Origin of the sequence: Stenotrophomonas sp. CASM110 (assembly GCF_049384345.1) — a bacterium.
GTDB classification, from domain to species: Bacteria; Pseudomonadota; Gammaproteobacteria; order Xanthomonadales; family Xanthomonadaceae; genus Stenotrophomonas; species Stenotrophomonas muris.
Genome location: NZ_JBMRGI010000006.1, coordinates 167,351 through 223,962, shown reverse-complemented (window position 1 = coordinate 223,962; position 56,612 = coordinate 167,351). Strand labels below are relative to the sequence as shown.

Annotated in this window: 54 protein-coding genes and 2 tRNA genes (2 of these 56 running past the window's edge); 26 read left to right on the top strand and 30 right to left on the bottom strand. The window is 67.2% G+C overall.

Annotation, left to right across the window (positions count from 1 at the left end):
• From VG561_RS07275 to VG561_RS07255, 5 genes are all read right to left on the bottom strand, one after another.
• A protein-coding gene (locus tag VG561_RS07275; protein WP_046432822.1) for an NADP-dependent isocitrate dehydrogenase crosses the window boundary here: on the bottom strand, positions 1-2,058 show its 5' portion. 165 nt of this gene lie to the left of the window's left edge; only the first 2,058 of its 2,223 coding nucleotides appear in the window; the start codon lies at positions 2,056-2,058; its stop codon lies off the left edge, out of view.
• 357 nt (positions 2,059-2,415) lie between these two features.
• The gene (locus VG561_RS07270; RefSeq protein ID WP_014648644.1) at positions 2,416-2,928 is read right to left on the bottom strand and encodes a hypothetical protein; all 513 of its coding nucleotides are present in this window, start codon (positions 2,926-2,928) and stop codon (positions 2,416-2,418) included.
• A 45-nt stretch (positions 2,929-2,973) separates the two neighbouring features.
• Complete coding sequence (locus VG561_RS07265) at positions 2,974-3,267, bottom strand: LysM peptidoglycan-binding domain-containing protein (RefSeq protein ID WP_005419771.1); 294 nt, start codon at positions 3,265-3,267, stop codon at positions 2,974-2,976.
• Between the two features lie 285 nt (positions 3,268-3,552).
• A complete protein-coding gene (gene queF, locus VG561_RS07260) occupies positions 3,553-4,371 on the bottom strand; it encodes an NADPH-dependent 7-cyano-7-deazaguanine reductase QueF (protein ID WP_049439336.1) in 819 nt (272 codons plus the stop codon).
• A 529-nt stretch (positions 4,372-4,900) separates the two neighbouring features.
• Entirely contained in the window at positions 4,901-6,220 is a 1,320-nt protein-coding gene (locus tag VG561_RS07255) for a M20 family metallopeptidase (RefSeq protein WP_046432850.1), read from the bottom strand.
• A 186-nt stretch (positions 6,221-6,406) separates the two neighbouring features.
• On the opposite strand from VG561_RS07255, the gene VG561_RS07250 reads away from it, so the two are divergent.
• From VG561_RS07250 to VG561_RS07210, 9 genes are all read left to right on the top strand, one after another.
• Complete coding sequence (locus tag VG561_RS07250) at positions 6,407-7,651, top strand: efflux RND transporter periplasmic adaptor subunit (protein WP_014648647.1); 1,245 nt, start codon at positions 6,407-6,409, stop codon at positions 7,649-7,651.
• A gap of 74 nt (positions 7,652-7,725) precedes the next feature.
• Complete coding sequence (locus VG561_RS07245) at positions 7,726-10,959, top strand: efflux RND transporter permease subunit (RefSeq protein WP_423179498.1); 3,234 nt, start codon at positions 7,726-7,728, stop codon at positions 10,957-10,959.
• 31 nt (positions 10,960-10,990) lie between these two features.
• Positions 10,991-14,113, top strand: a complete 3,123-nt coding sequence (locus tag VG561_RS07240) for an efflux RND transporter permease subunit (protein ID WP_423179497.1) — start codon at positions 10,991-10,993, stop codon at positions 14,111-14,113.
• Between the two features lie 185 nt (positions 14,114-14,298).
• Complete coding sequence (gene yccS, locus VG561_RS07235) at positions 14,299-16,476, top strand: YccS family putative transporter (RefSeq protein WP_014648650.1); 2,178 nt, start codon at positions 14,299-14,301, stop codon at positions 16,474-16,476.
• 143 nt (positions 16,477-16,619) lie between these two features.
• Entirely contained in the window at positions 16,620-17,414 is a 795-nt protein-coding gene (locus VG561_RS07230; RefSeq protein ID WP_423179496.1) for an SDR family NAD(P)-dependent oxidoreductase, read from the top strand.
• Positions 17,415-17,512: 98 nt separating this feature from the next.
• Positions 17,513-19,402, top strand: a complete 1,890-nt coding sequence (locus VG561_RS07225; RefSeq protein ID WP_014648652.1) for an MFS transporter — start codon at positions 17,513-17,515, stop codon at positions 19,400-19,402.
• A gap of 222 nt (positions 19,403-19,624) precedes the next feature.
• Entirely contained in the window at positions 19,625-19,912 is a 288-nt protein-coding gene (locus VG561_RS07220; RefSeq protein ID WP_005419784.1) for a CD225/dispanin family protein, read from the top strand.
• Positions 19,913-19,946: 34 nt separating this feature from the next.
• Complete coding sequence (locus VG561_RS07215; protein ID WP_014648653.1) at positions 19,947-20,225, top strand: CD225/dispanin family protein; 279 nt, start codon at positions 19,947-19,949, stop codon at positions 20,223-20,225.
• A 44-nt stretch (positions 20,226-20,269) separates the two neighbouring features.
• The gene (locus VG561_RS07210; RefSeq protein ID WP_014038725.1) at positions 20,270-20,695 is read left to right on the top strand and encodes a DUF2752 domain-containing protein; all 426 of its coding nucleotides are present in this window, start codon (positions 20,270-20,272) and stop codon (positions 20,693-20,695) included.
• Between the two features lie 546 nt (positions 20,696-21,241).
• Here VG561_RS07210 and ampE read toward each other — a convergent pair.
• From ampE to VG561_RS07185, 5 genes are all read right to left on the bottom strand, one after another.
• Complete coding sequence (ampE, locus tag VG561_RS07205; protein ID WP_014648654.1) at positions 21,242-22,129, bottom strand: regulatory signaling modulator protein AmpE; 888 nt, start codon at positions 22,127-22,129, stop codon at positions 21,242-21,244.
• Positions 22,130-22,263: 134 nt separating this feature from the next.
• Positions 22,264-23,169 carry an NAD(+) diphosphatase gene (gene nudC / locus VG561_RS07200; protein WP_014648655.1) on the bottom strand — a complete coding sequence of 302 codons (906 nt, stop codon included), beginning with the start codon at positions 23,167-23,169 and terminating at the stop codon, positions 22,264-22,266.
• Between the two features lie 153 nt (positions 23,170-23,322).
• Entirely contained in the window at positions 23,323-23,715 is a 393-nt protein-coding gene (erpA, locus tag VG561_RS07195) for an iron-sulfur cluster insertion protein ErpA (protein WP_005419789.1), read from the bottom strand.
• 31 nt (positions 23,716-23,746) lie between these two features.
• A complete protein-coding gene (locus VG561_RS07190) occupies positions 23,747-24,211 on the bottom strand; it encodes a bactofilin family protein (protein WP_049440055.1) in 465 nt (154 codons plus the stop codon).
• Between the two features lie 4 nt (positions 24,212-24,215).
• Positions 24,216-24,959 (bottom strand): DUF6776 family protein, encoded by a 744-nt coding sequence (locus VG561_RS07185; RefSeq protein ID WP_005411304.1) that lies wholly within the window; start codon positions 24,957-24,959, stop codon positions 24,216-24,218.
• A gap of 179 nt (positions 24,960-25,138) precedes the next feature.
• On the opposite strand from VG561_RS07185, the gene VG561_RS07180 reads away from it, so the two are divergent.
• The 3 genes from VG561_RS07180 to VG561_RS07170 are packed head-to-tail and all read left to right on the top strand — an operon-like array spanning position 25,139 to position 29,932.
• Positions 25,139-25,756 (top strand): DUF4126 domain-containing protein, encoded by a 618-nt coding sequence (locus VG561_RS07180; protein ID WP_014648657.1) that lies wholly within the window; start codon positions 25,139-25,141, stop codon positions 25,754-25,756.
• A 44-nt stretch (positions 25,757-25,800) separates the two neighbouring features.
• A complete protein-coding gene (locus VG561_RS07175) occupies positions 25,801-27,690 on the top strand; it encodes an EAL domain-containing protein (protein WP_423179495.1) in 1,890 nt (629 codons plus the stop codon).
• 1 nt (position 27,691) lies between these two features.
• Entirely contained in the window at positions 27,692-29,932 is a 2,241-nt protein-coding gene (locus VG561_RS07170) for an ATP-binding protein (RefSeq protein WP_142235101.1), read from the top strand.
• A 1-nt stretch (position 29,933) separates the two neighbouring features.
• Here VG561_RS07170 and bfr read toward each other — a convergent pair whose 3' ends face one another.
• The 3 genes from bfr to VG561_RS07155 form a co-directional block, all read right to left on the bottom strand.
• On the bottom strand, positions 29,934-30,404 hold the full coding sequence (gene bfr / locus VG561_RS07165) for a bacterioferritin (protein ID WP_005419804.1): 471 nt from the start codon (positions 30,402-30,404) through the stop codon (positions 29,934-29,936).
• A gap of 142 nt (positions 30,405-30,546) precedes the next feature.
• Positions 30,547-30,756 carry a (2Fe-2S)-binding protein gene (locus VG561_RS07160; protein WP_005411309.1) on the bottom strand — a complete coding sequence of 70 codons (210 nt, stop codon included), beginning with the start codon at positions 30,754-30,756 and terminating at the stop codon, positions 30,547-30,549.
• A 108-nt stretch (positions 30,757-30,864) separates the two neighbouring features.
• Complete coding sequence (locus VG561_RS07155) at positions 30,865-31,485, bottom strand: RNA pyrophosphohydrolase (protein ID WP_014648660.1); 621 nt, start codon at positions 31,483-31,485, stop codon at positions 30,865-30,867.
• Positions 31,486-31,606: 121 nt separating this feature from the next.
• Here VG561_RS07155 and VG561_RS07150 point away from each other — a divergent pair.
• Both VG561_RS07150 and VG561_RS07145 read left to right on the top strand, forming a co-directional pair.
• Positions 31,607-31,683: transfer RNA gene (locus VG561_RS07150), tRNA-Met, on the top strand.
• Between the two features lie 55 nt (positions 31,684-31,738).
• Positions 31,739-31,813: transfer RNA gene (locus tag VG561_RS07145), tRNA-Gln, on the top strand.
• A 323-nt stretch (positions 31,814-32,136) separates the two neighbouring features.
• Here the strand turns inward: VG561_RS07145 and rpsI are convergent.
• Entirely contained in the window at positions 32,137-32,529 is a 393-nt protein-coding gene (gene rpsI, locus VG561_RS07140) for a 30S ribosomal protein S9 (RefSeq protein WP_005411311.1), read from the bottom strand.
• A gap of 2 nt (positions 32,530-32,531) precedes the next feature.
• Complete coding sequence (rplM, locus tag VG561_RS07135; RefSeq protein WP_005414692.1) at positions 32,532-32,960, bottom strand: 50S ribosomal protein L13; 429 nt, start codon at positions 32,958-32,960, stop codon at positions 32,532-32,534.
• A 196-nt stretch (positions 32,961-33,156) separates the two neighbouring features.
• On the opposite strand from rplM, the gene coq7 reads away from it, so the two are divergent.
• Positions 33,157-33,801: a 2-polyprenyl-3-methyl-6-methoxy-1,4-benzoquinone monooxygenase gene (gene coq7 / locus VG561_RS07130; protein WP_049440046.1), complete on the top strand. Its 645-nt coding sequence runs from the start codon at positions 33,157-33,159 to the stop codon at positions 33,799-33,801.
• A gap of 81 nt (positions 33,802-33,882) precedes the next feature.
• Here the strand turns inward: coq7 and VG561_RS07125 are convergent, their stop codons facing one another.
• Both VG561_RS07125 and speD read right to left on the bottom strand, forming a co-directional pair.
• Entirely contained in the window at positions 33,883-34,203 is a 321-nt protein-coding gene (locus tag VG561_RS07125; RefSeq protein WP_005419816.1) for a DMT family transporter, read from the bottom strand.
• 167 nt (positions 34,204-34,370) lie between these two features.
• The gene (gene speD, locus VG561_RS07120; protein WP_014648662.1) at positions 34,371-35,165 is read right to left on the bottom strand and encodes an adenosylmethionine decarboxylase; all 795 of its coding nucleotides are present in this window, start codon (positions 35,163-35,165) and stop codon (positions 34,371-34,373) included.
• 149 nt (positions 35,166-35,314) lie between these two features.
• Between speD and crp the strand changes: the two genes are divergently transcribed.
• Positions 35,315-36,004, top strand: a complete 690-nt coding sequence (crp, locus tag VG561_RS07115; RefSeq protein ID WP_010482649.1) for a cAMP-activated global transcriptional regulator CRP — start codon at positions 35,315-35,317, stop codon at positions 36,002-36,004.
• A gap of 62 nt (positions 36,005-36,066) precedes the next feature.
• Positions 36,067-36,828, top strand: coding sequence for a sulfite exporter TauE/SafE family protein (locus tag VG561_RS07110; RefSeq protein ID WP_010482650.1), 762 nt, complete (start codon positions 36,067-36,069; stop codon positions 36,826-36,828).
• Between the two features lie 112 nt (positions 36,829-36,940).
• Here VG561_RS07110 and VG561_RS07105 read toward each other — a convergent pair whose 3' ends face one another.
• From VG561_RS07105 to VG561_RS07060, 10 genes are all read right to left on the bottom strand, one after another.
• The gene (locus VG561_RS07105; protein WP_005419826.1) at positions 36,941-37,657 is read right to left on the bottom strand and encodes a haloacid dehalogenase-like hydrolase; all 717 of its coding nucleotides are present in this window, start codon (positions 37,655-37,657) and stop codon (positions 36,941-36,943) included.
• Complete coding sequence (gene trpC, locus VG561_RS07100; RefSeq protein ID WP_032960709.1) at positions 37,654-38,448, bottom strand: indole-3-glycerol phosphate synthase TrpC; 795 nt, start codon at positions 38,446-38,448, stop codon at positions 37,654-37,656. The genes VG561_RS07105 and trpC overlap by 4 nt, the downstream gene beginning before the upstream one ends.
• Before the next feature lie 74 nt (positions 38,449-38,522).
• Positions 38,523-39,554, bottom strand: coding sequence for an anthranilate phosphoribosyltransferase (trpD, locus tag VG561_RS07095; protein ID WP_049440043.1), 1,032 nt, complete (start codon positions 39,552-39,554; stop codon positions 38,523-38,525).
• Between the two features lie 16 nt (positions 39,555-39,570).
• Positions 39,571-40,158 carry an anthranilate synthase component II gene (locus tag VG561_RS07090; protein WP_014038739.1) on the bottom strand — a complete coding sequence of 196 codons (588 nt, stop codon included), beginning with the start codon at positions 40,156-40,158 and terminating at the stop codon, positions 39,571-39,573.
• A gap of 2 nt (positions 40,159-40,160) precedes the next feature.
• Positions 40,161-40,940, bottom strand: a complete 780-nt coding sequence (locus tag VG561_RS07085) for an SIMPL domain-containing protein (RefSeq protein WP_111205884.1) — start codon at positions 40,938-40,940, stop codon at positions 40,161-40,163.
• A 67-nt stretch (positions 40,941-41,007) separates the two neighbouring features.
• Entirely contained in the window at positions 41,008-42,483 is a 1,476-nt protein-coding gene (trpE, locus tag VG561_RS07080) for an anthranilate synthase component I (protein WP_423179494.1), read from the bottom strand.
• Between the two features lie 299 nt (positions 42,484-42,782).
• A complete protein-coding gene (yegS, locus tag VG561_RS07075) occupies positions 42,783-43,712 on the bottom strand; it encodes a lipid kinase YegS (RefSeq protein ID WP_423179493.1) in 930 nt (309 codons plus the stop codon).
• 224 nt (positions 43,713-43,936) lie between these two features.
• The gene (locus tag VG561_RS07070) at positions 43,937-44,419 is read right to left on the bottom strand and encodes a GNAT family N-acetyltransferase (protein ID WP_014648672.1); all 483 of its coding nucleotides are present in this window, start codon (positions 44,417-44,419) and stop codon (positions 43,937-43,939) included.
• 12 nt (positions 44,420-44,431) lie between these two features.
• A complete protein-coding gene (gene rpe / locus VG561_RS07065; protein WP_006474082.1) occupies positions 44,432-45,109 on the bottom strand; it encodes a ribulose-phosphate 3-epimerase in 678 nt (225 codons plus the stop codon).
• 57 nt (positions 45,110-45,166) lie between these two features.
• A complete protein-coding gene (locus VG561_RS07060) occupies positions 45,167-45,496 on the bottom strand; it encodes a J domain-containing protein (RefSeq protein ID WP_005411327.1) in 330 nt (109 codons plus the stop codon).
• Positions 45,497-45,640: 144 nt separating this feature from the next.
• On the opposite strand from VG561_RS07060, the gene VG561_RS07055 reads away from it, so the two are divergent.
• From VG561_RS07055 to VG561_RS07020, 8 genes are all read left to right on the top strand, one after another.
• Positions 45,641-46,567 (top strand): phosphoribosylaminoimidazolesuccinocarboxamide synthase, encoded by a 927-nt coding sequence (locus tag VG561_RS07055; RefSeq protein WP_423179492.1) that lies wholly within the window; start codon positions 45,641-45,643, stop codon positions 46,565-46,567.
• 99 nt (positions 46,568-46,666) lie between these two features.
• A complete protein-coding gene (locus VG561_RS07050; RefSeq protein ID WP_423179491.1) occupies positions 46,667-47,152 on the top strand; it encodes a DUF962 domain-containing protein in 486 nt (161 codons plus the stop codon).
• Positions 47,153-47,485: 333 nt separating this feature from the next.
• On the top strand, positions 47,486-50,314 hold the full coding sequence (locus tag VG561_RS07045; RefSeq protein ID WP_049440037.1) for a monovalent cation/H+ antiporter subunit A: 2,829 nt from the start codon (positions 47,486-47,488) through the stop codon (positions 50,312-50,314).
• Positions 50,314-50,706 (top strand): Na+/H+ antiporter subunit C, encoded by a 393-nt coding sequence (locus tag VG561_RS07040; RefSeq protein WP_005419863.1) that lies wholly within the window; start codon positions 50,314-50,316, stop codon positions 50,704-50,706. Before VG561_RS07045 ends, VG561_RS07040 begins: the two co-directional genes overlap by 1 nt.
• A complete protein-coding gene (locus VG561_RS07035) occupies positions 50,703-52,238 on the top strand; it encodes a monovalent cation/H+ antiporter subunit D (protein ID WP_049404530.1) in 1,536 nt (511 codons plus the stop codon). The genes VG561_RS07040 and VG561_RS07035 overlap by 4 nt, the downstream gene beginning before the upstream one ends.
• Positions 52,235-52,741 (top strand): Na+/H+ antiporter subunit E, encoded by a 507-nt coding sequence (locus VG561_RS07030; RefSeq protein ID WP_423179490.1) that lies wholly within the window; start codon positions 52,235-52,237, stop codon positions 52,739-52,741. The genes VG561_RS07035 and VG561_RS07030 overlap by 4 nt, the downstream gene beginning before the upstream one ends.
• A complete protein-coding gene (locus VG561_RS07025) occupies positions 52,738-53,022 on the top strand; it encodes a K+/H+ antiporter subunit F (protein ID WP_006399171.1) in 285 nt (94 codons plus the stop codon). Before VG561_RS07030 ends, VG561_RS07025 begins: the two co-directional genes overlap by 4 nt.
• On the top strand, positions 53,019-53,408 hold the full coding sequence (locus VG561_RS07020) for a Na+/H+ antiporter subunit G (RefSeq protein WP_014648679.1): 390 nt from the start codon (positions 53,019-53,021) through the stop codon (positions 53,406-53,408). Before VG561_RS07025 ends, VG561_RS07020 begins: the two co-directional genes overlap by 4 nt.
• Positions 53,409-53,482: 74 nt before the next feature.
• On the opposite strand, the gene VG561_RS07015 is transcribed toward VG561_RS07020, so the two are convergent.
• Complete coding sequence (locus VG561_RS07015; protein WP_014648680.1) at positions 53,483-54,442, bottom strand: sodium:calcium antiporter; 960 nt, start codon at positions 54,440-54,442, stop codon at positions 53,483-53,485.
• Between the two features lie 72 nt (positions 54,443-54,514).
• Complete coding sequence (locus VG561_RS07010) at positions 54,515-55,171, bottom strand: hypothetical protein (protein ID WP_032957138.1); 657 nt, start codon at positions 55,169-55,171, stop codon at positions 54,515-54,517.
• Positions 55,172-55,296: 125 nt separating this feature from the next.
• On the opposite strand from VG561_RS07010, the gene VG561_RS07005 reads away from it, so the two are divergent.
• Positions 55,297-55,839: a hypothetical protein gene (locus tag VG561_RS07005; protein WP_423179489.1), complete on the top strand. Its 543-nt coding sequence runs from the start codon at positions 55,297-55,299 to the stop codon at positions 55,837-55,839.
• Between the two features lie 84 nt (positions 55,840-55,923).
• Here VG561_RS07005 and hmgA read toward each other — a convergent pair whose 3' ends face one another.
• Positions 55,924-56,612: the 3' portion of a homogentisate 1,2-dioxygenase gene (hmgA, locus tag VG561_RS07000; RefSeq protein WP_032957134.1), read on the bottom strand. The gene runs 610 nt beyond the window's last position; 689 of the gene's 1,299 nt are visible here — the last part of the coding sequence; the start codon falls outside the window, past its right edge; it ends in the stop codon at positions 55,924-55,926.

The following is a 56,612-nucleotide window of genomic DNA, read 5'->3' as shown; positions in this document are numbered from 1 at the left end:
GGCCAGCGGGGCGAAGCGCGCCTTCAGGGCGGCGTCCTCGTCCTGCGCGGCCAGGGCCTGGGCCCAGTACAGCGCGATGTAGAAGTGGCTGCCACGGTTGTCGATGCCACCCAGCTTGCGCGATGGCGACTTGTCGTTGTCCAGGAACTGGCCGTTGGCTTCGTCCAGCGCCTTGGCCAGCACGCGGGCAGCGGCGTTGTCGTAGCGGTTGCCCAGGTGTTCCAGCGACGCGGCCAGGGCCAGGAACTCACCCAGCGAATCCCAACGCAGGTAGTCCTCTTCAACGAACTGCTGCACGTGCTTCGGGGCCGATCCACCGGCACCGGTCTCGAACAGGCCGCCACCGGCCATCAGCGGCACGATCGACAGCATCTTGGCGCTGGTGCCCAGTTCCATGATCGGGAACAGGTCGGTCAGGTAGTCACGCAGCACGTTGCCGGTCACCGAGATGGTGTCCTCGCCCTTGCGGATGCGGTCCAGCGAGAACGCGGTGGCTTCCACCGGCGGCAGGATGCGGATATCCAGGCCGGTGGTGTCGTGGTCCTTCAGGTACTGCTCGACCTTGGCGATGACCTGCGCGTCGTGGGCGCGGGCGGCGTCCAGCCAGAACACGGCCGGGGTGCTGCTCAGGCGGGCGCGCTCGACGGCCAGCTTGACCCAGTCCTGGATCGGCGCGTCCTTGGTCTGGCACATGCGCCAGATGTCACCAGCTTCCACGGCGTGCTCGAACACCACGGCGCCGGCATCATCGGTGACCTTGACCACGCCATCGGCGGCGATCTGGAAGGTCTTGTCGTGCGAGCCGTACTCCTCGGCCTTCTGCGCCATCAGGCCGACGTTCGGCACCGAGCCCATGGTGGCCGGGTCGAAGGCACCGTGCGCCTTGCAGTCGTCGATGACGGCCTGGTACACGCCGGCGTAGCAGCGGTCCGGAATGACCGCCTTGGTGTCCTGTAACTTGCCTTCGGCATTCCACATCTTGCCCGAGTCGCGGATCATCGCCGGCATCGAGGCGTCGACGATCACGTCGCTCGGCACGTGCAGGTTGGTGATGCCCTTGTCCGAATTGACCATGGCCACGCCCGGGCGCTGCGCGTACTCGGCGGCCAGGTCGGCCTCGATCGCGGCGCGGGTGGCTTCAGGCAGCGACGGCAGGCGCGCAGCCAGGTCACCAATGCCGTTGTTGGCATCGAAACCGGCCTGCTTCAGCACGTCGGCGTGCTTGGTCAGTACGTCCTTGTAGAACTCGTTCACCGCCACGCCGAACATGATCGGGTCGGAGACCTTCATCATGGTCGCCTTCAGGTGCAGCGAGAACAGCACGCCCTGGGCCTTGGCATCGGCAATCTGCTCGCCGATGAACGCGGCCAGTGCCTTGCGGCTCATGACGGCGGCATCGACGATCTCGCCCGCCTTCACTGCGGTCTTTTCCTTCAGCACCACGGCGCTGCCGTCCTTGCCGTGGAAGGTGATCTTCAGCGAACCGGCGTTGGCCAGGGTGGCCGACTTCTCGCTGCCGTAGAAGTCACCGGCGGCCATGTGCGCGACGTGCGACTTCGAATCCGACGCCCAGGCGCCCATGCGGTGCGGATGCTTGCGCGCGTAGTTCTTCACCGACAGCGGTGCACGGCGGTCGGAGTTGCCTTCGCGCAGCACCGGGTTCACCGCACTGCCCTTGACCTTGTCGTAGCGCGCTTTGTAGTCGCGCTGCTGGTCGTCGGCCGGGGTTTCCGGGTAATCCGGCAGCGGATAGCCCTGGTCCTGCAGTTCCTTGATGGCCGCCTTCAGCTGCGGCACCGAGGCGGAGATGTTCGGCAGCTTGATGATGTTGGCGTCCGGGGTGGTCGCCAGCTGGCCCAGCTCGGCCAGGTCGTCGCTGACCTTCTGCGCGTCGCTGAGCAGTTCCGGGAACAGCGACAGGATGCGGCCGGACAGCGAGATGTCACGGGTTTCCACCACGATGCCTGCGGTGGCGGTGTAGGCGCCGACGATCGGCAGCAGCGACTGGGTGGCCAGGAACGGTGCTTCGTCGGTCAGCGTGTAGAGGATCTTGGACATGGGGGACTTGGACTCTGTAGCAGTGCTCAGGGGAAGGCCGGCGCCAGCGCCGGGCCACGTGCAACCGTGTCGCGCGCGGGGCCGGGCCCCACGCTTTCCCCCGTCGCCGTCAGGGTGGGCGCGCGGCGGGGAAACCCCTGCATTGTCGCGTTTTCAGCCGCGCGGGGCAAAGCTGTGCCATACGCGGCGGTACTGCACGGCGGCAACGCTGTGATCCATCCGCGCCAGGATGAAGCCCCCCACAGCATCAGCAGATCCACGCCATGCGTGGATGAAGCCAGCCATCGCCCAACAAAAAAGGACGCAGCCTCGCGGCTGCGTCCATCGTGAGCCCTGCCGGGAGAGAGTCGGCAGGACTTACTTGACCTCGAACTCCTGCGGCGTTCCGGCCGCCTTGCCATCGACGGTGACCTCGGCGCGGTACTTGCCGGCCGGCCAGCCCTTTGCATTCTTGAACGTGACGTTGGTGGTTTCCGCACCACTGGTGTTCAGGGTGGCGTTCTGTTCGCCGGCTACCTGGCCGTCCTGATAGGTCAGCTTGGCGCCAACGGTGACGTTGTTGGCAGCGCCGTCGGTCTTGACCGAGACGATGATGTCATCCTTCGGTGCGAACAAAGCCGTCGTCGCAACCGACTTGTCGGCGGCTGCGGTCTTGCCGACGGTGACCGACGAGACGTTGACCGCAGCGGCTTCGGCCATCGGCGGCGGTGCGCCGGTCATCGGCGCGGGAGCTGCGGGTTCGGCCGGGGCGGTCGCCGCCGGAGCGGCGTTGCTGTCGGTCGACTCTTCCTTCTTCTTGCAACCGACCAGGGCAACGCTGCCCAGCAGGGCGGCGATCAGGGCGGTCTGTAGCGGGGTGGTCTTGATCATTCGGGGTTCCTCCCAGGGATTGTCGGACGGCGTTCGATGGCCGGCTTACTTCGGCGGCAGTTTCAGGGTCTGGCCCGGGAAGATCTTGTCCGGGTCATCAAGCACATCGCGGTTGGCTTCGAAGATCTTTTTCCAGGCATTGGCGTCGCCCAGATGCTGCTTGGCGATCTTCGACAGCGAGTCACCCTTCTGCACGGTATAGGTGCCGCCGCTGACAACGTCTGCGGTGCTGTCCACCGAAGCGCTGACGCCGGAGAAGTCCGCCTTCGGCACCTGCTCGGCGGTACTGTCGACACTGCCACTGACGCCGGAGAAATCGGCTTTCTTCTCGGTACTCATCCACAACTCCCGTCTGCATGACTACGTGATTCGCACGGTGCCATGGAGGTTGTTAAATGGGGATGGTGCAGATGTGAAGCCGCCCCCCGGGGCGGCTGAACAATCGGGGGAATGGACGCCCGGTAGTGCCGGCCGCTGGCCGGCTGTGCCAGGGGGATCCGGCCTTGGCCGATTGCCGGCCAGCGGCCGGCTCTACCCGTAACCACCTGCGAATCATGGTAGTGCCGGCCGATGGCCGGTGCTCGCCGGGCATGGCCCGGCGCAACGGGCAACCGCCTGTGGCGGTTACTGCCGCAGTTCGCGGTAGGTCGCGGCCGGGGCGGCGATGCCCGGGCTGGCACGCCAGGGGTTGATGTCCAGGCCGCCACGACGGGTGTAGCGGGCCTCCACTTCCAGCCACTGCGGCTGGCAGCGCGCAGACACCTCGCTGAAGATCCGTTCAACACACTGCTCGTGGAACTCGGCGTGCTCGCGGTAGCTGACCAGGTAACGCAGCAGGCCGGCGCGGTCGATCTTCGGCCCGCGGTAGCGCAGGCTGACCGTGGCCCAGTCCGGCTGGCCGGTAACCGGGCAGTTGGACTTCAGCAGCGCCGAGACCAGGGTTTCCTCCACCACCTCGCCGGCATCAGCGGCGAGGAAGTCTGCCTGCGGCGGGCCGTAGCAGTCGATCTCCAGGTCGAGCCCATCGATGGATTCGCCGAGCGGCGTCTCACGCAGGCCCGGCAGGCCGAATTCGACCTCCACCGGCGCACCGGCGCAGGCCGACAGATCCGCCACGATGCGCGCGCGCAGTGCCTCGGCGCTGTCGATACGGGTGCTGTTGAGGGAGTTCAGGTACAGCTTGAACGACTTCGATTCGATCAACCGCGGCGAGGTGCACGGCACCTGCACGGTGGCGACGGCGACCTGCGGCTTGCCACGCGCGTCGAGCCAGCTCAGCTCGAAGGCATGCCAGCGGTCGTGGCCAACGAACGGCAGCGCGGCGTCATCGAGGCCGATCTCGGCGCGGGCGCCGCTGCGGGGGATGGGAAACAGCAGGCCGGGATCGTACTGCGACGGGTAACTGACCTCGCGACCGAGGCTGGAATCCTGTGGGGTGTTCATGGGCGCCATTGTATCGCGCGGACGGCGGGCCTTCGGCCGGGCTGGCCAACGGCGGAGCCCCTCCGTGGTGGTTGTGTTGCCGGATACAGGAGCTGGCCGGGAGGGTGGGTTGGCCGGGGGACGCCGTGAATCCATCCATGGAGGCTCGGTCGCCGCATCCATGCGGCTCACGCCCCCAGCCAACCCACCCTCCCGGCCACGGACAATTTCCCGCGCCACCACGGGAAAGATCAGGAAAATCAAAATCAGAATCCGATCCTTCAGACGTTCATGACGTCCGCCGTGCCGACCAACGGTCGGCACCCACCAACAGCAGCGGGCACCAACAGCCGCGGGAAACTGTCGAAGGCGGGGTGGGTCCGGTTGAGGGGGTGTCCGCGGCATGGATGCCGCGGCCAAGCCCCCAGGGACGGGTTTACGGCGTCCCCCTCAACCGGACCCACCCCGCCATCCCACGGAATGCCCGCTGTTGACGTTGACGTTGCCGTTGATCCAAGCGGGTGCAGGGCTGCAAGCCCTGCGGAAACCCTCACTCCGCCGGGGTGCCGGCACCGTGCAGGTAATCCAGGCTCACCTGCAGCAGCGCGCGGAACCCGACATCCAGCGCCTTCTCATCCAGCAGGAACTTCGGCGAATGGTTGGCCGGCGCCGTTGCCGGGTCGATGCCCGCGCTGGTGGAGCCGACGAAGAAGAACATGCCCGGCACTTCCTTCGCGTACAGCGAGAAATCTTCCGCACCCATCTGCAGCGGTGGCTCGTATACGTTGTCCTTGCCCACCACCGCCTGCAGGCTCGGCAGCATCTTCGCGGTCAGTGCCGGGTTGTTCACCGTGGCCGGGTTGCCATCGGCTTCGTAGATCTCGGTCACCGCCTTGGCACCATGCGCGGCGGCGGTGTGCTCGGCCACGTTGCGCAGGTCGGCGAAGATCTGCTGGCGCATGCCTTCGTCGAAGGTGCGGATGGTGCCGACCATCTCCACTTCATCGGGAATGATGTTGTAGCGGATGCCGCCGTTGATCGCGCCGAAGGTCAGCACTGCCGGCTGCTTGGACAGGTTGGCGCGGCGGCTGACGATGGTCTGCGCGGTGCCCACCAGGTCGGCGGTGGCGACGATCGGATCAACCCCGTTCCACGGCGCCGAACCATGCGTCTGGCGGCCGATCACCTTGATCCCGAACCGGTCCGAGGCCGCCATCAACGGGCCACCGCGCACCGCGATCTGACCCACCTGCACGCTGGAGAACACATGCAGGCCGAACACCGCTTCCGGCTTGAAATCGGCGAACAGGCCTTCCTTCAGCATGAGTGCCGCACCACCCTCTTCCGGCGGCGGTGCGCCCTCCTCGGCCGGCTGGAAGATCAGCATCACCTGGCCCGGCAGGTCCTTCTTCATCGACACCAGTGCTTCGGCCACGCCGAGCAGGGTCGCGGTGTGCGCGTCATGGCCACAGGCATGCATCACGCCCACGGTCTGCCCGCGGTACTGGTCAGTGGCCTTGGAGGCGAACGGCAGGCCGGTCTGCTCGGTCACCGGCAGCGCGTCCATGTCGGCGCGCAGGGCGATCTTCGGCCCCGGCTTGCCGCCCTCGATGATCGCAACCACGCCGTGGTGGGCGATGCCGGTCTTCGGCTTCAGGCCCATCGCACGCAGGCGCTTGGCGACCTCGGCCGAGGTGCGCGCCTCGCGGTTGGACAACTCCGGATGCTGGTGGAAATCGCGGCGCCATTCGACCACCTTGGCCTGCAGCCGCTGCGCGGCGGCGGTCACTTCCGGGCGCTGCCCGTCCTGGGCGTGGGCAAGGGCCGGCAGGGCCAGCAGCAGGGCGGACAGCAGCAGCGAACGGCGCATCGCAATCTCCACAGCAGAAGGGTTCCAGCTGAATGTAGGGCAACACCGCCGCCACGGGAACCTCCGGCGCTCGATCCGGTCTTAGCGCCCGTCCCATCCGTCATGCAGGAAACGTGATGTGGCACAGGTATGCTTTGCGCATTGCCCCGGCGTCCCGCCTGGTCCAGCCCTCTCGGAGTCCTCGTAATGTCACGTGTTTGGAAGATCGTGCTGCTGGTCGTGGCAGTGCTGGTGCTGGCCGTGGTCGGCCTGCGCGTCATGGGCGGGGGCAAGGACAAGGCCGGTGGTGCAGCTGCGGGGGCGCGCCAGGGCGGCGAGGATCCGAATGCCGGTCCAGTACCGGTGACCGTGGTGGAGGCCACGCGCCAGGACGTGCCGGTGTATGCCAGCGCGCTGGGCACGGTGACTGCGATGAACACCGTTACCGTCAGCCCGCAGGTCGGCGGCCAGCTGATGAGCCTGAATTTCCGCGAAGGCCAGGAAGTGAAGCAGGGTGACGTGCTGGCGGTGATCGATCCGCGCACGGCCCAGGCCAGCTATGACCAGGCCGCCGCAGCCAAGCGCCAGAACGAAGCCCTGTTGGCCACTGCGCGCTCCAACTTCCAGCGCTCGAACGCGCCTGAGTATCGCCAGTACGTCGCCAAGACCGATCTGGATACACAGCGTAACCAAGTGGCACAGTACGAAAGCGCCGTGGCCGCCAACGAGGCCAGCATGCGTTCGGCGCAGGTGCAGCTGCAGTACACCAAGGTCACCGCACCGATCTCCGGCATCGCCGGCATCCGCGCGGTCGACGCGGGCAACGTGGTCAACGCCGGCACCGCGCTGGTCACGCTGACCCAGATCCATCCGATCCACGTGCTGTTCAACCTGCCCGAGCGCCAGCTCGGCGACGTGCGCCAGGCGCAGGCCGCCGGCACGGTGCCGGTGGCCGCGCTGGACCGTGCCGATTCGCATGTGTTGTCCGGCGACGGCAAGCTCGACGTGGTCGACAACCTGATCAGTGCCGACAGCGGCACGTTCAAGGCGCGTGCGATTTTCGACAACACCGACAACGGCCTGTGGCCGGGCCAGTTCGTCAACGTGCGCATGCAGCTGCGCACGATCGCCGGTGGTGTGGTCATCCCCACCCAGGCGGTGCTGCGTGGCCCGGATGGCGAGTACGTCTACATCGTGCAGGGCGACAACACGGTAAAGATGCAGACGGTGCGCAGCGGCGTGGAAGTGGGCGACAGCCAGGTGCAGATCGCCGAAGGCCTGAAGGGCGGCGAGCGGGTGGTCAGTGAAGGCCAGTTCCGCCTGAAGCCGGGCAGCAAGGTCACCGCGCTGAAGCCGGGCGAGACCCCGGCCGCACCGACCGAGGCCGAACTGAAGGCGGCCGAGCAGAAGAACGCAGGCGGCGGTGGCCGTCGCGGTGGTGGCCCGCGCTGAGCGCAGGCCACTGATCTCCCTCGCGCCGGCATACCCGCCGGCGCCGACATTGAAGTGCCAGCAAGGATCAGTCCGTGGGCTTTTCGACGATCTTCATCCGCCGCCCGATCGCCACCTCGCTGTTGATGGCGGGCCTGTTGCTGCTGGGCATCCTCGGTTACCGCAAGCTGCCGGTGTCGGCGCTGCCGGAAATCGATGCGCCCAGCCTGGTGGTCACCACCCAGTACCCCGGTGCCAACGCCACCACCATGGCTTCGCTGGTCACTACCCCGCTGGAGCGCCAGTTCGGGCAGATTTCCGGGTTGGAGCTGATGACCTCCGACTCGTCGGCCGGGTTGTCGACGATCATCCTGCAGTTCTCGATGGACCGCGACATCGACATCGCCGCGCAGGACGTGCAGGCGGCGATCCGCCAGGCCACCCTGCCCTCGTCGCTTCCCTACCAGCCGGTCTACAACCGGGTGAATCCGGCCGACGCGGCCATCGTCACCCTGAAGCTGACCTCCGACACGCGCCCGCTGCGCGACGTCAACAATTACGCCGACTCGATCCTGGCCCAGCGCCTGTCGCAGGTGCAGGGCGTGGGACTGGTGTCGATCGCCGGCAACGTGCGCCCTGCCGTGCGCATCCAGGTCAATCCGGCGCAGTTGTCGAACATGGGCCTGACCCTGGAGCAGCTGCGCAGCGCACTGACCCAGGCCAACGTCAATGCGCCCAAGGGCTCGTTGAACGGCAAGACGCAGTCCTACAGCATCGGCACCAACGACCAGCTGGCCAGCGCCGCCGAGTACCGCGACACCATCATCAGCTACAAGAACGGCCGCCCGGTGCGGCTGTCGGACGTGGCCGAGGTGATCGATGGCGTGGAGAACGACCAGCTGGCCGCCTGGGCCGATGGAAAGCCGGCGGTGCTGCTGGAAGTCCGGCGCCAGCCTGGTGCCAACATCGTGCAGACCGTCGAGCGCATCCGCGCGATCCTGCCGCAGCTGCAGGGCGTGCTGCCGGCCGACGTGCACCTGGAGATCTTCAACGACCGTACCGAGACCATCCGCGCCTCGGTGCATGAAGTGCAGTTCACCCTGATCCTCACCATCGGCCTGGTGGTGGCGGTGATCTTCGTGTTCCTGCGCCGGTTGTGGGCCACGATCATCCCGTCGGTGGCAGTGCCGTTGTCGCTGGCCGGCACCTTCGCGGTGATGGCGTTCGCCGGCATGTCGCTGGACAACCTCTCGCTGATGGCGCTGGTGGTGGCCACCGGCTTCGTGGTCGACGATGCGATCGTGATGATCGAGAACATCGTGCGCTACATCGAGCAGGGCAAGAGTGGCAAGGAAGCGGCCGAGATCGGCGCGCGCCAGATCGGCTTCACCGTGCTGTCGCTGACCGTCTCGCTGGTGGCGGTGTTCCTGCCGCTGCTGCTGATGCCCGGCGTCACCGGACGCCTGTTCCACGAGTTCGCGTGGGTGCTGAGCATCGCGGTGGTGCTGTCGATGCTGATCTCGCTGACGCTCACCCCGATGATGTGTGCCTACCTGCTCAAGCCCGACGCCCTGCCCGAGGGCGAGGACGCGCATGAGCGCGCGGCAGCGGCCGGCAAGCAGAACCTGTGGACGCGCACCGTCGGCCTGTACGAGCACAGCCTGGACTGGGTGCTGGGCCACCAGCGCCTGACCCTGGCCGTGGCCGGTGGTGCACTGGTGCTGACCGTGCTGCTGTATGTGCTGATTCCCAAGGGCCTGCTGCCCGAACAGGACACCGGCCTGATCACCGGCGTGGTGCAGGCCGACCAGAACATCGCCTTCCCGCAGATGGAACAGCGCACCAAGCAGGTCGCCGAAGCACTGCGCCACGACCCGGATGTGACCGGCGTGTCGGCGTTCATCGGTGCCGGCAGCATGAACCCCACGCTCAACCAGGGCCAGCTGTCGATCGTGCTGAAGGAGCGCAGCCAGCGCGATGGCCTGGAGCAGATCCTGCCGCGCCTGCAGAAGGCGGTGGCCGGAATCCCGGGCGTGGCGCTGTACCTGAAGCCGGTGCAGGACGTGACCCTGGATACCCGCGTGGCCGCTACCGAGTACCAGTACTCGCTGTCGGACGTCGATTCGGCAACGGTGGCGACCCAGGCCACGCGCCTGACCGAAGCGCTGCGCAAGCGCCCGGAACTGGCTGACGTCGACAACAACCTGTCCAACCAGGGCCGCGCCCTGGAGCTGAACATCGACCGCGACAAGGCCAGCGTGCTGGGCGTGCCGATGCAGACCATCGACGACACGCTCTACGATGCGTTCGGCCAGCGCCAGATCTCCACCATCTTCACCGAGCTCAACCAGTATCGCGTGGTGCTGGAAGTGGCGCCGGAGTTCCGCACCAGCACCGCGTTGATGGAGCAGCTGGCGGTGGCCTCCAATGGCGCCGGCGCGCTGACCGGCACCAACGCCACCAGCTTCGGCCAGGTCACCTCGTCCAACTCGTCGACCGCCACCGGCATCGGCGCGCAGAACACCGGCATCACCGTCGGCGCCGGCAACATCATCCCGCTGTCGGCGCTGGCCGAAGGCAAGGTGAGCAGCGCGCCACTGGTGGTCAGCCACCAGCAGCAGCTGCCGGCGGTGACGGTCTCGTTCAACGTGGCGCCGGGCTATTCGCTGTCCGAAGCGGTGCGTGCAATCCAGGAGACCAAGGACAGCCTGGACATGCCCACCCACCTGCATGCCGAGTTCATCGGCAAGGCCGCCGAGTTCACTGGCAGCCAGACGGACGTGGTGTGGCTGCTGCTGGCCTCGCTGGTGGTGATCTACATCGTGCTGGGCGTGCTGTACGAGAGCTACATCCACCCGATCACGATCATCTCCACGCTGCCGCCGGCCGGTGTCGGCGCGCTGCTGGCGCTGATGCTGTGCGGCCTGAGCCTGTCGGTGGATGGCATCGTCGGCATCGTGCTGCTGATCGGCATCGTCAAGAAGAACGGCATCATGATGGTGGACTTCGCGATCGAGGCCCGCCGCGCCGGTGCCAACGCGCACGAAGCAATCCGCCGTGCCTGCCTGCTGCGCTTCCGCCCGATCATGATGACCACCGCCGCGGCCATGCTGGGCGCGCTGCCGCTGGCCCTGGGCACCGGGATCGGCTCGGAGCTGCGCCGCCCGCTGGGCATCGCCATCGTCGGCGGCCTGCTGCTGTCGCAGCTGGTCACGCTGTACACCACGCCGGTGATCTACCTGTACATGGAGCGCTCCTCCGAGTGGCTTGCCCGCCGCCGCGAGCAGCGTGCGTTGCGCGACGGTTCGCTGCAGGAGCCGCAGGCATGATCCACGCCCCGCTGCTGCAAGGGGCCGCACGATGAACCTGTCCGGCCCCTTCATCCGCCGCCCGATCGGCACCGCGCTGCTGGCCATCGGCCTGTTCATGGTCGGCCTGATCTGCTACCTGCGCCTGGGCGTATCGGCACTGCCGAACATCGAGATCCCGGTGATCTTCGTGCATGCCAGCCAGTCCGGCGCCGATGCGGCGACCATGGCCTCCACGGTTACCGCGCCGCTGGAACGCCATCTCGGCCAGCTGCCGGGCATCGACCGCATGCGCTCGTCGAGCTCGGAAGGCAGCTCGCTGGTGTTCATGATCTTCCAGAGCGGCCACAACATCGATTCGGCCGCGCTGGACGTACAGACCGCGATCAACTCGGCGCAGGCCGACCTGCCCTCGGGCATGGGCTCGCCGATGTACCAGAAGGCGAACCCGAACGACGACCCGGTCATCGCCATCGCGTTGACCTCGCAGACGCAGTCGGCCGATGAGCTGTACAACGTCGCCGATTCGCTGCTGGCGCAGCGCATCCGCCAGATCAGTGGCGTCGCCTCGGTCGACATCGCCGGCGCGTCGACGCCAGCGGTGCGCGTGGACGTCAACCTGCGCCTGATGAACGCGCTGGGCCTGACCGCCGATGACCTGCGCAATGCGGTGCGCGCGGCCAACGTGACCTCGCCCACCGGCTTCCTCAGCGACGGCAACGCCACCACCGCGATCATCGCCAACGATTCGGTGGCGCGTGCGGCCGACTTCGCCGATCTGGTGGTCAAGACGCAGGGCGATGGCCGGGTGATCCGCCTGAAGGACATCGCCAACGTCTACGACGGCCAGCAGGATGCCTACCAGGCCGCGTGGTTCGACCACAAACCGGCGGTGGTGATGTACGTGTTCACCCGTGCCGGCGCCAACATCGTGGAGACCGTGGACCGGGTCAAGGCGCAGATCCCGACCCTGCGCGACTACCTGCAGCCAGGCACCACGATGACGCCGTACTTCGACCGTACGCCGACCATCCGCTCGTCGCTGCATGAAGTGCAGATCACGTTGCTGATCAGCCTGGCGATGGTGGTGCTGACCATGGCGCTGTTCCTGCGCCGGCTGGCACCGACGCTGATCGCCGCAGTGACCGTACCGCTGTCGCTGGCCGGTGCCGCGTTGGTGATGTACGTGATGGGCTTCACCCTGAACAACCTGAGCCTGCTGGCGCTGGTGATCGCGATCGGCTTCGTCGTGGACGATGCGATCGTGGTGATCGAGAACATCATGCGCCACCTCGATGAGGGCATGCCGCGCATGCAGGCGGCGCTGACCGGTGCGCGCGAGATCGGCTTCACCATTGTCTCGATCACCGCCTCGCTGGTCGCGGTGTTCATCCCGCTGCTGTTCGCCAGCGACATGATGGGCGCGTTCTTCCGCGAGTTCACCGTCACCCTGGTGGCGGCCATCGTGGTCTCGATGATCGTTTCGCTGACGTTGACCCCGGCGCTGTGCAGCCGCTTCCTCAGCGCCCATGACCACAGCGCGCCGCCGTCGCGCTTCGGACGCTGGCTGGATGCCGGCCACGAGCGCATGCTGCGCATCTACACCGTGTTCCTGGACTTCTCGCTGCGCCACGCGCTGCTGCTGTCGCTGACGCCGCTGATCCTGATCGGCGTCACCATCTTCCTGTTCGGGGCGGTGAAGAAGGGCGCGTTCCCGCCGCAGGACACCGGCCTGATCTGGGGCCGCGCCAATTCCAGCGCCACCGTCTCCTTCGAGGACATGGTCGCCCGCCAGCGTCGCATCACCGACATGCTGATGGCCGACCCGGCAGTGAAAACCGTGGGTGTGCGCCTCGGCAGCGGCCGTCAGGGCTCCAGTGCACAGTTCAACATCGAGCTGAAGTCACGCAGCGACGGTCGCCGCGAAACCACCGCACATGCGTTGGCGCGACTCAGTGCCAAGGCCGATCGCTACCCCGACCTGCAGTTGCGCCTGCGCGCGATCCAGGACCTGCCCAGCAACGATGGCGGCGGTTCCAGCCAGGGCGCGCAGTACCGCATTTCCCTGCAGGGCAACGACCTGGCTGCTTTGCAGGAATGGCTGCCCAAGCTGCAGGCGGAACTGAAGAAGAACCCGAAGCTGCGTGACGTCGGCACCGACGTGGACAATGCCGGACTGCGCCAGAACATCCAGATCGACCGCGCCAAGGCCGCGCGCCTGGGCATCACTGTCGGCGCCATCGACGGCGCGCTGTACGGTGCGTTCGGCCAGCGCCAGATCTCCACCATCTATTCGGACATCAACCAGTACAGCGTGGTGGTCAACGCCCTGCCCTCGCAGACCGCCACCCCGGCGGCGCTGGATGAGGTGTACGTGCGTGCGCGCAACGGCGACATGGTGCCGATCACCGCGGTGGCCACGCAGATGCCCGGCCTGGCCCCCTCGCAGATCACCCACGAGAACCAGTACACGACGATGGACCTCAGCTACAACCTGGCTCCGAACGTGAGCATGGGTGAGGCCAAGGCGATCATCGATGCCACCGTCGCCGGCATGCGCATGCCTGGCGACATCCGCCTGGCCGACGATGCGGGCTTCGGCTTCAATTCAGATCCCAGCGACATGCTGATCCTGGTGTTTGCCGCGATCCTGACCGTCTACCTGGTGCTGGGCATGCTCTACGAGAGCCTGATCCACCCGGTCACCATCCTGTCCACGCTGCCGGCGGCGGGCGTCGGTGCGCTGCTGGCGTTGTTCGGCACCAACACCGAACTGTCGGTGATCTCGATGATCGCGCTGGTTCTGCTGATCGGCATCGTCAAGAAGAACGCGATCATGATGATCGACTTCGCCCTGGTGGCGCAGCGCGAGCATGGGCTGGCGCCGCGCGATGCCGCACGCGAGGCCAGCATCGTGCGCTTCCGCCCGATCATGATGACCACGATGGTCGCGATCCTGGCCGCCGTGCCGCTGGCGATCGGCCTGGGTGAAGGGTCCGAGCTGCGCCGCCCGCTGGGCATCGCGATGATCGGCGGCCTGCTGTTCTCGCAGAGCCTGACCCTTCTCAGCACGCCGGCGCTGTACGTGATCTTCTCGTGCCTGGCCGAGCGTTGGCGCGCACGCCGCGCACGCAGGCGCGAAGCCAAGCTGCTCAAGCGCGCGCAGCGGGCCTAGAAGGGCCCATCCACGCGCGGCGTGGATCTATGGGTAGAGCCGGCCGCTGGCCGGCTTTCTCCGTACCGCAAATCTGCCGGCCAGCGGCCGGCACTACCACTACCGTGGGTGCGGACCGTTGGTCCGCACTCCATATTTCACCCCACACCCGCAATAATGGTCGGAGACCCTTCCACCGAGCCTGCATGTCCGCCCGACAATCCCGCCTCAGCCGCCTGTGGGCCCACGAGAAGGCCAGTTACGGCCTGCGGGTGTTCATCGCCCTGACCGCGGCGCTGGCGGTGTGCTGGCAGCTGGATGCACTGACCGCCCTGCCCGGCGTGTTCCTCGGCATCATCGCCAGTGCCATCGCCGAAACCGATGACAACTGGTGGGGCCGGACCAAGGCGGTGGCGCTGTCGCTGCTGTGCTTCTGCATTGCCGCAGCATCGGTGATCTGGCTGTTCCCGTGGCCGTGGATCTTCATCGGCGCGCTGGCGCTGTCCACCTTCGGCCTGACCCTGCTCGGCGCGCTCGGCGAGCGCTATGCGTCCATTGCCCAGGCCACGGTGACGCTGGCGATCTACACCATGATCGGCCTGGAACAGCACGGTGCCAGCGACCTGCACAGTGCGCTGGAAGCGGTCAGCCACCTGCTGGCCGGTGCGGTCTGGTACGGCCTGCTGTCGATCCTGTGGACCGCGCTGTTCGCCAACCGGCCGGTCCGCGAGCGGGTGGCGCGACTGTACGTTGAGCTGGGCCGCTACCTGCAGCTGAAGGCCGCGCTGTTCGAGCCGGTGCGCGAAGCCGACCTGCAACGTCGCCAGCTCGACCTGGCCGAACAGAACCGCCGCGTGGTCGGCGCGCTGAACGAGGCCAAGACCGCGATCCTGGCCCGCTTCGGCCGCTCCGGCCGACCCGGCGTGAACTCCGGCCTTTACCTGCGCCTGTACTACATGGCGCAGGATTTCCACGAGCGCGCCAGTTCCTCGCATTACCCGTACGGCGCGCTGGTGGACGCGTTCTTCCACAGCGACGTGCTGTACCGCTGCCAGCGCCTGCTTGACCTGCAGGGACAGGCCTGTGCCCGCCTGGGCGAGGCAATCCGGCTGCGCCGTCCGTTCGTGTACGGCGAAGGCAACCAGCAGGCCGGGCGCGACCTGGCCGATGCGCTGGCCTACCTGCGCGACCAGCAGCGGCCGCAATGGCAGCGCCTGCTGGGCTCGCTGGACCTGCTGGTGCACAACCTGCGCAGCATCGAACGGCGCCTGCTGGATGCCGAGCGCTCCGAAGCCAGCCTGGACAACGTCGATACCCGCCTGCGCGACAGCAACCCACACACCCTGCGCGAGATGGGCGTGCGCATCCGCCAGCAGCTTACGCCCGGCTCGGTGCTGTTCCGGCATGGGCTGCGCATGGCGCTGGCGCTGATTGCCGGCTTTGCAGCGATCCGCCTGTTCAATGCGCAGAACGGTTCGTGGGTACTGCTGACCATCGTGTTCGTGTGCCGGCCCAACTTCGGCGCCACCCGCCAACGCCTGGCCCAGCGCATCGTCGGCACCCTGGCCGGACTGGTGCTGACCTGGGCGCTGCTGCAGCTGTTCCCGCAGCTGCACGTGCAGCTGCTGATCGCCTTGCTCTCTGCACTTCTGTTCTTCTTCACCCGCACCGACCGCTACCTGGTGGCGTCGGCGGCGATCACGGTGATGGCACTGACCTGCTTCAACCTGATCGGCGACGGCTTCGTGCTGATCGTGCCGCGCATGGTCGATACGGTGCTGGGTTGCGCGATCGCAGCGGCGGCCGCGTTCCTGGTCCTGCCCGACTGGCAGGGCCGGCAGCTGCATCTCGTCCTGGCACGCGTGCTGGACACTGCGGCTCGCTACCTGGATTCGGTGCTGGGCCAGTACCGCAGCGGCATGCGCGACGACCTGGCCTACCGCATCGCGCGGCGCGACATGCACAATGCCGATGCCGCGCTGTCCACCGCACTGTCGAACATGCTGCGTGAGCCCGGCCATGTGCGCCGCAATCTGGATGCCGGCTTCCGCTTCCTGGCGCTGTCCAACACGCTGCTGGGACACCTGTCGGCGCTGGGCGCGCATCGCGACCAGGTGGACAGCTATGCGGGCGACCCGCTGGCATTGGCGGCCGGCGAGCGCGTGCGCAAGGCACTGCAGCAACTGGCCTCGGCGCTGACCGCACGGCAACCGGTCGCCGACGATGACAACGACGCCGACCGCGCGGTGGCCGCCGAGCTGGAGCAGATCGACGAGGCGATGCCGCCGAAACTGCAGCTGATCCGCACGCAGATGGCGCTGGTACTGCGAATGCTGCCGAAGGTGCGGGCAGCGGCCAATGAAGCGGTGACCAGCCTGACCTGACTCCTCATCGCTGATCGGAGATCCCACCCACGCGTGGCATGGGTCAATTGCGCCGTGTGCAACGGCGCGTTGCGCGTGGCGCTGCGGTTCGATCACGCGGCCGCGCGGATACTGGGCAATTCCCCCCGCTCCGGACTATCGCCATGAAAATCGAGCTCAGTGGCCGCACCGCGCTGGTCACCGCCTCCACCGCCGGCATCGGCCGGGCCATCGCCCAAGGACTGGCCAGCGCTGGTGCGCGTGTCATTCTCAATGGCCGCAGCACCGACAGCGTCGAGCGCGCCCGCCGGCACCTGCTCGCCACCGTGCCGGGAGCCGACGTGCTCGGCCTCGCCGCCGATCTCTCTGATGCAGCCGGTATCGAAACACTGTTGGCCGGCCTGCCCAAGGTCGACATCCTGGTCAACAACGCCGGCATCTTCGGCCCACAGGACTTCTTCGAGACCGATGACGCGACCTGGGAGCGCTACTGGCAGACCAACGTGATGTCCGGCGTGCGCCTGTCGCGTGCGCTGCTACCGGCAATGGTCGATGCCGGCTGGGGCCGCGTGCTGTTCATTTCCTCCGAATCAGCGCGCAACATTCCCGCCGACATGATCCATTACGGGGTCAGCAAGACCGCGCAGCTGTCGTTGTCGCGCGGCTTGGCCAAGCGCGTGGCCGGCAGTGGCGTCACCGTCAACGCGGTGCTGCCCGGCCCGACCCTCTCCGATGGTTTTGCGGCGATGTTCGAGGATGAACGCCAGCGCAGCGGCAAGCCGCTGGAGCAGATCGGCCGTGAGTTCGTGATGGCGCACCGGCCGTCCTCGGTGATCCAGCGCACCGCCACGGTCGAGGAAGTGGCCAACATGGTGGTGTACCTGGCCTCGCCGCAGGCATCGGCAACCTCGGGTGCGGCGCTGCGCGTGGATGGCGGCGTGGTCGACGATATCGTCTGAGAGTGCTGGCAGGTGTGCGGACCAACGGTCCGCACCCACAGGTCCGCACCCACAGCAGAGGGGAAGGAATGCTAGGCTGCGCCGGTCAAGGAGGTTCCATGTCCGGTCACAACCAGTTCGCCCTGCTGCGCCAGCGCCGTTTCCTGCCGTTCTTCGTGGTCCAGGCGCTCGGTGCGTTCAACGACAACGTGTACCGGCAGGCGATCATCAGCATGTTGCTGTTCATGGCTGTGCCGGAGGAAGAACTGGGGTTGTACGCCACCCTGGCACCGGCCATCTTCATCCTGCCATATTTCCTGTTCTCGGCGCTGGCCGGGCAGATCGCCGACAAACTGGAAAAATCGCGACTGATCGTGATCACCACCACCATGGAGATCGTGATCATGTCGCTGGCGGCCACCGGCTTCCTCACCCAGAGCCTGCCGGTGCTGCTGGTCGCGCTGTTCTGCACCGGCATGCAGTCCACCCTGTTCGGCCCGGTGAAGTACTCAGTGCTGCCGTCGGTGCTCAGGCCAGAAGAGCTGACCGGCGGCAACGGCCTGGTCGAGATGGGCACCTCGATGTCGATCCTCTCCGGCATGATCGTCGGCGGCCTGGTGTTCACCGTGGCTGGCAGTCACGGCACGGTGGTGGCCGCGTGCGCGATCATCGCCCTGGCGATCTGCGGCAACATCGCCGCCCGCCTGATTCCCAAGGTCGATGCCGGCGACCCGAATCTGAAGATCAACTGGAACCCGTTGCCGGAATCGCTGGCGGTGCTGCGCATGGCGCGCCAGCAGAAAGCCGTACGCAACTCGATCCTGGGCGTGTCCTGGTTCTGGTTCGTCGGCACCGTGCTGACCTCGCAGTTGCCGGCCTATGCGGTGACCAACCTGGGCGGCCAGCCGACCCTGTACATCTTCGCGCTGGCCCTGTTCTCGGTGGGCACCGGCGTCGGCTCGCTGCTGTGCGAGAAGCTGTCAGCACGTACGGTGGAAATCGGCCTGGTACCGCTGGGCGCGTTCGGCATGACCGCGTTCCTGCTCGACCTGTACTTCGCCCGCAGCGGCGAAGCGACAGTGCACGGGCTGACCATCGGGCCGTTCCTGCAGCAGCCCGGCAGCATCCGCATCGTCATCGACCTGATCGGCATCGGCCTGTTCACCGGCATCTTCGTGGTGCCGCTGTTCGCACTGATCCAGAGCCGCACGCCGAAGGCGCAGATGTCGCGCGTGTTCGCCGCACTGAACATCCAGAACTCGGGCTTCATCGTCGCTGCGGCGCTGCTGTCGCTGGCCGCCCACAAGCTGCTGCACTGGACCATTCCGCAGCAGTTCCTGGCGCTGGCCATCGCCAACGCGCTGGTGGCGATCTACATCTTCACCATCGTCCCCGAATTCCTGATGCGCTTCCTCAGCTGGCTGATGGTGCGCACCCTGTACCGGCTGCGCCCGCACGGCATCGAGGCCAACGTGCCGGACGAAGGCGCCGCACTGCTGGTCTGCAACCACGTCAGCTACATGGACGCGCTGATCCTGTCGGCGACCATCCCGCGCCCGGTGCGCTTCGTCATGTACTACAGGATCTTCAACATCCCGGTGATGCGCTGGATCTTCCGGACCGCCAAGGCGATCCCGATTGCCGGGGCGCGCGAAGACCCGGCGCTGATGCAGCGTGCGTTCGATGAGATCGACGCGGCGCTGGCCGAAGGCGAACTGGTCTGCATCTTCCCCGAGGGCGCGCTGACCCGCGACGGGCAGATGGCGCCGTTCAAGTCCGGCGTCGAGAAGATCCTCGAGCGGCGGCCGGTGCCGGTGGTGCCGATGGCGCTGCGCGGCATGTGGTCGAGCATGTGGAGCCGCCGCGACAGCCGCCTTGGCCGCATGCGGGTGCCGCGTCGTTTCCGCGCCACGGTCGAGGTGGTGGCGGCACCGGCCGTGGATGGCCGCACCACCAGCGCCCCGGTGCTGGAGGCCCAGGTGCGGGCCCTGCGTGGTGATCACGCCTGATCGACCGCACGGACACGGGTAGACCGTCCCAGCGACAAGCCCCCCATCCTCGCCCTCCGATGCATCGCAGAGGTCCGTCAGATGCGTCAGATCAAGGGCCATACCGGCCAGTATCTGACTGTAACCGCATACATGCAGCGCGGGTTGAGGTAGATTACGCACCCACAGGGGGGAGGTTCGGCCGTTTCATCATGGCCGGCCACCAAGGAATGGAGTCTTGCTTTGAATCAACCGCCACCGCTCAGCCGTCCGGTCTACATCCCCAACCATCTGGTCTGGGCGATCCTGACGACGCTGTTCTGCTGCCTGCCGTTGGGCGTGGTGTCGATCGTCTATGCCTCCCAGGTCGATGGCCGCCGCGCCGCCGGCGACCTGCCGGGGGCCTACAGTGCGTCGCGCAAGGCGGGCTGGTGGGCGGTGGCTTCGGCCGTGGCCCTGCCGGTCCTGTTGCTGTTGTGGTTCGGGCTGTTCGGCGGCTTGGCCGTACTGGGCGCTCTTTCCGACCAATGATTCACCACCACCACCCATCAAGGAGCTTGAACCCATGAACACCGCCACTCCGCAGGTCCCGAACAATCTGGTCTGGGCCATCCTGAGCACCCTGTTCTGCTGCCTGCCGGCCGGCATCGTGTCGATCGTCTACGCCGCGCAGGTCAACGGCAAGCTGGCCGCTGGCGACATCGCCGGTGCCCAGGACTCCGCCGCCAAGGCCAAGAAGTGGGCGATCTGGTCGGCCATCGCCGCCGTCGTGGTCGGCGTGCTGTACGGCATCCTGATCGTCGCTGTCGGCGGCATGGGTGCAATGAACAACAGCGGCTACTGATCCGCGTGGACGGATCCGGCGCCTGCGCCGGATCCGTTGCTGCAATGTCCGCACTTCCCGCCCGCTCCCGATTCGCCCGCTGGGCACCGCTGCTGGCCGCCACCGGCCTGGCCGCCGGTGCCGCGGTGGTGCTGCGCAACGTCAATCCGTATGTCGCCGGCAATCCTTTGCCGAGCTGCCCGCTGTACGCGCTGACCGGCCTGTACTGCCCGGGCTGTGGCAGCACCCGCTGCCTGTATTCACTGGTCCATTTCGACCTGCCCGGCGCGATGGCGATGAACCCGCTGCTGGTCATCAGCCTGCCGTTCCTGCTGCTGATGCTGCTGAACGTCGCCGGCATCCGTCCGCGCGTGCTCGACCCGCTGATGCGGGTACTGGCCAATCCCACGTTCTGGCTCTGGGTGCTGCCCGGGTATGCGCTGCTGCGCAACCTGCCGTGGGCACCGTTCACCGCACTGGCACCGATCTAGGTTTTCCAGCCAACGGCGCAGCCCCTCGCGGTGGGCGACGTTTGAAGGCAGAAGCCCTGGGGTTGGCCGGACGGGATGGGTTTGCGGGGGACGCCGTGAATCCGTCCATGGAGTCTTGGCCGCGGCATCCATGCCGCGGACACCCCCGCAAACCCATCCCGCCCGGCCACGGACAGTTTCCGTGTGCGTCCACCACGGAAAAGAAAGAGAAGATCAAAAGCAGAAGCGGATCGCTTCGCTCTGTATCCACGCATGGCGTGGATCGACCGTGTCGACCAAGGTGGACACCCACCGGCAGTCGCGGTTGACCCACCGTCACCGGGAAACTGTCGGGGGTGGGGCGGTGTGGGCTTGCAGGAGCGTTGGCGCCATGGATGGCGCCATCGAGCCCCCAAGGACGGGTTTACGGCGTGTCCTGCAGCCCCACACCGCCCCGCCCAACCCTCAGCAATCCAGAGCCGCTTTGGCTTTGGCTCTGGCTTTGGCTTTGGCTCTGGCTTTGGCTTTGGCCTCTGCAGGTGCAGGGCTGCAAGCCCTGCAAAGCAACTACGTCACCCAGCCTGCAATCACCAGCAGGGCGAGGACCGCCAGCCACAGCAGCAGCATCCGCCACACCAGGCTCATCGCATCACGCAGGTCCGGCAACCGCTGCCACACCGGCAGCAACCCTGCCTCGGTGTAATCGTGCGCATCCTCACGCAGCTCGGCGTTGACGCTGGCCCGCGCCACCGCGCCAAGGAACCCGATGTTGCCGGCCAGGCGTTCGCCATGGGCCTGGCGCCAGGCCTTCCACGCCGTATCGAAATTGCCCACCAGCGCCATCGAGAAGGCCATCAGCTGCGCCACCGGCCACTCGATCCAGCCCAGCAGGCGCTGCGCCAGCGCCAGCGGCTCCACCGGCACGCGTGCGCGCATCGGGCTCTCCGCCATCAGCGCCAGCAGCCGGTACCCGAGCGCGCCAGCCGGGCCCAGCAACAGGAACCAGAACAGCACCGCGAACCAGCGCCGCAGTGCGTTGAGCACCGTCGCCTCGACCAGTGACGGAATGTCCTCGCGCAGGCTGCCGCCGGCCGACTGCAGGTTGCGCACTGCAGCCTGCCGCGTCGCCGCATCATCGGCATCGATAATGGCCTCGATATCGCGGTCCAGGTCACGCGGGCCCCAGCACCAGGCCAGCACCGCCACGCCCAGCAGCAGCGACGGCAGGCCGAACAGCACCCCGCGCAACAGCCACGCCAGCAGCACCATCAGCAACAGCGGCGGCAGCAGTGCCAAGGCAACGCCGGCCGGTCCCTGCCAGGCCTTGCCACCACGCGCATCCAGCCAGCCCAGCCAACGCCGGAAACCGTCGAAACGGCGCAGCGAGGCAGCAGCGGCCGGAGCAACATGGCCCAGGGCCAGTGCCACCAGCACGGCGGCCAGAGTGGTGAACATGGCAGGTCTCCCTACGAAACAGAACGCTCGGCGCCGCTACCTTACCTGTCGCAGCGGCGCCCTCCGCGATGACCCGCACTGTAACCCGGGCCGTGTTCAGGTGGCGGCAATGCAATCGCCCCAGCCGGCCCGGCTCAGCCCTTCTGCTGCCGGTACCAATGCTCGATCAGGCCGCGCGAAATCGAGATCGGCGGCGACAGGCGGATACCCTGGCCATCGTCCTCCACGTCGCGCGCCAGTGCCGCGCCGACCTCGTCGGCACTGAACCAGCGCGCGTCTTCCAGCTCACCGTCCACGGTCGGCAGGTCATCCTGCGCCTGTGCGCGGAAGCCAACCATCAGCGCACCCGGGAACGGCCAGGGCTGCGAACCGAGGTACTGGCAGGCCGTCACCCGCACCTTGCTCTCTTCATGGACTTCGCGCACCACGGTCTGCTCGAAGGTCTCGCCGGGTTCGACGAAGCCGGCCAGCACCGAGTAGCGACGCGGGGCCCAGTTCGACTGCCGGCCCAGCAGCAGCCGGCCCTGGTTTTCCACGGCGACGATCACCGCCGGGTCGACACGCGGGTAGTGTTCGGTGGAACACTGCCCGCAGCGGCCGACGAAGCCACCACGGGCAAACGCCACGGCGCCGCCGCACACGCCGCAGAAGCGGGTGCGCGAGTGCCAGTACGACATGCCGCGGGCATAGCTGAAGGCGGTCGCATCGGCCATCGACCACAGCAGCGCGGCCTGGCGCAGATCAAGCCGGCGTGGTGCGCTGATGGTGACGTTGGTGGCTTCAACCGAGAACCACGCCTGCTCTCCGCGCAGGCCGAGGAAGATCGCGGCACCCGGGCCGCCGCCGATGTCGGCGCCGGTCAGCGCCAGTGGCTGATCGTCATCGCCGGTGAAGGCGCTGCCGTCCTGATCGAGCACGAGGATGCGCGCGCCCGGCCACAGGCGCGCCAGTGCATCGGCATCTTCGCGCAGGGCATCGGCGCGCTCCAGCGGTTCACCCACGAAGGCGAAACCGGAAAGCGGCGAAGGAGTATTGGGCATCCTGCAAGCGTGCCGCCAATCGATGCGGGTGGCAAGGTCGGCGCTGTGCGCAATCTGCCGTTGTGGATGCAGGAAGGATCATCCACGCATGGCGTGGATCTGCCCGCTCTGGCAGGTGCCAACCCTGGTTGGCACATTCCGGCCACAGGCCTCTTACATGCTGAAGCTGCTGCCGCAGCCGCAGGTGGTCTTTGCGTTCGGGTTGCGGATCACGAACTGGGCACCGGTCAGGCTCTCGGTGTAGTCCACCTCGGCGCCCATCAGGTACTGCAGGCTCAGCGGGTCGACCAGCAGGGTCACCCCGCTGGTCTGTACCGCCAGGTCATCCTCGGCACGGTTCTCGTCGAACTCGAACCCGTACTGGAAGCCCGAACAGCCGCCGCCCTCGATGTACACACGCAGGGCCAGGTCGGGGTTGCCCTCTTCCTGGATCAGGGATTTGACCTTGGCGGCCGCCGACTCGGTGAAGTTCAGCGGGCGCTCCAGCGATTGGTAATCGGGCGCGGCAACCGGGGTGGCGCCGGGCAGGGAGACTAGCGTGCTCATGGTGCCAGCATGGGGGTGCCGGGGATGGCTTTCAAGCCATCGCCTCGGCCAGCTTGCGGCGTGCGGCGGTGTCGCCCTTGCTGCCATTGGCCTCATCGCCTTCCGGCGCCGGCAGGGCCGCCATCGGGGCGCTGGCATGGATCAGGCGGCCGTTCAGCTGGGCGCCCGCATTCATCTCCACCACCTGGTAATGGACGTTGCCATTGACCCGTGCGCTGGGGGTCAGCTCGACCTTCTCGGTGGCGTGTACATCGCCGTCCAGACGGCCGCTGATGACCACCACCTGGGCCCGGATCTCACCCTCGATCACGCCATGCTCGGCGACCGTCAGGGTCGCGCCGCTGGCGCCTTCGGTGGCGATCACCTTGCCGTGGATGCGACCTTCCACATACAGGCCACCACTGAATTCCACATCACCGCGGATCACCACCTGGTTGCCGATCAGGGCATCCACCACCAGCTGGCCTTCACGGTTGGATTTGCTGCTTCCGAACATCTGCCTACTCCCCTTTGCTGGCCGGCGCACCGGCTTGTTTCCAGTCGAATACCTGGGTGGTACCCCCCGTACCACTCCCCAATGTCACCCGCACGCGTTGCGGGGTGAAGTCAGCCGGCAGCATCACGCTGCCGGTGAGCTGCTGGAAGTACCGGAACGAGTAATCCTGTCCCGGCACCTTGCTGCGCTGGTGCAGATCATCCCAGCTGATCGTGGCCAGCTTGCCGTTCTTCACGCCTTCCACGGTGAAGCGCATCTGCCCCTGGCTGATGGCGCCGCGGTTGAGGTTCTGGGTCAGCACGGCGGTGTACTGCCAGGTGCCGGCCGCTTCCGGGCTGAACTCGATCGAATGGGTGTTCAGGCCCTTGCGCTGGCTGGTCGAACCCACCAGGCGCTCATAGAAGGCAACGTCGGCACGCAGGCCGGCGATTTCCTCATCGCGCTCGGCCAGCGAGGACTGCACCTCGGTATTGGCGGCGCGGCTGATGCGGTCGGAGGCTTCCAGCGTGGCCTGCTTCTGGCGCAGCTCGGTCAGCTGCGCCTGCAGCGTCTCGGCGCGCTTCTCGGCAGCCTGCAGGCGCTGGCCCTGGGCATCGCGTGGCGTGGCCATCCAGCAGCCACCCAGCACCGCCAGCACCAGGCTGAGCAGCCAGATGCCGCCGATCACCAGCAGGCGGCGACGGTCGGCCGGCGGTTGCGGCGCGCCGGGCAGGCGTACCTGCACGCGCATGGGAGGACGGTTGGTCATGGGTGGTTTCCGGGGTATCGCGAGGGCGACACCGGTACGGCCCCTGTGGCAAACGACGGGCTAGTGTATGACAGGACGGGTGGGTTTCCTGCGCCGTGGCCGGCCACGGTCTGTGGCGTTCAGGCATGCCATCGTCGATAGTGTGGTCCCCTGCACAGTTCCGTCGCCGGAGCATCGCCATGACCGAAGCCCACTTGTTCGTGATCGGCATCCTGCTGGCCTGGCTGGCCGGCATCCGCGTCTACCTCACCGTGTTCGGCGTCGGCCTTGCCGGCCTGCTCGGCTGGGTCGACCTGCCGCCCGCCCTGCAGGCCACCGAATCCTGGTGGGTGCTGGGCACGTCGGCGGCGCTGGCCATCGCCGAGTTCTTCGCCGACAAGATTCCCGGCGTGGACTCGGTCTGGGACCTGGTGCAGACGCTCGCACGCGTGCCGGCCGGCGCGTTCCTCGCAGCGGCTACCCTGTCGCCGGACGGTCAGCTCGGCGCCGGCGCACTCGCCGCCGGTGCCGGCGTCGCCCTCGCCAGCCACGGCCTGAAGGCCGGTACCCGCGCGCTGCTCAATACCTCGCCGGAACCGGCCAGCAACTGGGTCGCCTCCGCCGCCGAGGACACCGTGGTAGTCGGTGGCCTGGCGCTGGCCCTGGCACACCCGTGGATCGCGCTGGTGGTGGTGCTGGCCTGCAGCCTGGCCGGCGCGCTGCTGGTGTGGCTGGTCTGGCGCGCGCTGTGGAAGGGCGTGCGCTGGCTGGCGCGCGGTGCATCGGCAGCACCGCCGGGGCACAGCAGTACCGGTTGAGCACCGGGCTTGTCGCATAATGGACGCGAACACCAGGAGCACCGATGGCCGCAAACGAATCCCCCGCGGGCGCCCGCCCGGGACGCGCTGAAACCCCTCCGGCCGATCATTGGCAGCGCTGGGCGCCCGAGGCGGTAGGCCCCGCTGTGGCCGCACCGACGGCTGCGACCCCGCCGCCCATCGCGACCGATACCCCGGCGCCGGTCAACAGCGCACCGCCGCCGCTGCCCGGCCCGATCGCACTGGCCGAAGCCGGCAACAACGATCTGGCCCCGCCGCCCTCGGACTCGCCCTACCGCGTGCTGATCGTTGAAGACGATCGCGCCCAGGCGCTGTTCGCGCAGAGCGTGCTGCACGGCGCCGGCATGCAGGCGATCGTGCACAGCGATGCCGATGCCGCGCTGCAGGCGATCAAGGAGCACCGCCCCGACCTGATCCTGATGGATCTGCACCTGCCCGGGCTGGACGGCATGCGCCTGACCGCGCTGATCCGCCAGCAGCCCGGCCTGCAGCTGCTGCCGATCGTGTTCCTCAGCGGCGATCCGGATCCAGAGCGCCAGTTCGAAGTGCTCGACAGCGGCGCCGACGACTACCTGAGCAAGCCGATCCGGCCGCGCCACCTGATCGCAGCGGTGGCCAACCGCATCCGCCGCGCGCGTGCCCAGGCCGCGACCCTGCCGGGCGCCACCGGCGCACCGGCCACCAGCAATCCGGAAACCGGCCTGCCGACGCGCCACCATGTGCTGCAGCAGCTCAACACCGCACTCGCCCACCGCGACCGGGGCGGCGTGTTCTTCATCGAAGTGGCCAGTGCGCTGGGCCTGCGCGAACGCTATGGCTATGCCGCGTTTGAACGGCTGATGGTGCAGGCCGGGCAGCGCTTGGCCGAAGCCGGCCATCCGCACCTGCTGGCGCGGCTGAACGACAACAGCTTCCTGCTACTGGCCCGCAACGCCGACGAGGACGCCCTCGAAGGCATCGCCGCGAGCCTGCGCGAGCAGCTGTCGGCCCGCGCCTTCGTGATCCGCGACGACGAATCCGTGCATCTGCGCGGCGTGGTCGGCTATGCGCCGCTGTCGCCGGGCTTCGAGGATGCCAGCAGTGCGCTGGAAGCGGTTGAGCGCACCACCCTGCAGGCGCGCCTGCTCAGCGCCGGCGTGGCGGGCCATGTGCATCGCCAGGCGGTCACCGAACAGGAACACCTGGCGCTGCTGGAGGGCCAGCTGGAACTGGCCTACCAGCCGATCGTCGCCGTGGCAGGCGGCAACACCGCGCAATACCAGTTGCTGCTGCGCCTGCGCCAGGCCGATGGCACGGTGCTGGCGGCCGGCCAGGTGATCCCCGCCGCGGAAGCCGCCGGGCGCATCGCCGACCTCGACCAGCAGGTGATGGACCACGCACTGGGCCTGCTGGATCTGTACCGGCACGCAACGCAGCCGCTGAGCCTGTTCGTCTCGCAGTCGCTGCGCACCCTGCAGCGCGATGCCTTCGCCGACTGGCTGCTGGAATCACTGCAGCAGCGTGACCTGCCTGGCAGTGCGCTGGTGATCGACGTGCGCCTGCCCGACGCACTGATCCACACCGTGCCGCTGCAGCAGTTCTGCCAGCGCATGGCCAGCGCGGGGGTGCGCTTCTGCCTGAGCCAGTTCGAACCCAGCGGCGAGGCCGATGCACTGCTGACCCAGCTGCCGCTGTCGTTCGTGCGCATGGCTGCGCGCTTCTCCAGCAGCCACTCCAATCCGGCCACGCGCGAGGAACTGCGCAAGACGATCGAACAGGCCCATGCCGCCGGACTGCAGATCATCGGCCAGCAGATCGAGGATCCGCAGGCTGCAGCGGCGATGTGGGTAGGCGGCGTCGACTACATCCAGGGCAACATGGTGCAGTCGGCCGGCAGCGACCTGAACTTCGACTTCCACAACGCGGTGCTCTGACGTGCCGCTGTGGGGCGTGCTGCTGGTTGCCCTTGCTGCGGCCGCCATCGCGCTGCTGCTGTTGGGCCTGCGCCTGCGCGCGCGCAACCATGCGCTGGCCCAGCTGCAGCGCACGCACAGTGCGCTGGCCGCCGAACGCGACCAGCTTCGCCATACCACCGAACGCCAGGGCCAGCTTGAGCAACAGCTGCTGCAGGCCAAGCAGGCCGCCGAGGCGGCCGTGCTGGCCAAGGGCGAGTTCCTGGCCACGATGAGCCACGAGATCCGCACCCCGCTCAACGGCATCCTGCCGATGCTGGAGCTGATCGCACGCGGGCCGCTGGGCGAAGACCAGCGGCAGATGCTGGCCACCGCCTCGGCCAGTTCGCAACAGCTGCTGCGCATCGTCGACGACATCCTCGACTACTCCCGGCTGGAAGCGCAGGCGCTGGAACTGGAGATCACCAGCTTCAACCTGCGCGACCTGCTCGATGGCGTGGTACAGCTGATGCAGCGGGCCGCCGACGCCAAGGGCCTGGCCCTGGGCCTGCAACTGGATCCATCGGTGCGCCTGCCGGTGCGCGGCGACCCGGTGCGCCTGCGCCAGGTGCTGAGCAACCTGCTGGCCAACGCCATCAAGTTCACCGCCCGCGGCCAGGTGCAGCTGCGCGTGCTGCGTCTGGGTGAAAGTGCCGCGCAGCACCAGCTGCGCTTCGAGATCATCGATACCGGCATCGGCATCGACGACGCGCTGCAGGCACGCCTGTTCCAGTCCTTCAGCCAGGCCGACGCATCCACCACCCGCATCTATGGCGGCACCGGCCTGGGCCTGGCCATCTGCAAGCGCATCATCGACCTGATGCACGGGCACATCGGCGTGCACTCCACGCCGGGCCAGGGCGCAACCTTCTGGTTCGAGATCCCGCTGCTGAAGGTCGCTGGCGACCTGCCGGCGATGGCGCGCGCACCGGCACCGCTGCTGCTGTTCAGTGCCGATGCAACGCTGCAGGCACGTATCGAGCGCATCGCCGCCCACCATGGGCTGCAGGTGCAGGTGCTGGCACAGCTGGATGCCGTGGTCGAGCGCCTGCGCGCTCCCGCGCGGCCCGGACAACCGGCACCGGCATGGCTGCTGGTCGATGCCCGCGCACGCCGCAACGGTGAGGCCACGCTGCAGCTGGCGCTGAGTGAACGTGGTGACGACGATGCGCTGCAGGTGCTGTGGCTGCAGGAGGGCGCACTTCCACAACGCCAGCGCCAGCGCCAGCTGCCCCCGCACTTCGACGATGCGGCCCTGCATGCACTGCTGGCTGCACCGGTCGCCCCCGCCCGCCCCGCTGCGCTGCTGGCCAGCGCGGACAACGAGCAACCGGCTGCCACGCTGCCGCCGTTGCATCTGCGTGTGCTGCTGGTGGAGGATAATACGGTCAACCGGATGGTCGCCGAACAACTGCTGCGCGTGTTCCAGTGCGAAGTGCGCAACGCCGCCGATGGCGAGCAGGCGCTGGCCGCCCTCCGCGAAGGCGGCGTGGACATCGTGTTGATGGATTGCCAGATGCCGGTGCTGGACGGCTACGCCGCCACGCGCCGCTGGCGCGCCGAAGAAGTGGAGACCGGGCGCGCGCGCCTGCCGATCATCGCCATGACCGCCAACGCCATGGCCGGTGACCGCGAGCGCTGCCTGCAGGCGGGCATGGACGATTACCTGTCCAAGCCGATCGCGCGCGCCACGCTGCATGCGCTGCTGCTGCGTTGGGGTGGCGGCAAAGCTGCATCACCTGGACAATTTTCTGTGGAGCCGTCTGTAGAGCCGAGCCATGCTCGGCTGACGGCCAGTGGCACTCCCACTCCATCAGCCGAGCATGGCTCGGCTCTACAGGAGACGACAAGCCAAGCCGCGCCGAAACCGGTGATCGACCGCGACGTGCTGGATGAACTGCACACCGTGATCGGCGACGCTGCCACCCAGATCGTCATGGTCTTTCTTGAAGATGCGCCGGTGATGGTGCAGCAGTTGCAGCTGGCCGCGCAGAACGGCGATGAGCTGCGCTTGCAGGCCACAGCGCACAGCCTGAAGTCATCGAGTGCAAACGTCGGCGCATTGTCGCTGTCGGCGATCGCGCAGCGGATCGAGCACGAAGCCCGTAGTGGCAGCCTGCAGCGCCCCGCGGTGGCGGTGGCGCTGCTGGTTGCGGAATTCGCCCGGGCGCGTGTTGCACTGACGGGCTACCTGGCACAGCACCGCGCCGGCCAGGGCGGCTGACTCACTCTTCCAGCTTGCTCAGCAGGTACTTCGGCTCGCCGATACGCTCGATCAGGTCCAGCTGGGTTTCCAGCCAGTCGATGTGCTCCTCTTCCGAATCGAGGATCTTCACGAACAGCTGGCGGCTGACGTAGTCGCCAACCGAATCGGAATAGGCCACGGCCTCGCGCAGGGTGACCACGCCATCGCGTTCCAGCGACAGGTCGCACTGCAGGATCTCGGTCGGGTTCTCGCCGATGCGCAGCTTGCCCAGCGCCTGGAAATTCGGCAGGCCTTCAAGGAACAGGATGCGGTCGGCGAGCATGTCGGCATGCTTCATCTCGTCGATCGATTCCTTGTACTCGTGTTCGGCCAGTTCCTTGATGCCCCAGTTCTTCAGCATCTTGGCGTGCAGGAAGTACTGGTTGATCGCGGTCAGCTCGTTGTAGAGGACCTTGTTGAGGAATTCGATGACCTTGGTGTCGCCCTTCATGGGGGTGCTCCTGCACGCTGAAAACGCAGGCACTTTAGCGCCTCGCGTGCGCTCGTGAAGGAACGCGAATCGTGCGCATTGGCCTGCGCGGCCGAGGGTGAAGGATGCGAAAGCGCGGCGTCAACGCGCCGCGAAAAGGCGATCAGGCGACCTGCGCCAGGCCCAATACCGGCAGCGGCAGATCGTGGGTCGCACGTGCCTTGGCCAGCAGGTCGCCGGCCATGTCCAGGCAGGAACCGCAGGTGGCACCACAACCGGTACGCATGGTCAGTTCGGCCACCGTGCTCACGCCATGGCTGGCGGCTTCGCGGATCTGGTGGTCGGTGACTCCGTTGCAGATGCAGACGTACACAGGCGGGAACCGGGCTGACAGGCCAGAAGCGGCCTGGTGGCTATTCCAATGGAAACGAGAATGGTTGTCAATCAGAGACCTGAACCATTCTCGATACCGTTCAGCCGGTCAGCTGGCCGGGCCGTCGCCCGTGACCTTCTTCGGCCAGTACCCTCGGGTCCGCGGGCGCTTGCGCGGGCGGTCGTGCCCGGCGGTGTGGCCCGGCATCCAGGCCTCGGCGGCGCTCTTGGGCATGGCGGTGACGCCCTGCCCGGCCACGCCGCGCGCCAGTGGCGCCAGGTGTCGCAGGGCACGCGCATAGACGCCGCGTTTGAACATCACCACGTGCTCTACCGGGTACCAGAAGTCGACCCAGCGCCAGTGGTCGAACTCGGGCGAGTCGGTGTGGTCCAGCGTCACGTGGGATTCGTCGCCGGTCAGGCGCAGCAGGAACCAGACCTGTTTCTGGCCGATGCAGACCTGCCGCTCGTTGCGGCGGATGGCCCGCGCCGGCAGCTTGTAGCGCAGCCAGCCGGGCGTGGCCCCGAGCACTTCCACATGCTCAGGCAGCAGGCCGGTCTCTTCCTGCAGTTCACGATACATGGCCTCGACAGGCGTCTCGTCGGTGTTCATGCCACCCTGCGGGAACTGCCAGCCATCCCGGCGCACGCGTCGTGCCCAGAACACCTGGCCGTCCTGCCGCATCAGCACGATGCCGACGTTCGGTCGATAGCCGTCCGGATCGATCACGATGCGGACTCCTAAGAAAATCTACTGGTCGGGACTATCCCATGCCCTCTGTCGGCCCACAAGCACGACACAAAAGTGTTGACAGGGTCGATACACATCCGCAGAATAGCGGGCTCACCAAGGCTATGTAGCTCAGCCGGTTAGAGCACAGCACTCATAATGCTGGGGTCGGTGGTTCGAGTCCACCCATAGCCACCACACTGAAAATCAAGTTGTTTTTCAGTGTGAAAAGTGAGAAAATAGTCGCACGTTTTGCCCCGTCGCCAAGCGGTAAGGCACCTGACTCTGACTCAGGCATTCGGTGGTTCGAATCCATCCGGGGCAGCCAAATTAAAAGCAAAAGGCCAGATCGAAAGATCTGGCCTTTTGCTTTTAATTTGGTCGCGCATCCCACCTTATCCCCGCGCCTGTCGGCGCGCCCCCTTGAACATCAAGGGGGCTCTTCTCCAGAGAGAGGCCCGGGGTCGGATCCTTTTCCAAAGGAGAAGGCTCTGACCCCACCCCTTCCGAGATGCGAAACCCCGGGTAGTGCCGGCCGCTGGCCGGCAACCACGAAATGCCTGACTCCAAAACGACAAAAGCCCGGCCGAAGCCGGGCTTTTGCTTTTCCAACCAGCGGGCTCCCGCAGGAGCCCAACCAGGCGCGGTAAATCAGCGCTTGGAGAACTGGGTGGCGCGGCGGGCCTTGTGCAGACCGACCTTCTTACGCTCGACTTCACGGGCGTCACGGGTCATGAAGCCGGCCTTGCGCAGCTCGGACTTCAGGGTTTCGTCGTACTCGACCAGCGCACGGGCGATGCCCAGGCGGATCGCACCGGCCTGGCCGGTGGTGCCGCCGCCAGCGGCGGTGACCAGGATGTCGAAGCTTTCGGTGTTCTTGGTCAGCTCGAGCGGCTGGCGCACGATCATGCGCGCGGTCTCACGACCGAAGAACTCGTCCAGCGGACGACCATTGACGGTGATGTTGCCCGAACCCTTGCGCAGGAACACGCGAGCGGTGGAGGACTTGCGGCGGCCAGTGCCGTAGTTTTGAGTGATAGCCATGATTAGATATCCAGAACCTGCGGCTGCTGTGCGGCGTGCGGATGCTCAGTGCCGGCGTAGACCTTGAGCTTGCGGTACATCTGGCGACCCAGCGGGCCCTTCGGCAGCATGCCCTTCACGGCGATCTCGATCACGCGCTCCGGGTGGCGCTCCAGCGCCTGGGCCAGGGATTCGGTCTTCAGGTTGCCGATGTAGCCGGTGAAACGGTGATACATCTTGTCCTGCAGCTTCTTGCCGGTGACGGCAATCTTTTCTGCATTGATGACGACCAGGTAGTCGCCGGTATCAACGTGGGGGGTGTAGACCGGCTTGTGCTTGCCGCGCAGACGGCGGGCCAGCTCGGTGGCGAGACGGCCCAGGGTCTTGCCCTCGGCGTCGACGAGGTACCAGTCGCGCTGGACGGTCTCGTTCTTGGCAGTGAAAGTGCTCATGAAGAACTCTAGGTTAGGTCGGGCTCATTGCGGCGAAGGACTCGCCGGAACTCTGCCACGCGTTGTGAAAGGTGAAGCGCAAGAGGCGGGATTGTACGCAGGTCACGCCCTCGGTGCAAGCTGGCCCTGCCCCGGGTTGGCAGGGGAGCGGGGGCGGGCGAGAATCGGCGGGTCTCCCGCCCCACCGCGTGCCGCCATGACCGTGCTCCGCCAGACCACCCCGCTGGACCACCTGCTGACCGAGGCGCAGCGCGCCCTGGACACGGTGTTCGGCAACCCTCCGGCGGCCCGCCCCTACCCGGCCGCAGGCACCGGCGAGCCGGGCATGGGCCGCGCCGAGCGCCGCCACGCCGCGGGGCTGATGCGGATCAACCATGTCGGCGAGGTCTGCGCACAGGGCCTGTACTTCGGCCAGGCGGCCGTGGCCCGCGACCCGGCCACCCGTGAACACCTGCTGGAAGCGGCCCAGGAAGAGACCGATCACCTGGCCTGGTGCGCGACCCGGCTGGATGAACTGGACAGCCGCCCGAGCCTGTTCAATCCGCTGTGGTACGCCGGCAGCTACACCATCGGCACCCTGGCGGGTCTGCGCGGCGACGGCTGGAACCTGGGCTTCGTGGTTGAAACCGAGCGCCAGGTGGAAGCCCATCTGGACGAGCACCTGGTCGACCTGCCGGCCGGCGATCTGCGCAGCCGCGCGGTCATCCAGGTGATGAAGGAGGACGAGGCCCGCCATGCGGAGCACGCCGAACAGGCCGGCGCACGCCGCCTGCCATTCCCGATCCCGGGCGCGATGGCGCTGGCTTCCAGGGTGATGAAGACCATCGCCTACCGCATTTGAAGGGTCGCCCGCACCAACGGTGCGGGCCTACCAGGAGGTGCGGGGGCGACGGTGGGGCCCGACCGTTGGTCGGGCCATCAATCAGTTGGGCGAGACCAGCTTCAGGCCGATCACACCGGCTACGATCAGGCCCACGCAGGCCAGGCGGGCCGGCGACGCACTGTCGTTGAACAGATAGATGCCCAGCACCGCCACGCCCATGGCGCCGATGCCGGTCCAGATCGCGTAGGCGGTGCCGACCGGGATGCTCTTCATCGCCTGGCTCATCAGGTACAGGCTGATCAGGGCGGACACCACCGTGGCAACGGTGGGCAGGGGTTTGCTGAAGCCTTCGGAGTACTTCATTCCGAGGGCGAAACCGATCTCGAACAGGCCGGCCAGCAGCAGATAGATCCAGGGCATGGGTGGGGGCTCCTTACCTTTTTGGGAAAAACGAAACGGCCCGGTGTTTTCACACCGGGCCGTGGGTCGGTACATCACCGTGGAACCGTAACGCGTGCGAGGCACTGGTTCCACGGGGCGGGTCGTCCCGCCTGGGCGGCGATGCCTGCGGGCATCGCACATGGGGCTTACTCGGACAGGTTCCGGCCGTGGAACAGCTCTTCGATCTCGCGCTTGAGCAGCGCTTCGATCTTCATGCGTTCCTTGAACGACAGGTTCTTGGCCTTTTCCTCGAACAGGTACTGGTCCAGGTCGAAGTCCTTCAGGTGCATCTTCGTGTGGAAGATGTTTTCCTGGTAGACGTTGACGTCGAACATCTCGTAACGCGACTTGATGTTCTTGGCCAGGAAGTTCTGGATCGAGTTGATCTTGTGATCGATGTAATGCTTCTTGCCCTTCACATCGCGGGTGAAGCCACGGACACGGTAGTCCATGATCACGATGTCCGATTCCAGGCTCTCGATCAGGTAGTTCAGGGCCTTCAGCGGCGAAATGACGCCACAGGTCGCCACGTCGATGTCCGCGCGGAACGTCGCAATGCCTTCCTGCGGATGGGTTTCCGGGTAGGTATGGACAGTGATGTGGCTCTTGTCCATGTGCGCGACCACGGCGTCGGGAATCAGTTCCTTGCCGGCCTGCTTCTTGTCGATCACCGGCTCTTCGGAGATCAGGATGGTCACCGAGGCACCCTGCGGGTCGTAGTCCTGGCGGGCCACGTTCAGGATGTTGGCGCCGATGATCTCGGCGACATCGGTCAAGATTTGAGTCAGCCTGTCGGCGTTGTACTCTTCATCGATGTATTCAATGTAACGCTGACGCTCCTCTTCGGTGCGCGCGTAACACACGTCATAGATGTTGAAGCTCAGCGCCTTGGTGAGGTTGTTGAAACCCTGCAGCCTCAGGCGAGGCAACGGCTTGACCACGGCGGTCGATTCCTGTGTAAGAAGGGAAAGGGGGAATTATGGGGCAAACTGCCCCCGGGGGGAACGTGAAGACGCAAGAGTTCTGGCACACTGTTTGCCCTTAACAATTGCGCTGGTTAAGCTCCGCTATCGACCCCGTGAATCCGTTCATGCGCAGAGGGAGCGCCCCTATCGTGTCAACCGTGCGCCTAGCTAGCAGTCCACTGGCCCTGGATATCGCCACAATCGATCGTTTTCTGGCGCACAGCCACAGGCGGCGATATCCCACCCGTACCGACGTCTTCCGACCCGGTGACCCGGCGGGAACCCTGTATTACGTCATCAGCGGCTCGGTTTCGATCATGGCCGAGGAAGATGACGATCGCGAGCTTGTGCTGGGCTACTTCGGTGCCGGCGAGTTCGTCGGCGAGATGGGCCTGTTCGTCGAATCGGACCGCCGCGAGGTGATCCTGCGGACCCGTACCGCCTGCGAGCTGGCTGAAATCAGCTACGAGCGCCTGCATCAGCTGTTCCTCGGCCCGCTGTCGGCCGACGCCCCGCGCCTGCTGTACGCGCTGGGCCAGCAGATCTCCAAGCGCCTGCTCGACACCAGCCGCAAGGCCAGCCGCCTGGCATTCCTGGACGTTACCGACCGGATCGTGCGCACCCTGCACGACCTGGCGCAGGAACCAGAGGCGATGAGCCATCCGCAGGGCAGCCAGCTGCGCGTCTCCCGCCAGGAGCTGGCACGCCTGGTCGGCTGCTCGCGGGAAATGGCCGGCCGCGTGCTGAAGAAGCTGCAGACCGACGGCCTGCTGCATGCCCGTGGCAAGACCGTGGTGCTGTACGGCACCCGTTGACCGTTGAGCACCCGGTGGGTGCGGACCTTGGTCCGCACTCCTTCGCGCGCTAGGCTCGGGGCATGGAACTGAGCAGCGAATTCTGGTGGTTCATCCTCATCGGCCTGGGCGCACAGCTGGTCGACGGCGCGCTGGGCATGGCGTTCGGCCTGGTGTCTTCGTCGGTGATGCTGAGCATGGGCCTGCCCCCGGCGCAGGTCAGCGCCAGCATCCACACCGCTGAAGTGTTCACCACTGGCGCCTCGGGTGTGTCGCACCTCGCAGCCGGAAATGTCGATAAGCGCCTGTTCCTGCGCCTGGCCCTGCCTGGCGCGGTGGGCGGTGCCGTGGGCGCGTACGTGCTCACGCAGATCCCGGGCGAGATCATCCGGCCACTGATCTACCTGTACCTGCTGGTGCTGGCGATCATCATCCTCGCCCGCGCGGCCGGACGCTGGATGCCCAAGGGCGAGATCCGCCGGGTACCGGTGCTGGGCTTCTTCGCGGGCCTGCTCGACGCCAGCGGTGGCGGCGGCTGGGGGCCGATCGCCACGTCCACCCTGCTCGCCCGGGGTGGCCAGGCGCGCACCACGATCGGCACGGTCAATGCGGCGGAGTTCGTGGTCACGCTGACGGTGTCGGCGACCTTCCTGCTGTCGATGGGGGTGCAGCACCTGCAGATCGTCGCCGGCCTGCTGATCGGCGGCATGATGGCCGCGCCGGTAGCCGCCATCCTGGTCAAGCGGGTGAAGGAGCGCTGGGTGCTGGTGGCCGTCGGCGTGCTGGTGCTGGGGATCAGCCTGTTCCAGATTGGCCACGCGGTGTACGGGCACCTGTACCGCTGAGCGTTTGCCGGCCAGCGGCCGGCACTACCGGGACAGAGAAGCGCCGGCACAACCGCGACGGAGAGGGGTAGTGCCGGCCGCTGGCCGGCAGATCCATCACCGTGCGGCGGGATCAGGCCTTGTCGCCGCCCCGGTCCACGCAACCCCAGTTGAGGATGCGGGTACCCGCCGGCAGCACGCGGCGGAAGAACGCCACCCGGCCCGGCTTCGGGTTCACCACTACCGGCGCCTTGGCCGCCAGCAGCAGCGGCAGGTCGGCGGTGCTGTCGGAATAGGCGATATCGATGTCGCCGTAGCCGCGCTCGCGCAGCATGCGCATCTTCTCTTCATTGTGGCAGTGGCGGGTCGGGCCGACGCCGCCCAGCCGTGGGCCGACCTCGGTGCCGATCACCGGTACGTCCTGGTGGGCCACGAAAGCCAGGATCGCGCGCGCCAGCTCCGGCGGCGCACCTGTGGCAACCACCACGCGGTCGCCCTTGGCGCGGTGCGCGGCGAACACTTCCAGCGCCTGCGGCAGCAGCTTGGCGCGCATCTGCGCCTGGTTGCGCAGCACATAGGCGTCGATCACCTTGTTGAAGTCACGCGCACGGTGCAGGCCGAAGCTGCCGATCCACACATAGACCGAGATGCCCGCGCGACGGGTCGGCAGCATCGCCACCATCGGCCCGGCGATCGGCGTGACCAGCAGCGCCGCCAGCATGCGCAGCGGGTTGCGCTTGATCAGCGAGGCGAACAGGTGGGTGCCCGAATCGCCGTCGTACAGGGTGTGGTCGAAGTCGAAGACCACCAGCGGCGCATCCTCGCGCGGCGTTGGATAGTGCGTTGTCATGCCGCGAAGAATAGCTGACGCAGGCCCTCGCCCGGCTCTTCCACGCGCATGAAGGCTTCGCCGACGAGGAAGGCATGGATGCCGGCGTCACGCATCAGCGCCACGTCCTGCGGGCCAAGGATGCCGCTCTCGGTGACCAGCAGGCGGTCACGCGGCACCGCGTTCTGCATGTCCAGCGTGGTCTGCAGCGACACTTCGAACGTGCGCAGGTTGCGGTTGTTGATGCCGATCATCGGCGCCGGCACCTGCAGCGCACGCTCCAGCTCGTCGATGTCGTGCACTTCCACCAGCACGTCCATGCCCAGCGACAGCGCCAGTTCGGACAGCGTGGCCAGCTGGGTGTCGTCCAGCGCGGCGACGATCAGCAGGATGCAGTCGGCGCCCAGCACGCGTGCCTCGTACACCTGGTAGGCGTCGATGACGAAGTCCTTGCGCAGCACCGGCAGCGTGCACGCCTCGCGCGCCTGCTGCAGGTAGGCGTCGGCGCCCTGGAAGAAGTCCACGTCGGTCAGCACCGACAGGCAGCTGGCGCCGCCGAACTCGTAGCTGACGGCGATGTCGGCCGGGCGGAAGTCCGGGCGGATGACGCCCTTGGACGGGCTGGCCTTCTTCACCTCGGCGATCACCGCTGGATCGCCGTTGGCCACCGCCGCCTGCAAGGCGCGCACAAAGCCACGTACCGGCGGGGCGCCGGCCACGGCGGCCTGCAGCGCCTCGAGCGGGCGCTGGGCGCGGCGCTGGGCCACTTCTTCGGCCTTGCGGGCCAGGATCGTCTGCAGGATGTCGCTCATCGTCTTCGGTTCGGTGCGGGGGCGGTGAGGACGGCCATTATCGGCCATCGACGGGGTCAGGCTGAACCGCGCGCTCAGGCAACCAGCGCGCGGGTGGTCTCAACATACTGCTGCAGGCGCTGGCGGGCACTGCCGTTGGCGATGGCGGCACGGGCGCGGGCCAGGCCGTCGCCGATGTCGCTGGCCACGCCGGCAACGTACAGCGCGGCGCCGGCATTCAACGCAACGATGTCCAGCGCCGGGCCGGGCTCATTGTCCAGTACCGCGCGCAGCATCTGGATGGACTGCTCCGGGCTGTCCACGCGCAGGTTGCGGCTGGCCGACATGGCGATGCCGAAGTCCTCCGGGTGGATCTCGTACTCGCGCACCTTGCCGTCGCGCAGTTCGCCCACCAGCGTGCCGGCACCCAGCGAGATCTCGTCCATGTTGTCGCGGCCCCAGACCACCATGGCGCGCTCGGTGCCCAGCTCGCGCAGCACGCGGGCCTGGATGCCCACCAGATCGGGATGGAACACGCCCATCAGCACCGACGGCGCGCTGGCCGGATTGGTCAGCGGGCCGAGGATGTTGAAGATGGTGCGCACGCCCATCTCGCGGCGTACCGGCGCAACGACCTTCATCGAAGGATGGTGGATCGGCGCGAACATGAAACCGATGCCGGTCTGCTCGATGGCGGCGGCCACCTGATCCGGCTGCAGTTCGATCACCGCGCCCAGCGCTTCCAGCGCGTCGGCACTGCCGGACTTGGAAGACACGCTGCGGTTGCCATGCTTGGCCACGCGCGCGCCGGCAGCGGCCGCGACGAACATCGAGCAGGTGGAGATGTTGAAGGTGTGCGAGCCATCGCCACCGGTACCGACGATATCAACCAGGTTGGAGGTATCGGCCACCGGCACTGGCCGGGCGAATTCACGCATCACGGTGGCCGCCGCGGCGATTTCGTCCACGGTCTCCTTCTTCACGCGCAGCCCGGTCAGGATCGCCGCGGTCATCATCGGCGAGACGTCGCCGCGCATGATCTGCCGCATCAGGTCGACCATTTCGTCGAAAAAGATTTCGCGGTGTTCGATGGTGCGATGCAGGGCTTCCTGGGGGGAGAAGCTCATGGGAATGCTCCTTGGATCAGGCCGCCGGACGCTGCAGGAAATTGCGCAGCAGGGCGTGGCCGTGTTCGGTGAGGATGGATTCGGGATGGAACTGCACGCCTTCCACCGGGAACTGGCGGTGGCGCAGGCCCATGATCTCTTCGATCGAGCCGTCGTCGTTCTCGGTCCAGGCGGTCACTTCCAGCACATCGGGCAGGCTGTTCTTGTCCACCACCAGCGAGTGGTAGCGGGTGGCCTGGTAGCGGTCCGGCAGGCCGGCGAACACGCCCTTGCCTTCATGGCGGATCGGCGAGGTCTTGCCGTGCATGATGTTGCCGGCACGGATGACCGTGCCGCCGTAGACCTGGCCGATGCCCTGGTGGCCCAGGCAGACGCCGAGGATCGGCGTGGTCGGGCCCAGGCGCTGGATCAGCTCCAGCGACACGCCTGCTTCGTTGGGCGTGCACGGGCCGGGCGAGATGACGATGCGCTCGGGCTTCTGCGCGGCGATCTCGTCCACGCTCATCGCATCGTTGCGCACCACCTTCACCTCGGCGCCCAGCGTCTGCAGGTACTGCACGAGGTTGTAGGTGAAGCTGTCGTAGTTGTCGATCATCCACAACATGGTCAGGTTCCGTCGCTTATGAGGAAAATGGCGTACACGTTTTCGGTGTAGGTGATGGGGCCGGCTTCCACCGACTCGCGCAGGCGCGAGCCCGTGGTCTCGATGCTGTTCATCGGTGCCTCGGGCGCAGGCGGCGAGGGCGGCGTCACCAGATCCCCACTGCTGGGCCAATTGCCCGCCTGCACGCCATAGGCGAAGTTCGGCGCCACATCGGAGATGCTGTACAGGCCACGCACTCTTGTTCCATAGGCCTTGGCCAGGCCCAGCGCGGACTCGCGGGTCTGGGCCGCTGCCTCGCCCTTGAGTTCGCGGCGCAGCGCCACTTCGCCCGAATAGGTCGGCGCCAGGCTGCTCACTTGTACGTTCTCGTTGGCCTTCAACGCCCCCAGCACATCCTGCATCGCCTTCACGCTGGCGAAGCTGGCACGCAGCTGGCGCGATACGCGGGTACCGATGAAGACCTGCCGGTTCTGCTCATAGCGCGTGGCCGGGCCGATCCGCAGGTTGTCCGCACGCACGCTGCCCTCCACCGCCTTGTGCTGCTTGAACAGTGCCAGCACGCGGGCAACGTTGTCCTGCACGCGGCGGCGCGCGGCGTCGGCGTCCATGTCGGTCTCTTCGATGTTCAACTGCAGGCCGAACCGGTCCGGCATCACCGTGCGGCTGCCCTGCCCCTTCACCAGCAGGTGCGGCTGCGGGGGAATCGTGTTGGCCTGCGCCCACGCAGACGGGGCCATCGTGGCCAGCAGTGACGACCACAGCAATGCGCTCAGCAGCTTCATGCGGTACTCCTTGTCTTGAATGGGAACAGCGGAAGGTGCCGCGGCGCAGGCCACGGCACGGGGAGGATCACAGGCCCTTGGCGGCCTGGGCGACGGCGCGGAACAGCGCGCGGCCCTTGTTCATCGTCTCGTCCCATTCCTTGTCCGGGTCCGAGTCGTAGACGATGCCGGCACCGGCCTGCACGTACAGGCGGCCATCCTTGATCACCGCGGTGCGGATCGCGATCGCGGTATCGGCATCGCCATGCCAGCCGATGTAGCCGATGCTGCCGGCGTAGACATTGCGCTTGATCGGTTCCAGCTCGCGGATCACTTCCAGCGCGCGGATCTTCGGCGCGCCGCTGACCGTGCCGGCCGGGAAGGTGGCACGCAGCACGTCGGCATAGCTCAGGCCCGGCTGCAGCTGCCCGGTCACTTCGCTGACGATGTGCATCACGTGGCTGTAGCGTTCGATCACGAACTGCTCGCCCACCTCCACGGTACCTGCCTTCGAGACGCGGCCGGCATCGTTGCGGCCGAGGTCGATCAGCATCAGATGCTCGGCGCGTTCCTTCGGATCTGCCAGCAGCTCGGCTTCCAGCGCCAGGTCCAGCTCGGGCGTGGCGCCACGCGGGCGGGTGCCGGCGATCGGGCGCACGGTGACTTCGCCATCCTGAAGGCGTACCAGGATTTCCGGCGATGAACCGACCACCTGCAGGTCGCCGACATCCAGGAAGTACATGTACGGCGACGGGTTCAGTGCACGCAGCGCGCGGTACACATCCACCGGGCGCGCCTTGAACGGCACGCTCAGGCGCTGGCTGAGCACCACCTGGAAGATGTCACCGGCGCGGATGTATTCCTTGCTGCGCTGGACCGCATCGACGAACCCTTCGCGGGTGAAACCGGAGACGAAATCCGATTCGTCCAGCACGTCGCTGTTGAGCGGCGCCGGATAGCCGGCGCCCGGTGCACGCAGCTTGGCGGTCAGTGCATCCAGGCGCGCCTGGGCCTGCTCGAAGGCGCCCTCGACGCGCGGGTCGGCGTGCACGATCAGGTACAGCCGGCCCTTGAGATTGTCGAACACCGCCAGCTCGTTGGAGTCCAGCAGCAGGATGTCCGGCGTGCCCAGCTCATCGCGGCCGGCCGGCGGGGCCAGGCGCGGCTCGATGTAGCCGATGCACTCGAAACCGAACCAGCCGACCAGGCCACCGGTGAAGCCCGGCAGGCCTTCCAGCTTCGGCACCGAGTGGGCGCTGCGCAGCGCCTCGACCTCGGCGAACGGGTCGGCCACGTCGCGGGTGTCCACCACCTGGCCGTCTTCGCGCACGGTCAGCGTGTGGCCATGGAAGGCGTACACGCGACGCGCCGGCAGGCCGATGATCGAGTAACGACCAAAGCGCTCGCCGCCTTCGACGGATTCAAACAGGTAGGTATTGGGGCCGTCGGCGAGCTTCAGATAGACCGAAAGCGGCGTGTCCAGGTCGGACAGCACTTCACGGACGACGGGAATATGGGTGTGGCCTTCAGCGGCCTGCTGCTGAAACTGAGCGTGCGAGTTCAAGACGACTTTCCTTCCGGGACACAGCGTTATGGGGGCGGACGACGGCAACGGGCCACCATCGCCACCAACGGCGTGCGGAAGAAAGGGTATGCGGGGTCGTCAGGCTGGACACCCCCTGACTGTATCGCAGCCGGGGCGGGAGGGGAACCCTGGGAAACTGAACCACGGGACGGGAGGGGCCGGCCACGGGAACCGACGACGCGGACCGGTAGAGTCGACTGTAAGTCGACTTGCGCGCGTAGCGCGGGGTTTTACGCCGTCGGAACGAAAAGCAGTCGACCAACAGTCGACTTTACCCCCTACCCGGCCAGCAACGGGCATCCGGTCGGCAGGTACATCCGCACCCTGCCCGGCACGCACGCGATGCGGAACTGGCGGGCCTGGACTGGTTCGCCGTCCAGGTTGAGGGTCAACGGGCGCTCGGACTCCACCTGCAGCCACGGCAGCCGCGCGCGCGTGGCCAGCTGTTCGAGCGCCGCCTGGGTGCCCGACTTCAGCATCTGGCCGAGCGTGGCGGTGACCTCACCTTCCAGTTCCGGAAGCACGGTGACATCCAGCAGCCCATCGTCGATCACGGCCTGCGGGCACAACTGCTGGCCACCGCCGGCCTGCCGGCCATTGCCGATCCCCAGGGCGATGAAGTCGCCTTCCCACGCGAAATCCGGGCCGGACAGCCGCGCGGTGATCGGCTCGATGCGGCCCAGCTTGGCGATGCCGGTGATCACATAGGCCAGCCCGCCCAGCATCTTCTTCAGGCCGGCATCGGTCTCCACCGTCACCTGCGTGCCGAAGCCACCGCTGGCGAGGTTGGCGCACCACCAGGGCGTGCCATCGGCATCCACGCGCAGCAGATCGATGGCACGCGGCGTGGTTTGTCCGATCAACGCAAACGCGCCCTCAGGCTCGGTCGGAATACCCGCAGCCGTGGCGAAATCGTTGGCGGTCCCCATCGGGATCAGCGCCAGCGAGGGCAGCGCATCCGCCGCTTCCTCACGATGCGCCAGGGTTTCGGCCACCGCGCTGAGCGTGCCATCGCCACCGGCGGCAACGATCACGTCCACGCCATGATCGATGGCCTCGGCCACGTAGCGTTCGGCGTCACCGTCCTCCCAGGTCACCCGCACGTCCAGCTGCACGCCCTGCCCGCGCCAATGGCCGACAGCCTCGCGCAGTTCCTCGTTGCCTGCGGATTTGCCATTGAGGATCAGGCGCCAGCGCGGGGTGGTCATGCGGTACTTCCAGGAGGGGGTGGCACAGGCTAGCAATGCGCTGTTTGCCCGCGGTGAATGTCACGCAGGTGTCATTCAGTTGCTGGAGAATGGAAGGCCATAGCAGGGACGATGGATGGAGGCAGGATCAGCCTCCCACGCATGCAGCGAGGCCACGCCAGTGATTGGCGTGGCTTTTTTTTTGCCCAGCAGTAGATCCACGCCAAGCGTGGATGCACGTCATCTCACCCGTTGGCGAAATCGTGCAGCGCCTGGCCCTGCAACCGGTACACGGTCCACTCGTCCTGCGGTTTGGCACCGGCAGCGGTGTAGAACTCGATGGCCGGGGTGTTCCAGTCCAGCACCGACCATTCGAAACGGCCGCAGCCCTCGGCCACGGCCTGGCGCGCGATGTACTTCAGCAGTGCCTTGCCGGCGCCCGCACCGCGCTTTTCCTGGCTGACGTAGAGGTCTTCCAGGTAGATGCCCTTGCGGCCCAGCCAGGTGGAATAGTTGTAGAAATACACCGCATAGCCGATGGCCTCGCCGTCGGCTTCGCAGATCAGTGCGCGTGCCGTGGCATCGGGACCAAACAGGCTCTCGGCGATGCCGATCTCATCGGTCTGCACCGAATGCTCGGCCTTCTCGTAGATGGCCAGCTCGCGGATGAAATGCAGGATCAGTCCCGCATCGGCGACGGTGGCCGGGCGGATGTTCAACACGGCCACCGTACTCATGGCTCAGCCCCGTGCCGCAGCGACGTTGGCGCGCATCTGCGCGATCACATCCTGGTAGCTGGTCCTGGCGTTGAAGATGGCCGAACCGGCGACGAAGGTGTCGGCGCCGGCAGCGGCGATCTCGCCGATGTTGTCGGCCTTCACGCCGCCATCGATCTCCAGGCGGATGTCCTTGCCGCTGGCATCGATCATCTTGCGCACCACGCGCAGCTTGTCCAGCGCCGAGGGGATGAAGGCCTGGCCGCCGAAGCCCGGGTTGACCGACATCAGCAGCACCAGGTCCAGGTCATCCAGCACCCAGTCGAGGATGTCCACCGGAGTGGCCGGATTGAGCACGATGCCCGGCTTGCAGCCCAGCGAGCGGATCAGCTGGATGGTGCGGTGCACGTGGCGGCTCGCCTCCGGGTGGAAGCTGATGTAGGTGGCACCGGCCTCGGCGAAGTCCGGGATGATGCGATCCACCGGCTCGACCATCAGGTGCACGTCGATCGGCGCGGTGACGCCATGCTTGCGCAGCGCCTGGCAGACCATCGGGCCGATGGTCAGGTTCGGCACGTAGTGGTTGTCCATCACGTCGAAGTGGACCCAGTCCGCGCCAGCGGCGAGGACGTTGTCGACTTCCTCGCCGAGGCGGGCGAAGTTGGCGGACAGGATGGAGGGGGCGATGAGGCAGTTGGACATGGCCGGGGCCTTCGGAACGGGGAAAAGGTTCTCCCGCCCGCAGGCGGGACTCTGGAATCAGCGCTTGCGCAGGGTCTTGATGCGGTCGTAGGCGGCATTGATCCGCCGCGACTTCTGCTCGGCCTGCTGCTGCAGCTCGGGGGCGGCACCGCCCAGCTTGTCGGGGTGGTACTGCGAGATCAGCTTGCGGTAGGCGCGCTCGACCTCGGCATCGGTGGCCTCGGAGGTCAGCCCCAGCTCCCGGTACGGGTTCTCCTTGTTCAGGCGGAACCAGTCCGAATCGAAGGCGTGGCCGATCAACAGGCCGACCACCGCGCCGAACAGCGGATTGGGCCGGAACAGCAGGGCGCCGGCGATGAATCCGAGCAGTTTTCCGTACCAGCGCATGGCGCTCCGGGGTCGACCGACGAAATGGACGCTCATTTTACGTCACAGCGGGCCCGGACCGCTTTACACTAGGCCGCCCGCTGGTCAGCGGGCCCGCCGGGTCCGTTGGGCAGCAGCCGTATCGACAACGCCCCAGGAGTGCCCGTGCCAACCACGCTGTTGCAATCCGATCTCCCCGGCCTGCCCTTGCGCCATCGCGGCAAGGTGCGTGATGTGTTCGATATCCCGCGCGAGCGGCTGCCAGCCGGAACCCCGCCGGGCGAGTACCTGCTGATGGTCGCCACCGATCGCCTGTCGGCGTTCGACGTGGTGCTGCCTGACCCGATTCCGGGCAAGGGCGAGATGCTCTGCCAGGTCTCCAACTTCTGGTTCGCCAAGACCGCGCACCTGATGCCCAACCACCTGACCGGCATCGACGTGGCCAGCGTGCTGCCCGAAGGCGTGGACCCAGCCCTGTACGCCAAGCGTGCGGTGGTCACCCGCAAGCTGAAGCCGGTGCCGGTGGAAGCGATCGCCCGCGGCTACCTGATCGGCAGCGGCTGGAAGGACTACCAGCGCACCGGCAAGGTCAGCGGCATCGACCTGCCCGACGGCCTGCGCCAGGCCGAGCAGCTGCCGGAGCCGATCTTCACCCCCTCGACCAAGGCCGCCGTCGGCGACCATGACGAGAACATCGATTTCGATGCGATGGTGAAGCAGGTCGGTGCGGAACTGGCCGAGCGCGTGCGCGACGCCACCCTGCGCATCTACAAGTTCGCGGCCGATTACGCCCGCGAGCGCGGCATCATCCTGGCCGATACCAAGTTCGAGTTCGGTACCGACGCCGATGGCCGCCTGTACATCATGGACGAGATGCTGACGCCGGATTCCTCCCGTTACTGGCCGGCCGACGAATACGAAGTGGGCACCAGCCCGCCGAGCTACGACAAGCAGTTCGTGCGCGATTACCTGGAGACGCTGGACTGGGACAAGACCGCCCCGGGCCCGAGCATCCCGGCCGAGATCATCGAGCGCACCCGCGCCAAGTACGCCGAGGCGCTGCAGCGCCTGGCCGGGATCAGCGTCGACTGATCCCCCCGCGTCCCCCCGGCCGGAAAGGCGGGGGGCGCTCTGATCGCGGTAGTGCCGGCCAGCGGCCGGCACTACCGTTGCCCGAGGAAGCGACGCAGCATGCAGACATCCACCCAGCTTGCGCGGCCGATCGACCGCTATTTCGCCAGCTACTCCGACGACCACCGCAATGTGATCAACCAGCGCATCCACGTGGTGGCGGTCCCGGCGATCCTGTGGTCGGTGGTGGCCCTGCTGTGGTGCCTGCCGCCGCTGATCACCTGGTTCCAGTACGGCATCTGGTCGGCGTTGGCGATGTTCAGCGCGTGGTGCTTCTACAACAAGCTGTCGCGCCCGCTGGGCATCGGCATGCTCATCCAGTTCTTCGTGTTCGGCTGCCTGTGCCGGCTGCTGGAGGCCGAGATCGGCCTGCATGCCCTGCGCTGGCTGGCGGTGGGCGTGTTCGTGGTGGCCTGGATCGCGCAGTTCATCGGCCACAAATTCGAGGGCCGCAAGCCCAGCTTCCTGACCGACCTGACCTACCTGCTGATCGGCCCGGCCTGGGTGATGGCCAAGTTCTACCGCAAGCTGGACTGGCGCTACTGACCTGGCGGCGGCCGACAGCGGCCGTCGTTTCCTGAACGGGCGGATTCCGTCACCCGTAGTCCACGGGAGCCCTGCCAGCCTGCGCCGGTGATCCGCTCCCCATTGCCCGCCCGTCGACGGCAGCCCCTGTGCGACAGGGCCTGCGGTCTCCCTGCGTGGGCGTAGGGTGTCCCCCGAGGGCAGCCAGGGAAGGGATGCAGGAATGTGATGTTGCATCGCAGAAAAAATGAATCAGCGAACGTTACATGCAATTGATCGCTGTTCGATGGGTTTCGGCGACATTTCGCAGCCTGTTATCCTCCCTGACCTGCTCGTGAATCATGGATTCCCTGCATGCTCCCCAGCCTGCCCCTGCTGCTGGCCCTGCCGTTCCTGATGGCAGCGGCTGTTGCGGCCTTCCCCCGTAGTTCGCGCTCGACTGCTGCCTGGCTGGCGGCGCTGGCGCCGTTGGGCGGGCTGGCCATCCTCGGCTGGCTGACCCCGTCGGTGCTCGATGGCCAGGTGGTCCGCACCCTGGTGCCCTGGCTGCCGCAGATCGGGCTGGACTTCACCCTGCGACTGGACGGGCTGGCCTGGATGTTCGCCGGGCTGGTGCTCGGCATCGGCGCGCTGGTGGTGCTGTATGCGCGCTACTACCTGAGCCAGCAGGACAACGCGCACCGCTTCTACTGCTACCTGCTGCTGTTCATGGGCGCCATGCTGGGCATGGTGCTGTCGGGCAACCTGCTGTTGCTGATGATCTTCTGGGAAATGACCAGCATCAGTTCGTTCCTGCTGATCGGCTTCTGGTCGCACCGCCAGGACGCCCGCGAAGGCGCACGCATGGCGCTGGTGATTACCGGTGGCGGTGGCCTGGCCCTGCTCGGTGGCGTGCTGCTGATCGGCCGCATCGTCGGCAGCTTCGACCTGGACGTGGTGCTGGCTGCTGGCGAGCAGATCCGCGCCAGCGCGCTGTACCCCTACGCCCTGTTCCTGGTACTGGCCGGCATCTTCACCAAGAGCGCGCAGTTCCCGTTCCACTTCTGGCTGCCGCACGCGATGGCGGCGCCGACCCCGGTCTCGGCCTACCTGCACTCGGCCACCATGGTAAAGGCCGGCGTGTTCCTGCTGGCGCGCCTGCATCCGGCACTGGCCGGCAGCGACCTGTTCTTCTACACGGTCAGCGGCATCGGCGCACTGACCCTGCTGATCGGCGCCTGGAATGCGATCTTCCAGCATGACCTGAAGGGCCTGCTGGCGTACTCGACCATTTCCCACCTGGGCCTGATCACCCTGCTGTTCGGCCTGTCCACGCCGATGGCGGTGGTGGCCGGCGTGTTCCACATCCTCAACCACGCCACCTTCAAGGCCTCGCTGTTCATGGCCGCCGGCATCATCGACCACGAGACCGGTACCCGAGACATGCGCAAGCTGGGAGGCCTGCGCAGGCTGATGCCGTTTACCAGCGCGCTGGCGATCATCGCCTCGCTGGCGATGGCTGGCATCCCCCTGCTCAATGGCTTCCTGTCCAAGGAAATGCTGTTCGCCGAAGCGATCACGGCCGGCGGCCCGGGAATCATGCGCACGGCGGTGTCGATCGCAGCGTTGCTGGCGGGCGTATTCGGGGTGGCGTACAGCCTGCGCTTCGTGCACGACACCTTCTTCGGCCCCGGCCCGCACGACCTGGACCGCGTGCCCCACGAACCGCCGCGCTGGATGAAGGTGCCGGTGGAACTGCTGGTGGTGATCTGCGTGGCGGTGGGCGTGGCACCGGCACTGACCGTAGCGCCGGTGCTGCACGCCGCTGCGGCCTCGATCCTCGGCGACGCCATGCCCGAGTACAGCCTGGCGGTATGGCACGGCTTCAACCTGCCGCTGGCGATGAGCGCGATCGGCGTGATCGGCGGCGTGGCGCTGTACTTCGGCCTGCGCAAGCTGATCAACCTGCACGCCGTGACCAACGTCAGCACTGGCCGCAATGTGTTCCATGCGCAGCTGGACGCGATCTCCGCACTGGCCATGCGCCTGACCAACGGCATCGCCAACGGCAGCCTTCAGCGCATGCTGCTGGGCCTGGTGCTGGTGGCGATCGTGGCCGCCGCCGCGCCGTTCGTGGCCAACCCCGCCTCGCCGAACTGGACCAGGCCACAGCCGATCCCGCTGCTGGGCTGGGCGCTGTGGCTGGTGATGATGGCCTGCGCGGTGGCTACCCTGCGTATCTACAAGCAGCGCCTGCTGGCGGTGCTGCTGGTCGGCGGCGTCGGCCTGATGGTGGCGCTGACCTTCGTGTTCCTGTCCGCGCCGGACCTGGCCCTGACCCAGCTGCTGGTGGAGATGGTGACCCTGGTGCTGATGCTGCTGGGCATGAACTACCTGCCTGCGCAGTCCGGGCCGGAGCGGCCGCGCTGGCGCAAGCGCCGTGACGCGGTGATCGCGATCATCGCCGGTGCCGGACTTGGCGCCTTGGCCTATTCCGCGATGACGCTGCCGCCGAACACCATGGCCGGCGAGCTGCTCGCCCGTGCCCTGCCCGAGGCCTATGGCCAGAACGTGGTCAACGTGATCCTGGTCGACTTCCGCGGCTTCGATACCTTCGGCGAGATCACCGTGTTCGGCATCGCCGCGCTGGTGGTGCATGCCCTGCTGCGGCGCACGCGGATGGCGCCGGAGCAGATCATGCCCGGCCCGCCGATCAAGCTGCCGGTGCCGGCCGACCTGGCCCAGATCATGTTCCCGCTGACCCTGACCGTGTCGATCTTCCTGTTCCTGCGCGGCCACAACGCGCCGGGTGGCGGCTTCATCGCCGGCCTGGTGCTGGCGGTGCCGCTGCTGATCCAGTACGTGATCCAGGGCACTGCGTCGGTGGAGTCGCGCTTCGGCTTCGACTACATCCGCTGCATCGGCATGGGCCTGCTGATCGCCCTGCTCAGCGGCAGCGCGTCGATGCTGTTCGGCGTGCCGTTCCTGACCAGCGGCCACCTCGACCTGCACCTGCCGCTGATCGGCGACGTGCCGCTGGCCAGTGCGATTGGTTTTGACATCGGGGTCTATCTGGTGGTGTTCGGCGGTGCCATGCTGATGCTGTCGATGATGGGCACGATCAAGCCATCGCGTACCCGTACCGCCCGCAAGGGTGAGATCGACCTGCAACGCCGCTCGGCACGCACCGGGGAGATGCACTGATGGAACTGGCCCTGGCTACCGCGATCGGCGTGCTGACCGCCATCGGCATCTACCTGCTGCTGCGTGCGCGCAGCTTCGATGTGATCCTCGGCATGACCTTCCTGTCCTATGCGACCAACCTGCTGATCTTCGCCGGTGGCCGCGTGGTGCTGGGCAAGGCGCCGGTGCTGCAGGAGGGCGTGGACAGCCACCTGGGCAACTACACCGACCCGCTGCCGCAGGCACTGGTGCTGACCGCGATCGTGATCGCCTTCGCGATGACCGCGGTGAGCATCGTGCTGGCCATGCGCAGCCGCAGCGACAACCACAGCGACCATGTGGACGCGCACGAGCCGGATGACGACCTGCAGGATGAGCGCGTGCCGCCACGGCAGGGCGAGGACCGCGCATGAACCACCTGGTGATCCTGCCGATCCTGATTCCGCTGCTCGGCGCCGCGCTGTCGCTGTTCGTCGAACACCGCCGCTACGGCCCCAGGGTGCAGCGCGCGGTGGCTTGGACCGCACTGTCGGCGCTGGCGCTGGCGGTGGGCCTGCTGTTCGCGTCGACCGCGGGCGGTGATATCAACGTCTACCTGCTGGGCGACTGGCCGTCGCGGCTGGGCATCGCGCTGGTGGCCGACCGGCTTTCGGCGTGGATGCTGCTGACCACCCTGCTGCTGGCCATTCCCTGCCTGCTGCACGCCTGCTCGGGCTGGGACCGCCGCGCACCGCACTTCCATGCGCTGTTCCAGTTCCAGCTGGTCGGCCTCAACGGTGCGTTCCTGACCGGCGACATCTTCAACCTGTTCGTGTTCTTCGAGGTGATGCTGATCGCTTCCTACGGCCTGCTGCTCAGTGGTGGCCGTGGCCTGCGCATGCGCATCGGCCTGCACTACGTGGTGTTCAACGTCACCGCCTCGACCCTGTTCCTGATCGCGCTGGGCCTGCTGTACGCCACGCTGGGTTCGCTGAACATGGCCGAGCTGTCGCAGCGCATCGCCGAAGTACCGCCGGCGCAGCTGACCCTGGTGAAGGCGACGATGGGCCTGTTGCTGCTGGTGTTCTGCGCCAAGGCCGCCCTGATGCCGCTGTATCTGTGGCTGCCGGAAGCCTATTCGCGCGCACCGGCTGCGGTGGCTGCGCTGTTCGCGATCATGACCAAGGTCGGCCTGTACTCGGTGCTGCGCATCCAGATGCTGTGGTTCGGCGACGATGCCGGCGCGATGGCCGGCTACGGCCGTGACTGGCTGCTGTGGGCCGGTGTGGCGACGCTGGTGCTGGGCGGCCTGGGCGCCCTCGCCGCGACCCGCCTGCGCGTGCTGATCTCCTACCTGGTGATCGTGTCGGCAGCCACGCTGTTCATCGCCTTCTCGGTGGGCACGCCGCAGGTGCTCTCGGCCGGCCTGTACTACCTGCCGCACAGCAGCTTCGTCGCCGCCGCGCTGTTCCTGATCGCCGACCTGATCCGCCGTCGTCGCGGCGGTGCCAGCGACCGCAAGGAAGTGGTCGCGCCGATGCCGGGCAAGGAGACACCCGCCGTGCTGTTCCTGATCGGCGCGGTGTCGGTGGCCGGCCTGCCGCCGCTGTCCGGTTTCCTGGCCAAGGCCGCACTGCTGGCCGGCATGCCGGCGCAGTACACCGCTCCGGTCTGGACCGCGGTGCTGGTCAGCAGCCTGCTGGTGATCATGGGCCTGACCCGCGGCGGCATCCGCCTGTTCTGGCGCGTGCCGCCTGTCGATCCGGAGGCACCGAAGCCGCGCAAGGCTCCTCTGCGCCGGGTGGAGCTGTACGCCGCGTGCATCCTGCTGGCCTACGGTATCGCCATGACCCTGGCCGCTGCACCGTTGATGCGCTACACCGACGCCACCGCCGCACAGCTGCTGCAACCCAGCGAGTACGTGCAGCAGCTGCGCGCGACCGCACCGGAGATCCGCCAGCCATGACCGCCCAGCGCTCCCTGTTCCGTCGCCTGATTCCCTCGCCAATGCTCAGCATCATGGTGGTGGCGTTCTGGCTGCTGATGTCCGACAGCTTCACCCTCGGCCAGATCGTGCTGGGGCTGGTGCTGGGCGTGGTGGTGCCGCTGTTCGCCGCACGCCTGGACCGCGAGTTCGCGCGCATCGGCACGTTGCGGCCGCTGCCCAGGCTGGTGTGCGTGACCCTGTGGGACATCCTGATGTCCAACATCCGCGTGGCCCTGCAGGTGCTGGGCCCGGAGAAGAAGATTCACCCCGGTTTCATCTGGCTGCCGCTGGACATCGCCAACATCCACGGCATCGCGGCGCTGACCAGCATGATCACGCTGACCCCGGGCACGGTCTCGGCCGCGCTCAGCGACGACCGCAAGTTCCTGCTGGTGCACGTGCTGCACCTGGAGGACCCACAGGACCTGATCGATACGATCAAGCGCCGCTACGAGGCGCCGTTGATGGAGATCTTCCCATGACTGGATTCCAGATCATCCAGACCACGCTGGTGGTGTGCATGCACGTGGTCGGCCTGGCCATGCTGCTGGCCACCTGGCGCCTGCTGCGCGGACCGACCGTGCCCGACCGCATCCTCGCACTGGACACGTTGTCGGTGACCGCCATTGCCGAGCTGATGCTGTTCGGCATGTACCTCAACTCCGCGATCTACTTCGAAGCCGCACTGGTCATCGCCATGCTCGGCTTCGGCAGCACCGTGGTGCTGAGCAAGTTCGTGCTGCGCCGGGACATCGTCGAATGATCACCGCGATCCAGATCGGCCTGTCGATCCTGCTGCTGTTCGGCTGCTTCTTCATCCTGGTCGGCGCACTGGGGCTGGTGAAGCTGTCCACGTTCTTCAAGCGCCTGCACGCGCCGACCAAGGCCAGCACGCTCGGCGTGGGCTGCGTGCTGGTGTGCTCGGTCTGCTACCACATCTTCCTGGGCCAGGACCCGCAGCCGCGCGAGCTGCTGATCACCGTATTCCTGTTCATCACCGCGCCGATCAGCGCCCACATGATGGCCAAGGCGGCGCTGTCGCTGCTGATGGAAACCCGTCCCAGCCTGCCGGGCAACGAGCCGGCTGCCGAGGAACAGCTTCCGCCGCCGGAACCGGCGCGGGAAGAGGAAGCCACGCAGAACCGGTAGTGCCGGCCGCTGGCCGGCAGTGGCAAGGGTTCCGTCAGAGGCAGTGAGGTTACCGGCCAGCGGCCGGAACTACCTCATGCCGCGCCGACCAGCAGCAGCTCCAGCACGAACCAGCCGGCGAACGCGACCAGCAGGATTCCGCCTTCACTGCGGCTGATCTTCAGATCGCCACGCAGCATCGGGTACAGCACCAGGGCGAACGCCAGCAGTGCCGGCAGTTCCAGGCGCACGAACGAGGCCGGCAACGCCAACGGCTGCAACACCGCCATCGCCCCGATCACCAGCAGCAGGTTGACCACGCTGGAGCCCAGCACGTGGCCAAGCACCATGTCGCCGTGGCCGCGACGCGCGGCAGCAATTGCGGTTGCCACCTCCGGCAGTGCGGTGCCGATCGCCACCGGCAGCAGGCCGACCAGCAGCGGTGTCCAGCCCAGCGCGGCACCGAAGTCAGCGGCGGCGCCCACGACCAGGCGCGCGCCCCAGTACAGCGTCAGCGCTGCGATCAGCACCCGCAGCACGTTCAACGGCAGGCTGGTGCGGCTCAGGGCGGACTCGGCGATGGCGGCCTGCACCTCGGCACGCTCAACGCGGCCGCGGCGCAGCAGCAGCACCTGCATGACGATGAAGCCTGCCACCAGCACGCCGCCTTCCCAGCGCGCCAGGCGACCATCCAGCCCGAACAGGACCAGCAGCACGCCGGCCACCAGCAGCGACCACCACAGCACCGTCTGCAGGCGCGCGCGCAGCAACAGGGGCGCGGCGATGGCTGCCACCGCCAGGGTGAAGCCCAGGTTGACGATGCTGCTGCCCACGGCATTGCCCAGTGCCAGCTCCGGTTGGCCGACCGCCAGCGCGCGCGCATTGACCGCCAGTTCCGGCAACGAGGTGGTCACCCCGAGCAGCAGCAGCCCGGCAGTGAACGGGCTGGCCCCGAAGCGCTGGGCCAGGCCGGACACGGCCTTGACGATGGAATCCCCGCCCAGCGCCAGCAACAGCAGGCCGAGCAGGAACCAGGCAATGGCAATGGCGATCATCGAGCACTCCCCAGCAGTGGTGGCGCGATTCTACGCTTGGCCCGAGCGCATGGCTGGGCGGTGGATCAAGGATCAGCCACAGCCTTCGGCGTAATCGACCTGCGGGGTCTGGCCGACGCGCCAGGCGCTGACCCGACCATCGGCGCCGAGCGCGAAGTCGATGACCGCCCCGCCTTCCTGCGCCGGCCGCACGCGCAGGTGCTGCGCTTTCTCGTCGTACTTGTCAGGACCGACGTCCGCGCGCTCTGGGTACAGCACCTGCAGCTCGCCCAGGGTCATGCCGACCTTGCCGCCGCCCGGGGCGACGATCGCCGCACTGCGCACGTCATAGCGCACCAGCTTGCGTGCCTCGATCATCAGGCGAGGGTCTTCGGCGCCCTGCGGACGCAGGAAGTAGCAGCCGTCGTTGCTGTCGTCGGCCGGCAGGGGCTTGCCATTGGCGTCGGTGCCCAGTCCCTGCAGCGGCGTGCCGAAGCCGCTGCGGACCTCGGCGATGCCGGCGCCCAGCGTTGCACCGCCGAAGCCGTCCAGGCGCGCTGGACTGTCCTTGCGGAGGTCGTTGGCCGGGCGGGCGGCCAGGTCGGGATCCGCCGACTGCGCGGGCCCGGTCGCCGAGGCGGTTTCGGCCGGGGTGTCGCTGCCACTGCCGGCCGCCCCCTGCTTGTCGGGGCCAGCACTGCAGGCGGTGAGCGAAAGGAGCAACAGACCAGCAAGCGGAAGGTGCTTCATCGGTGCGGTTCCCTGGCACGAAGATGGCTGCACGCTAGCCCATCCCGTGTGCAGGCGCTGCATTGTCATCGCGGTTTCATCGCCTTCGTTCAGGCTCGGCGTGCACCGACTTGGCTGTCCCTTCCATGCAACCGCGCAAGACCGAACTCGCCCGAACCGCGCTGCAGGCCCATCGTGCGCCGCTGGACATGCGCCAGCGCCGGCTGCTGATCCTGTGCGACGGCCAGCGCAGCATCGCCGACCTGACCGGCCTGCTCGGCCAGGACGCGCCCGCCATGGTCATCCAGCTGGTGCAGGCCGGCTACCTGAGCACCGGTACCGGCGCCACAGCCGCACCGCCACCACCCGCAGACGCGGCAGCACCGGCACCCGCCACGCCGGCTGCGGCACCGGCTGCACCCGCAACCGGCAGCGAGCGCCGCCGCTCGCTGGTGGCCGCGCGCATCTATGTACTGGGCATCCTGGAACTGCAGCGCCACCCGCAGGCGGCGGCGCTGTTCCGCGACCTGCAGCAGGCGCGCGCCGAAAGTGAAGTACTGCAGGTGCTGCACTCGGCGATGCAGATGCTGCCCGGGCTAACCTCGGAGGGTTATTGCCAGCGTGTGCGGCAACGCCTGCTGGAAGCGCTGCCGCTGGAGCATTGCGACGCGTTCACCGAGGCCGCCTGAAGAAAAAGGGGACGGAGGGGATTAAGTCGTTTCAGGCACACGTGTGCTGATTGCGGCTTAATCCCCTCCGTCCCCTTTTCCGGGTCAGCGGTAGTTGTTGCGCAGGCCGTTCCAGCACTGCTGGTAATCGCCCTGGCGATGGCCGGCGGCCAGCGCCTGCGCGGTCGGGCGGATCACCGCGCGGGTCTCGAACATGAAGGCCATCGTGTCCTTGATCACATCGGCCTTGGACAGATCGGCATTGGAGGCCTTGTCGAAGGTCGGCGCATCCGGGCCATGACCGCTCATGCAGTTGTGCAGCGATGCGCCACCCGGCACGAAGCCTTCGGCCTTGGCGTCGTAGGCGCCATGCACCAGGCCCATGAACTCGCTGGCGATGTTGCGGTGGAACCACGGCGGGCGGAACGTGTTCTGCGCCACCAGCCAGCGCGGCGGGAAGATCGCGAAGTCCATGTTGCTGGTGCCGGGTGTGTCGCTGGGCGAATGCAGCACCAGGAAGATCGATGGGTCCGGATGGTCGTAGCTGATCGAACCGATGGTGTTGAAGCGACGCAGGTCGTAGCGGTACGGCGCGTAATTGCCGTGCCAGGCCACCACGTCCAGCGGCGAATGGTCGATCGGCGCGCGCCACAGGCGGCCCTCGAACTTGGCGATCAGTTCGAAATCGCCATCGACATCCTCGAACGCCGCGTGCGGGGTCTCGAAGTCACGCGGGTTGGCCAGGCCGTTGGAACCGATCGGGCCAAGGTCGGGCAGCTTCAGCAGCGCGCCGT

Excerpts from the sequence above, each read along its gene's own strand:
- VG561_RS07270 (WP_014648644.1), bottom strand. The coding sequence starts at position 2,928 with ATGATCAAGACCACCCCGCTACAGACCGCCCTGATCGCCGCCCTGCTG.
- VG561_RS07265 (WP_005419771.1), bottom strand. The coding sequence starts at position 3,267 with ATGAGTACCGAGAAGAAAGCCGATTTCTCCGGCGTCAGTGGCAGTGTC.
- queF (WP_049439336.1), bottom strand. The coding sequence starts at position 4,371 with ATGAACACCCCACAGGATTCCAGCCTCGGTCGCGAGGTCAGTTACCCG.
- VG561_RS07255 (WP_046432850.1), bottom strand. The coding sequence starts at position 6,220 with ATGCGCCGTTCGCTGCTGCTGTCCGCCCTGCTGCTGGCCCTGCCGGCC.
- VG561_RS07250 (WP_014648647.1), top strand. The coding sequence starts at position 6,407 with ATGTCACGTGTTTGGAAGATCGTGCTGCTGGTCGTGGCAGTGCTGGTG.
- VG561_RS07240 (WP_423179497.1), top strand. The coding sequence starts at position 10,991 with ATGAACCTGTCCGGCCCCTTCATCCGCCGCCCGATCGGCACCGCGCTG.
- yccS (WP_014648650.1), top strand. The coding sequence starts at position 14,299 with ATGTCCGCCCGACAATCCCGCCTCAGCCGCCTGTGGGCCCACGAGAAG.
- VG561_RS07230 (WP_423179496.1), top strand. The coding sequence starts at position 16,620 with ATGAAAATCGAGCTCAGTGGCCGCACCGCGCTGGTCACCGCCTCCACC.
- VG561_RS07225 (WP_014648652.1), top strand. The coding sequence starts at position 17,513 with ATGTCCGGTCACAACCAGTTCGCCCTGCTGCGCCAGCGCCGTTTCCTG.
- VG561_RS07215 (WP_014648653.1), top strand. The coding sequence starts at position 19,947 with ATGAACACCGCCACTCCGCAGGTCCCGAACAATCTGGTCTGGGCCATC.
- VG561_RS07210 (WP_014038725.1), top strand. The coding sequence starts at position 20,270 with ATGTCCGCACTTCCCGCCCGCTCCCGATTCGCCCGCTGGGCACCGCTG.
- ampE (WP_014648654.1), bottom strand. The coding sequence starts at position 22,129 with ATGTTCACCACTCTGGCCGCCGTGCTGGTGGCACTGGCCCTGGGCCAT.
- nudC (WP_014648655.1), bottom strand. The coding sequence starts at position 23,169 with ATGCCCAATACTCCTTCGCCGCTTTCCGGTTTCGCCTTCGTGGGTGAA.
- erpA (WP_005419789.1), bottom strand. The coding sequence starts at position 23,715 with ATGAGCACGCTAGTCTCCCTGCCCGGCGCCACCCCGGTTGCCGCGCCC.
- VG561_RS07190 (WP_049440055.1), bottom strand. The coding sequence starts at position 24,211 with ATGTTCGGAAGCAGCAAATCCAACCGTGAAGGCCAGCTGGTGGTGGAT.
- VG561_RS07185 (WP_005411304.1), bottom strand. The coding sequence starts at position 24,959 with ATGACCAACCGTCCTCCCATGCGCGTGCAGGTACGCCTGCCCGGCGCG.
- VG561_RS07180 (WP_014648657.1), top strand. The coding sequence starts at position 25,139 with ATGACCGAAGCCCACTTGTTCGTGATCGGCATCCTGCTGGCCTGGCTG.
- VG561_RS07175 (WP_423179495.1), top strand. The coding sequence starts at position 25,801 with ATGGCCGCAAACGAATCCCCCGCGGGCGCCCGCCCGGGACGCGCTGAA.
- bfr (WP_005419804.1), bottom strand. The coding sequence starts at position 30,404 with ATGAAGGGCGACACCAAGGTCATCGAATTCCTCAACAAGGTCCTCTAC.
- rpsI (WP_005411311.1), bottom strand. The coding sequence starts at position 32,529 with ATGGCTATCACTCAAAACTACGGCACTGGCCGCCGCAAGTCCTCCACC.
- rplM (WP_005414692.1), bottom strand. The coding sequence starts at position 32,960 with ATGAGCACTTTCACTGCCAAGAACGAGACCGTCCAGCGCGACTGGTAC.
- coq7 (WP_049440046.1), top strand. The coding sequence starts at position 33,157 with ATGACCGTGCTCCGCCAGACCACCCCGCTGGACCACCTGCTGACCGAG.
- VG561_RS07125 (WP_005419816.1), bottom strand. The coding sequence starts at position 34,203 with ATGCCCTGGATCTATCTGCTGCTGGCCGGCCTGTTCGAGATCGGTTTC.
- crp (WP_010482649.1), top strand. The coding sequence starts at position 35,315 with ATGCGCAGAGGGAGCGCCCCTATCGTGTCAACCGTGCGCCTAGCTAGC.
- VG561_RS07110 (WP_010482650.1), top strand. The coding sequence starts at position 36,067 with ATGGAACTGAGCAGCGAATTCTGGTGGTTCATCCTCATCGGCCTGGGC.
- VG561_RS07105 (WP_005419826.1), bottom strand. The coding sequence starts at position 37,657 with ATGACAACGCACTATCCAACGCCGCGCGAGGATGCGCCGCTGGTGGTC.
- trpC (WP_032960709.1), bottom strand. The coding sequence starts at position 38,448 with ATGAGCGACATCCTGCAGACGATCCTGGCCCGCAAGGCCGAAGAAGTG.
- trpD (WP_049440043.1), bottom strand. The coding sequence starts at position 39,554 with ATGAGCTTCTCCCCCCAGGAAGCCCTGCATCGCACCATCGAACACCGC.
- VG561_RS07090 (WP_014038739.1), bottom strand. The coding sequence starts at position 40,158 with ATGTTGTGGATGATCGACAACTACGACAGCTTCACCTACAACCTCGTG.
- VG561_RS07085 (WP_111205884.1), bottom strand. The coding sequence starts at position 40,940 with ATGAAGCTGCTGAGCGCATTGCTGTGGTCGTCACTGCTGGCCACGATG.
- yegS (WP_423179493.1), bottom strand. The coding sequence starts at position 43,712 with ATGACCACCCCGCGCTGGCGCCTGATCCTCAATGGCAAATCCGCAGGC.
- rpe (WP_006474082.1), bottom strand. The coding sequence starts at position 45,109 with ATGTCCAACTGCCTCATCGCCCCCTCCATCCTGTCCGCCAACTTCGCC.
- VG561_RS07060 (WP_005411327.1), bottom strand. The coding sequence starts at position 45,496 with ATGCGCTGGTACGGAAAACTGCTCGGATTCATCGCCGGCGCCCTGCTG.
- VG561_RS07050 (WP_423179491.1), top strand. The coding sequence starts at position 46,667 with ATGCAGACATCCACCCAGCTTGCGCGGCCGATCGACCGCTATTTCGCC.
- VG561_RS07045 (WP_049440037.1), top strand. The coding sequence starts at position 47,486 with ATGCTCCCCAGCCTGCCCCTGCTGCTGGCCCTGCCGTTCCTGATGGCA.
- VG561_RS07040 (WP_005419863.1), top strand. The coding sequence starts at position 50,314 with ATGGAACTGGCCCTGGCTACCGCGATCGGCGTGCTGACCGCCATCGGC.
- VG561_RS07035 (WP_049404530.1), top strand. The coding sequence starts at position 50,703 with ATGAACCACCTGGTGATCCTGCCGATCCTGATTCCGCTGCTCGGCGCC.
- VG561_RS07030 (WP_423179490.1), top strand. The coding sequence starts at position 52,235 with ATGACCGCCCAGCGCTCCCTGTTCCGTCGCCTGATTCCCTCGCCAATG.
- VG561_RS07025 (WP_006399171.1), top strand. The coding sequence starts at position 52,738 with ATGACTGGATTCCAGATCATCCAGACCACGCTGGTGGTGTGCATGCAC.
- VG561_RS07020 (WP_014648679.1), top strand. The coding sequence starts at position 53,019 with ATGATCACCGCGATCCAGATCGGCCTGTCGATCCTGCTGCTGTTCGGC.
- VG561_RS07015 (WP_014648680.1), bottom strand. The coding sequence starts at position 54,442 with ATGATCGCCATTGCCATTGCCTGGTTCCTGCTCGGCCTGCTGTTGCTG.
- VG561_RS07010 (WP_032957138.1), bottom strand. The coding sequence starts at position 55,171 with ATGAAGCACCTTCCGCTTGCTGGTCTGTTGCTCCTTTCGCTCACCGCC.
- VG561_RS07005 (WP_423179489.1), top strand. The coding sequence starts at position 55,297 with ATGCAACCGCGCAAGACCGAACTCGCCCGAACCGCGCTGCAGGCCCAT.